The following is a 55,433-nucleotide window of genomic DNA, read 5'->3' as shown; positions in this document are numbered from 1 at the left end:
CATGCAGGTGCACCTGGTGAACGACGGCCCGGTCACCATCCCGCTGCAGATGTAGCGGCTGGCGCGCCGCTCACGCGCCGTTCAATAAGGGTTCGCGATCCCGAGTCCGGCGAGGATCTCGATCTCGCGCGCTTCCATCGCCTCGGCGTCTTCCTCGCCGGTCTCGTGGTCCCAGCCTTGCGCATGGAGCGTGCCGTGCACCAGCAGGTGCGCGTAGTGCGCCGCCAATGTCTTGCGCTGCGCCCTGGCCTCGCTCGCCACCACGGGCGCGCACAGCACCAGGTCCGCCATCACCACGGGCTCCTGCGCATAGTCGAAGGTCAGCACGTTGGTCGCGTAGTCCTTGCCGCGGAACTCGCGGTTGAGCCGCTGGCCTTCTTCGGCATCGACGATGCGCACGGTGATCTCCCCATCGCGGTCAAGCGCGTGGCGGACCCAGCGTGCGACGCTGTGCCGCGGCAATGCGGCGCGGTGGCGGTCCACGCCCTTGAAGCGCGCGAACTGCAGCGACAGCGAAAGAACGGCGAGTGCCATGTCAATGCCTTGCGGTGCGCTTGCGGGCGTTGTCGTAGGCGTCGACGATGCGCGCCACCAGCGGATGCCGCACCACGTCGGCACTGGTGAAATGCGTGATCGCGATGCCGTTGACGCGCCGCAGCACCCGTTCGGCATCGACCAGCCCGCTCAACTGCGTCTTGGGCAGGTCGATCTGGCTCACGTCGCCCGTCACCACGGCCTTGGCGCCGAAGCCGATGCGCGTGAGGAACATCTTCATTTGTTCGGGCGTGGTGTTCTGGGCCTCGTCGAGGATCACGAAGGCGTTGTTGAGCGTGCGCCCGCGCATGAAGGCCAGCGGCGCGATCTCGAGGGCGTTGCGTTCGAAGGCCTTCTGCACCCGGTCGAAGCCCATGAGGTCGTACAGCGCGTCGTAGAGCGGCCGCAGATACGGGTCGACCTTCTGCGTGAGGTCGCCGGGCAGGAAGCCGAGCCGCTCGCCGGCTTCGACCGCGGGCCGCGTCAGCACGATGCGCTGCACCGCACTGCGCTCCAGCGCGTCGACCGCGCAGGCGACGGCGAGGTAGGTCTTGCCGGTGCCGGCCGGGCCGATGCCGACAGTGATGTCGTGGTTCGCGATGTTGTGCAGGTAGACGCTCTGATTGGGCGTGCGCGCGCGCAGGTCGGTGCGGCGCGTGGCGAGCGTGATGGCGCCGTCGGGCGCTTCGTCCATCGCGCCGTCGCCTGCCAGCGTGAGCTGGACGACCGCGGCATCGATCGGCCGCTGCGCAATTTCGTAGAGCGCTTGCAGCACCTCCATCGCGCGCTGCGCATTGACCTTGGGGCCGTCGATCTTGAACTGCTCGTGCCGATGCGCGATCTTGACGTTGAGCGCTTCCTCGATGCGCCGCAGGTGCGCATCGAGCGGCCCGCAGAGGTGGCCGAGGCGCGTGTTGTTGGGTGGGGCGAAGGTGTGTCGCAGAATCACGCGGATTTCATTCAAGAGCGAGAAGGGCACCCATGATAGGCAAACTCACCGGCATCCTGGCCGAACGCAATCCGCCGCAGGTGGTGGTGGACTGCCATGGCGTTGGCTACGAGGTCGACGTGCCGATGAGCACTTTCTACAACCTGCCGGCGAGCGGCGAGCGCGTTTCGCTGCTCACGCACTTCGTGGTGCGCGAGGATGCGCAGATCCTCTATGGCTTCGGTACTGCCGCGGAGCGCGCAGCTTTTCGCCAGCTGATCAAGATCTCGGGCGTCGGGCCGCGCACCGCACTGGGCGTGCTCAGCGGCATGAGCGTGGGTGAACTCGCACAGGCCATCACGCTGCAGGAAGCGGGGCGGCTGGTGAAGATTCCCGGCATCGGGAAGAAGACCGCCGAACGCCTCCTGCTCGAACTCAAGGGCAAGCTGGGTGCCGAGCTTCCGCTGCCCGCGCACGCCGCCACCGATGCGCAGGCCGACATCCTGCAGGCGCTGATCGCGCTCGGCTACAGCGACAAGGAGGCCGCCGCCTCGCTCAAGGCGCTGCCGAAGGACGTGCCGGTGGGCGAGGGGATCAAGCTGGCGCTGCGCGCGCTGGCCAAGTGAACCTGCGCGTCAGAGGTCCTGCGTGAGCAGCGCGAGCAGGAACATCGCACCCTGGCATGCGATCACGATGCCGTGGCGCTGGATCAGCTGACGCGCATCCTGCACGCGCTCTTCGAGCGTGCGAGAGGCATTGGACGTGAAGCGCAGGCCGAGGCGGTGCGTGGCGCTGTCCAGCGCAGGCATCGACGTGATGGTGCCGGTGGCCAGGCTCTCGAGCAGCCCGCCGTCGAAGCGCAGCCGCGCTGCGAGGTAGCGCTCGAAGACGCCGATGACGATCGTCGCGCCGAAGCCCATGCACGAGATCGCCGGCAGCGAACGCGCGGTCAGCGCCAGCACGAGCAGGGACACGCAGCTCAGGCCCAGGCCGCAGGCCGCCATCACGGCGCTGGCGCGCAACAGGCTCGCAGCGGCGGCACAGAGTGCCCGGTCGTTCTCGCTCATGGGATTCTTTCTCGGCGCAGCATTCTGCCAGCGCGCGCGGCGGCGCCGGCCGAGGCCGCCCAGCCGACTAAACTGCGCGCTCAGCCCGACCTGCCATGACCATCCAGACCGACGACTTCGCACCGGCCCCGCAACGCGTGGTGTCCGCCGCGCCTGCCTCGCCCAACGAGGAAGCGATCGAGCGGGCGCTGCGCCCCAAGCTGCTCGACGAATACGTCGGCCAGGCCAAGGTGCGCGAGCAGCTCGAGATCTTCATCGGCGCCGCCCGCCAGCGCGGCGAGGCGCTCGACCACGTGCTGCTGTTCGGGCCGCCGGGGCTGGGCAAGACCACGCTGTCGCACATCATCGCGGCCGAGCTCGGCGTGAACCTGCGCCAGACCTCGGGCCCGGTGCTCGAGAAGCCGAAGGACCTCGCCGCGCTGCTCACCAACCTCGAGCGCAATGACGTGCTCTTCATCGACGAGATCCATCGCCTGTCGCCGGTGGTCGAGGAAATCCTCTACCCCGCGCTCGAGGACTACCAGATCGACATCATGATCGGCGAAGGCCCGGCCGCGCGCAGCATCAAGCTCGATCTCCAGCCCTTCACGCTGGTCGGCGCCACCACGCGCGCCGGCATGCTGACCAATCCGTTGCGCGACCGTTTCGGCATCGTCGCGCGGCTCGAGTTCTACACGCCCGAAGAGCTGGCGCGCATCGTGCACCGCAGTGCCGGACTGCTGGCGGTGCCGACGGACGCGGCCGGCGGTTTCGAGATCGCGCGACGCTCGCGCGGAACGCCCCGCATCGCCAACCGGCTGCTGCGGCGCGTGCGGGACTATGCGCAGGTGAAGAGCGACGGACGCATCACCGAAGAGGTTGCGCACAAGGCGCTGGCGATGCTCGACGTCGACCCGCAGGGCTTCGACCTGATGGACCGCAAGCTGCTCGAAGCCGTGATCCACCGCTTCGACGGCGGGCCGGTCGGGCTGGACAACATCGCGGCCAGCATCGGCGAGGAATCGGGAACCATCGAGGACGTGATCGAGCCCTACCTGATCCAGCAGGGCTATCTGCAGCGCACACCGCGCGGTCGCATCGCCACGCTGGCCGCGTACCGCCATCTGGGTGTCGCGCCGCCGCAGCGCGATGGCGACATGTTTAACTGAGCTCGCCCCCAGGCTTCGCGCACTTCGTGTCGCTTCGCCAACCCCCTACCGGGGGCAACACCGGCGGACCGGCAGAGCCGGATCCGCGGTGTTTCGCGAAGGGGAACGCGTCATTTAGCGTGTCGTTGGTCATTGAAGCTTCACCGCGTTGCCACCGCGACGTCATTCGTGCTTGCGACCATGACAACCCATGCAACGCGACGACGCTTTTCTTCGTGCATGGCGCGACTCGGGCGGCCTGGATTCCGGCGCGTCCGACGACGATGAAGCCACGCGGCCGCCGCAGCACTACCGCACGCTCTGGATCTCGGATCTGCACCTGGGCACGCCGGGTTGCCAGACACGCGCGCTGCTCGACTTCCTGAAGCACACCGAGTGCGAGACGCTGTTCCTGGTCGGCGACATCGTCGACGGCTGGCAACTGCGCCGCAACTGGTACTGGCCGCAGGCGCACAACGACGTCATCCAGAAGCTGCTGCGCAAGGCCCGCAAGGGCACGCGGGTGATCTTCATCCCGGGCAACCACGACGAGTTCGCCCGCAAGTACCTGCATCACAACTTCGGCGGCATCGACGTCGCCGACGAGTGGATCCACGAAACGGCGGACGGCCGCAAGCTGTGGGTCATGCACGGCGATCTGTTCGACGGCGTGATCCAGTGCGCCAAGTGGCTGGCCCACGTGGGCGACTCGCTCTACGAATTCACGCTCAAGCTGAACCGGCATCTCAACTCGCTGCGCGCGCGCATGGGCCTGCCCTATTGGTCGCTGTCCAAGTACCTGAAGCTGAAGGTCAAGCGCGCGGTGAGCTACGTCGGCGACTTCGAGCATGCCGTGGCGCGGGAAGCGCGCAAACGCGGCGTGCAGGGCGTGGTGTGCGGCCACATCCATCATGCCGAGCTGCGCGATATCGACGGCATCCTCTACGCCAACGACGGCGACTGGGTCGAGAGCCTGACGGCGCTGGCCGAACGGGCCGACGGATCGCTCGAGATCCTGCATTGGGCCCAACACATGCCCGTCGCCACGCGATCGGGTCGCGGTGCTTCGCGGCGCGAGTTGGCGAAAGCATGAGCGTTGCGCCGGACCGCACCGTCGACCTCGTGTACTTCAACGCCGGCGGCGGCCATCGGGCCTCCGCGCTGGCGCTCGAGTCGGCCATCCGGCGTCAGGGTCTGCCCTGGAAAGTCAGGCTGATCAACCTGCGCGAGGTGCTCGACCCCAGGGACAGCTTTCGCAAGCTCACCGGCATGGATCCCGAGGATGTCTACAACAAGCGGCTCGCGCGCGGCTGGACCCTCGGGCTGGCACAGGAACTCAAGCTGCTCCAGGGGATGATCCGCTGGGGCCACGCAGCGCTCGCGCGCCAGCTCCAGCAGCATTGGCTGAGAAGCGAGCCGGATCTCGTGGTGTCGCTGATTCCGAACTTCAACCGCGTGCTGTGCGAATCGCTGGCCTCGGCGCTTCCGGGCGTGCCTTTCGTGACGGTGCTGACCGACCTGGCCGACCATCCGCCGAACTTCTGGATCGAACCGGGGCTGGGCCAGCATCTGGTTTGCGGTTCGGCCAAGGCCGTGCAGCAGGCGCGCGCGGCCGGTTGTGCGGAGGATCGCATCCATGCGACATCGGGCATGCTGATCCGCTCGGCGTTCTACGAGACCCAGCCGATCGACCGCGCGGCCGAGCGGCGGCGCCTGAAGCTCGACCCCGATCGTCCGACGGCGCTGGTGCTGTTCGGCGGGCAAGGCTCGAAGGCGATGCTCGGGATCGCGAAGCGCCTGGCCGACACCCAGCTCATCCTGGTCTGCGGCCACAACGAAGCATTGGCCCGGCCGTTGCGCGCCCTGCCGTCGCGCGCGCCGAAGCTGGTGCTCGGATTCACGTCCGACGTCGCGCGCTATATGCAACTGGCCGATTTCTTCATCGGCAAGCCCGGCCCGGGCAGCCTCAGCGAAGCGGTGCAGATGGGATTGCCGGTGCTCGTGGTGCGCAACCGCTGGACCCTGCCTCAGGAGCGATACAACGCGCAGTGGGTGCGCGAGCAGGGCGTCGGGCTGGTCTGTTCGAGCTTTGTCGAGGTGGATCGCGCAGTGAACGAAATGACCCGCCACCTCGACCGCTTCCGGTCTGCGGCAGGCCGCATGCGAAACCGCGCGGTCTTCGAGGTGCCGACGATCCTGAACGGCATCCTTGCGCGGGCCGACATGCCGCAAGGCGAGGCCGTCCAGGGCGCCGTCGGGATTCACCGTTGACGGCGATGGGCGGAGCGCCACATCTGAGCGCCGAAGTCACATCTCGTTGCTGGTCAACGGCCGCGGCTTGGGCTATCGTGTCCGGCTCGGCAAGTCGGTCAGCCCGCGCCTTCACACTGCGATGTGCCGTGCGCGCCGGCATCCACACCCAGACGGAGACAAGCATGAGATTCCCTTACATGGGCACAGCGCGCGTCAAATATCTGATCTCGATGCTCGAGCACCGCCGTCTGGTGCGCCGCATCCCGCAACGGGCCAGCGGCGATGCCGCCGATCCGCGCGCAGCCGGCGAATCGATCGACCTGTCGATCGAAACCCTGCCGGCAGACGAAAAACTCGGATCCTTCCAGGCGTCGCAGCCGTGGGCGGGTGTCGCTGGAGCTGTTCAGCGGCGCCACTGACCGAGTCCGTCTTTCGCCCGAGGCGATCTACCAGGGCGGAAAGACCAGAAGCGAAGCGGTCACGATGATGGTGGCGAGCAGTGCGATATCGGCAAGCGCTTCGCCAGTTTCGCCGAATCGAACCCGAGTCGTTTTACGCATGGGAGCCTCCGGGACAGGAGGCTCTTGTAGAAGCTTTCAGCCAGCAGCAACTGACTGAATCGGCGCAGCTGTCGCCGGAGTGCCGCTGCGCTAGTGGAAGAACGCAGCGTCGATGCCGGACAACAGGATGCCGATCCCGGCCACGATCAGGGTGAGCGCGACCACGCGTCGTGCGACGGATCGGCTGAGGGCGAGTTCGCCTTTGGTTTTTTTCAAGGAATCGACTTTCTGGGCAGGCCCTGCACATCTGCGTGCAGAACACGCGCGGACTGTGCCTTCTTCATGCTGAACGATGGCTGACCAATGCCCCCGCCACCATGAGATCGGCGCGGAGGCCCCGGCTGGAGAGCCTGGAAAAGCCGAGTGGAAATACCGGCTGGGCAATGTGCTTTCAGGCCGTCATCCCGATGCGAAGCGCAGCGCGCTGTCGCTCATGTGCGTCGCCCGCAGGAACGCAGCCGGCGGGCGTTGCGGTGCGTGAGGTTCAGGCCTGGCGCTCTTCGAGCCAGTGGGTGCCGCGGCCGAAAATCTCGTTGCCGACCTGCATGATCGCCGTCAGCTTGGTGCGGTTTTTCGGCGTGTCGGGATGCCACAGGCCGCCCATCTGCGTGCCATGGGCCGCCAGGCCCTTGATCCAGCACACGCGAACCTCCCGGGATATGAAGGTCGAGCTGTGGCGGGAGGGGGTTCCCCGCGGCTGCAGCGCCATCACCATCCGGCGAGCGATTTGAGCGACCATCCGAATGCGAACATGAGTCCGATGATCAACCCCGATTTCCACCAGACGCTTGAGCCACGCCGCGAAGGAACGGGGTTTCTCCAGGGCGAATTCGATGGCCGGGCCGGACGCTCGGGCTTGTCCGTCCACCAACCGAAATTGGTGTCGGTTTCATTGTGAGGACCTTGTTTCATGTAACCAATTTTAGTTACATAAGACCTAAGTTCTCACTTGCCTCTGTGAGGGGAAACGGTGTTCCGTGAAGAAGTACCGGGATGCCTGCGCCGGCCGTGCCAAAGCCTGCCGAGAAGCCCCGAAAAAGACAATCAGGCGGTCTCGCCGCCGTCGGCGGTGATGACCTGGCCGGTGATGAAGGCACCGGCGCGGCTCGCCAGCATCAGGGCGATGCCTGCGATGTCCTCGGGCTCGCCGATGCGGCCCAGCGGGAGCATTTGCTCGCGCTCGCTCAGCAGCTTGGGGTTCTCCCAGATCGCTCGCGAGAAGTCGGTTCGGATCAGGCCGGGCGCGATGCAATTGATGCGGATGTTGTGGCGGCCCCATTCGAGCGCGAGGCAGCGCGCCATCTGCATCTCGGCGGCCTTGGACATGCCATAGAGGCCCAGTGCGGCGCGGCCGCGATAGCCGCCGATCGAGCCGATGAAGATCACCGCGCCGTCGCGCCGCTGCGCCATGTCGGGAAGTACCAGGTTGGCCAGCCACAGGTTCGACTGCACGTTGTTGTGCATGACTTTGTCGAAGACTTCGTCGCTTGCCGACGCAGTGGGCCCGTAGTAAGGATTGGTCGCTGCGTTGGCCACCAGGATGTCGACGCGGCCCCACTCGGCGAGGGTGCGGCGCACCATCTCTTCCAGCTCCGGCTTGCGTGAGATGCTCGCCGGCAGCGCGAGCGCCACGCCGCCGTTGGCACGGATGGATCCGGCCACTTTCTCGCAGGCCTCGGCCGTGCGGCTCGTGATGACGACACGGGCGCCTGCCGCGGCCAGATGCTCCGCGATGGACCGGCCGATGCCGCGGCTGGAGCCGGTGACGATCGCCACCTTGCCCTTCAGATCGAATGCATTCATGAGATTCCTCGGGTGCGCGCTCAGGCGGCCTGGTAGATGCTGATGTTTTCGGCGATGCAGGCCGGCTTGTCGCGACCCTCGATCTCCATCACGTCCTTGAAACGCAATTTGCAGCCGTGCTCGGTGTGTTCGACGGCCAGCAGGGTGCGGCGCAGGCGCACCCTGTCGCCCGGGTGCACCGGTGCGATGAATCGCACCTTGTCGTAGCCGTAGTTGACGCCGGATGCCATGGTGTCGAGCCTCCAGATCCGCCGCGCCAGGTGCGCCATCAACGACAAGGTCAGCATGCCGTGCACCAGGGTCTTTCCGTGCGGGGATTCGCGCGCGGCGCGCTCCGGATCGGTGTGCAGCCAGAAGTCGTCCTTGGTGACGCCGGCGAAGCCGTCGATGCGGCCCTGATCCAGGCCGAACCAGTCGCTCACGCCCAGTTCCTCGCCTGCAGCAGCGGCAAGCGCCGCGACGTTCTCGAATACGCGTTGGGGCATGGCGGGTCTACGACTCGCGCTTGGGCATCTTGGCGATCAGCTCGCCCCATTTCGCGAACTCGTCGCGGGTCGACTTGGCCAACTGTTCGGCCGAGGCCGGCATGGCATCCAGGCCACGGTTCTCGATGAAGGCCTGGAATTCCTGCGTCTTCTGGATCGCGAGCAACTCGTCGGAGATGCGGTGGGTCACCGCGGCCGGCAGATCGGCGGGCCCATACATCGCGAACCAGGCCGAGAACTCGAAGCCTGGATAAATCTCGTTCATGGCCGGGGCGTCCTTGATCACCTTGTGGCGCTTGGCGCCGGTGGTCGCCAGCACCTTCACCATGCCCTGCTTCCACATCGGTACCGTGCTGCTGATCACGTCCATGGTGAAGTCGATGTTGCCGGCCAGAAGATCCTGCGTCACCGGGGCCGATCCCTTGTAGTTCACCTGGTTGAAGCTGAGGCCGGCATGCTGCGCGAGCATCGCGATCGTCAATTCGGTGCCGGTGCCGACCCCGGCGGAGCCCGCGACCAGCTTGCCCGGCTCGGCCTTCGCGCGTGCCACCAGATCCTGCACCGAATTGATCGGTGACTTGGCGCTGACCATCAGCGCGTAGGGAAAACCGGCCAGGCCTCCGAGCGCCGTGAAATCCTTGATCGTGTCGTAAGGCAGCTTGCGCAGATGCGGCGCGATGGCCTGGATGGTGTTGGCGCTGATGCCGATGGTGTAGCCGTCGGCGGGCGACCTGCGCAGCTGATCGAGGCCGACCTGGCCGGCCGCGCCCAACACGTTTTCCACCACCAGCGATTGTCCGAGGCTGGTGCCGAGCTGCTTGGCGACCTGGCGCGCCAGCGCGTCCGTGGGTCCGCCCGCGCTGAGCGGGCAGATCAACCGGATCGGCCGTGCCGGCCACGGCTGCTGAGCCTGCGCGACACCGCGCCATGTCGTGAAGGCAAGGGCGCTCTTCACCAGGGTTCGTCTCGTCACCATCTGCTTGTCTCCTGGGTCACTCAGAAATTCGACGGCCCCATGCTCCAGCCGCCGTCCACGTTGATGTTCTGGCCGGTCACATAGCTCGCGTCGGGCGAGGCGAGGAACAGGATCACGGTGGCCATTTCCTCGGCCTTGGCGAAGCGGCCCAGACGAATCCCGACCAGGTAGGCATCGCGCACTTCCTGCGGCAGGCCGTGGATCCGGTCGGTGCCGACGACGCCGGGCGCGATGCTGTTGACGCGGATGCCGCTGGGCGCGAGTTCCTTCGCCAATGCCTTGGTGAACGCGATCACGCCGCCCTTGGCCGCCGAATAGTCGGTGAGGTTCGGACCGCCGATCACGCCCGCGATCGACGCCACGTTGACGATGCTTCCGCTGCCCTGTTCGATCATGGTGTTGACCACGGCCCGCGTCACGTTGAGGGTGCCGACCAGGTTGAGATCGATCATTTCGTGCCAGCGCTCCGGGCCCGACTGGGCAAAGCTCTGGTGGCCGGTCTTGATCACCGGACCCGCAGCGCCGCCGGCCACGTTGACCAGCAGGTCGATGCGGCCGAAGCGCTCGCGGGTCGCGTTCGCCACGTCGTTGGCAGAGCCGAAATCGGTGATGTTGCCGGCAACGAATTCAGCCTCCCCGCCTGCCGCCCGGATGTCCTCGACGGTTCGGCGTCCTCCCTCGGCAACCAGATCGGTGACCATGACCTTGGCGCCCTCGCGGGCCAGCAGGCGGCAGGTCGCACCGCCGATGCCGCCCCCGCCGCCGGTCACGAGGGCTGTCTTGTTCGAGAATCGCATGCTTGCTTGCTCCTTAGTTGAGGGGTGGGACATCGGCCGCGGTCTCGATGGGCGATGCCGCGGCCTTCATCGGCCGCGCACGCGGCGGCGTGCGCAAGCGCTCCAGCAGGGCCGCGACCGGCCCGGCGAGGCCGCTTCGAAAGCACAGCACGCACACCACGAAGATCAGCCCCTCGATCACGGTGAGCCAGGCGCCGAACTGCGCCAGGTAGAGGCCCATCGCCACGAGCACGAAGGCGCCGACCACCGGCCCCCACAGCAGGCCCATGCCGCCGATCAGCGTCATCAGCACCACCTCGCCCGACATCGGCCAGTAGATGTCGCCGAGGCTCGCGGACTCGAACACCAGGCATTTGGTCGCGCCGGCGAGCCCCGACAGCGCGGCAGAGATCGTGAAGGCGAGGATCTTGTAGCGCTCGACCCGGTAGCCCAGCGAGAGCGCGCGCACTTCGTTTTCGCGGATGCCCTTGAGTACATGGCCGAACGGCGAATGCACCGTGCGCTGGATGAGCGCGAAGCCCGCCACGAAGACGGCCAGCACGAAGTAGTAGAGATGGAAGGAATCGCGCAGGTCGATGAAGCCGAAGAGCGCGCCGCGCGGCACGCCCTGGATGCCGTCCTCGCCGCCGGTCCACGGCGCCTGGAGCGCATAGAAGTAGACGATCTGCGACAGGGCCAGCGTCACCATCGAGAAATAGATGCCGACGCGACGCACCGACAGCCAGCCGAACACCAGCCCGAGCAGCGCGTTGGCGGCGATCGAGGCCAGCAGCGCCAGTTCGGGCGTGACGCCCCAGTTCTTCATGGCGTGCGCCGTGACGTAGGAGCCCATGCCGAAGAAGGCCGCATGGCCGAAGGACATCAGGCCGGTGTAGCCCACCAGCAGGTTGAAGGCGCAGGCGAAGAGCGCGAAGCACAGCGCCTTCATCAGGAACACCGGATAGAACACCAGCGGTGCCAGCAACGCGGCAGCGGCCAGCAGCACGATCAGCGGCCTGTGCAGGTCCGAACCCAGCCCTTGCTTCATCGCACTTCCTTCCCGAACAGGCCCGATGGCTTCACCAGCAGGACGACCGCCATCACGACGAAGACCGCGACGTTGGAGGCCTGCGGATAGAACACCTTGGTGAGGCCTTCAACCAGGCCGAGCGCGAAGCCCGAGATCATCGCGCCCGGCAGCGAGCCCATGCCGCCGATCACCACCACCGCGAACACCACGATCAGCAGATTCGCCCCCATCTGCGGGCTGACCTGGTAGATCGGCGCCGCCATGACGCCCGCGAAGGCGGCGAGCCCGACACCGAAGGCATAGGTCATGGTGATCATGCGCGGCACGTTGACGCCGAAAGCGCGCACCAGCACCGGGTTCTCGGTGCCCGCGCGCAGGTAGGCGCCCAGGCGCGTCTTCTCGATCAGGAACCAGGTCGATGCGCAGGCCAGCACCGAGGCCACGATGACCCACAGCCGGTAGTTCGGAAGGAACATGAAGCCCAGGTTCTGTCCGCCGCGCAGCAGCTCGGGCACGGGCGCGTTCTGGCCGGTCGAGCCGAAGCCGTTGCGCAGCAGGCCTTCGATGACGAGGGCGAGGCCGAAGGTCAGCAGCAGCCCGTACATGGGGTCGAACTTGTAGATGCGGCGCAGCAGGAGTCTTTCGATCAGCGCGCCCAGCGCGCCGACGGCCAGCGGCGCCAGGATCAGCGCCCACCAGTAGCCGATGCCGGCATAGCGCAGCAGCATCCAGCCGCAGAACGCGCCCAGCATGTACTGGGCGCCGTGAACGAAGTTGACGATGTTCAGCAGGCCGAAGATCACCGCGAGCCCGAGGCTCAGCAAGGCGTAGAAGGCACCGTTGATGGCGCCGACCAGCAGCTGGCCGAACAGCGCCTGGGGTGGAATGCCGAGTAGCTCGAACATGCTGGAATGTCCTCTCAGACGCCGAGCGCGCGGCGCAGCGTGTCCATGTTGCGGGCGATCTCGCTGTTCGCGAAACCGTCGATCACGCGCCCGTGCTCGACCACGTAGTGACGGTCGGCGACGGTGGCGGCGAAGCGGAAGTTCTGCTCGACCAGGATGATCGTGAAGCCGCGCTGCTTGAGCAGCCGCAAGGCCGCGCCGATCTGCTGGATGATGATCGGCGCCAGACCCTCGGTCGGCTCGTCGAGCAGCAGCATCGAGGCACCGGTGCGCAGGATCCGGGCGATCGCCAGCATCTGCTGTTCACCGCCCGACAGCTTGGTGCCCGGACTGCGGCGCCGCTCGCGCAGGTTGGGGAACAGCGTGAAGATCTCCTCGGCCGTCATGCCGCCCTTGGCGATCACCGGCGGCAGCATGAGGTTCTCTTCGACATCGAGCGAGGCGAAGATGCCGCGCTCCTCCGGGCAGTAGGCCAGGCCCAGGCGCGCGATGCGGTCCGAACTCAGGCCGATGGTTTCCTGGCCCGCGAAGCGCACCGAGCCCTGGCGTTTCTCCTGCACGCCCATGAGCGCGCGCAGCGTGGTGGTCTTGCCGGCGCCGTTGCGCCCGAGCAGGGTCACGACCTCGCCGCGGCGCACGTCGATGTCCATGCCGTGCAGCACGTGCGATTCGCCATACCAGGCCTGCAGGCCCCGCACCGACAGCAGGGCGGTGGCGTCGGGCGCGTCAGGGTGCATCTTCGACTCCCAGGTAGGCCGCGCGGACCTCGGGATTGGCCGAGACGCTGGCGTAGTCGCCTTCGGCCAGGACCTGGCCGCGCATGAGCACGGTGATGCAGTCCGACAGCTCGGCGATCACGTTCAGGTTGTGTTCCACCATCAGGACGGTCCGGTTGCGCGCCACCTTCTTGATCAGCGCCGAAATGAGCGCGACGTCCTCCAGGCCCAGGCCGGCCATGGGTTCGTCCAGCAGCATCACCTCGGGGTCGAGCGCGAGCGTGGTGGCCAGCTCGAGCGCCCGCTTGCGTCCGTACGACAGCTCGACCGCGCGGATCGATGCGAAGGACGCGAGGCCGACCGCATCGAGCAACTCGTCCGCGCGCGCGTCGAGTACCGCCAGCCTGCGTTCGGAGCGCAGGAAGTGGAACGAGTCGCCGCGCCGGCGCTGCAGCGCCAGCCGCACGTTCTCGCGCACCGGAAGGTGCGGGAAGACCGCGGAGATCTGGAACGAGCGCACCAGACCCTCGCGGGCCAGGTCGGCCGGGTTCCTCCGCGTGATGTCCCGGTCCCGGTAGCGGATGCGGCCGCTGCTCGGCGCCAGGAAGCCGGTCAGCAGATGGAAGAGGGTGGTCTTGCCCGCGCCGTTCGGACCGATGAGCGCGTGGATGGTGCCGCGCCTGACGCGCAGGTTGACCCGGTCCACGGCCACGAAGCCGAGGAAGTCCCGGCTCAGGTCTTCGGTCTGCAGCACGATGTCGGAGGTCATCGGATGGCGTGTAAGGGTGAGGCTCAGGCGGCGGAGCCGGGATCGAAGCGCGGCTTGCGGCGCTGCGTGAGCGCGGCCACGCCCTCGCGCGCTTCCGGGCCGGAGAAGCCCAGGATCTCGAGCGCCAGCGAGGCATCGAAGGAAGGCCACATCATCCGCAGCCAGTTGTTCATCGAGTATTTGGTGAAACGCACCGCGCCGGGCGCCGCCTGAACCAGCCGCTCGGCGATCGCGAGCGCGCGCTGCATCACCTGGTCATCGTCGACGGCCATGGTCACGAGGCCGATCCGCTCGGCCTCCTCGCCGAGGATCGGCTCGCCGAGCATCAGGTAGTACTTGGCCTTCGCGAAGCTGCACAGAAGCGGCCAGATCAGCGCCGCATGGTCGCCGGCCGCGACGCCGATGCGCGTGTGCGGGTCGACCAGCTTGACCGTCTTGCCCACCACCGAGATGTCGGCCAGCAGCGCCACCACCAGGCCGCCGCCGGCCGCGGTGCCGCTGATGGCCGAGATCACGGGCTTGCTCATGTGGATCATGTTCTCCACCATGCGCCGGCCGTCCTTCCACATGCGCTCGCGCCACTCGTGGCTGTCGACGATCTTGTCCAGGCCCTCGAAGTCCGAGCCGGCGGAGAACGCGCGGCCCTGGCCGGTGACGATCGCGACGCTGGTATCCGGGTCGTCGTCGATCAGCCGCCAGATCTCGCCCATGTCGTGGTGCAGCTGATAGTCCATGCCGTTCATGTCGCCGCGCGACATCGTGATGCGCAGCACGCGCGGCGCCGGGCGGTCGAGGATGATCGATTCGTAGTCTGGATAGTGCATGGCGGTATCTCTCTGCGAGCGGGCGAACGGGCCGATCCGCATCGCCGGGACGGTTGCAAAACTGCGTTCGGCTCAGGCGGCAGCGCGTGCGTGCAGCACGTCGACTGCTTCGGGGTTCACGATCGACGACAGGTCGCCGAGCGGCTGCCCCGACAAGGCGTTGCGCACCAGCCGCCGCACCAGCTTGCCGGTGCGGTTCTTCGGCAGCGCCTCGACCGTGATCACCTCCTTCGGCGCGTAGGAGGCGCCGAGCTTCGACACCACCACGGCCTTCAGGCGATCCGGCAGGCCTTCCATCCGGGTGTCCGGCCGCGGCACCACGACGCAGACCAGCGCGTAGCCCTTCACCGCATCCGGCACGCCGACCGCGCAGGCCTCGCCCAGTTCACCGGAGGAGAGCAGCGCGGTCTCGATCTCGGTCGGTCCGGTTCGCTTGCCGGCGATCTTCAGCGTGTCGTCCGATCGGCCGTGCACGTACCAGATGCCCTGCGCATCGCGCGATGCCAGGTCGCCCTGCACCCACATGCCGGGGATGCGCGACCAGTAGCTCTCGAGGTAGCGCTCGCGGTCCTTCCAGAGGCCCCGGGTGGTGCCCATCGACGCCTGCTTCATCACGAGCTCGCCGATCTCGCCCGGCGGCAGGCTGCGGCCGTCGGCATCGACGATGTCCGCACCGGTGCCCGGCGCGGGGCCGGAGAAGCCGCCCGGCTTCATCGGGTCGAGAATGGAGCTCAGCACCAGCGTGCCGATCTCGGTGCCGCCGCAGTGATTCATGATCGGTGCGACGCCGCGGCACATGTAGTCCATCGTCCATTCCCAGGTCGGAAGATCCCACGGCTCCCCGCCGGAGATCACGATCCGGATCGCGGACATGTCGATGCGCGCAGCGCCGGCCGAGACGCCCGCCTTCATCATGCGGGCCAGCGTCGGCGACAGGCCGAACACAGTCACCTTGTGCTGCGACGCGAGCCGCAACAGGCGGTCGTTGGCCGGATAGTCGGGCACGCCTTCCGCCAGCACGAGCGTCGCGCCGACCATGCCCGTCGTCGCGATCTGCGCCGGCCCGACCAGCCAGCCGAGGTCCGACATCCAGATGAAGCGGTCGTCGGGCCCGGTCTCGTTGAAGATGTTGTAGTCCAGGGACATCTTCGCGAGGAAGCCCACGTGGGTGTGGACCGCGCCCTTGGGAACGCCCGTCGTGCCGGAGGTGTAGAGCACCATCAGGGGCGCCTCGGCATCGAGTTGCGCGGTCGGGTAGTCGGTCGGTGCGCCCGCGAGGAATTCATCCCAGCCGAGGTCGCCCGGCTGGCGATCCCATCCGCAGCCGAGTGCGTCGAGAACGACGACGTGCGCCAGCTGCGGCATCGCGGGCCGGGCCGCATCGATGACGGTCTTCATCGGCAGGGTCTTGCCGCGCCGGCGTGCGCCGTCCGCCGTGACGATCAGCCTGGCACCCCCCGCATTGACGCGGGTGGCGACCGCATCGGCGCCGAAGCCCGAGAACAGCGGCAGCGCGATCGCGCCGATCTTGGCGACGGCATAGAAGACGGCCACCGTCTCGGGCAGGATCGGCATGAAGAGGGCGACCGATTCGCCGGCCTTGCAGCCCAGCTTGACCAGGCTGGCGGCGATGCGGCACGTCTGGCGCTGAAGCTCGTCGTAGTCCCAGCTGACCGACCTTCCGTCCTCCCCCACCCAGACCAGCGCCGGATGCGCGCCGCGCCCGGCAGCGATCTGCCGGTCGAGGGTGTTGAGCACGAGGTTGGTGGTGCCGCCCACGCACCAGCGGGGCCATGGCACGCCCTCGCTCAGGTCGCAGAGACGCTCATAGGGACGATAGAACCGGATGCCGCTGAATTCGAGGATCGAGGCCCAGAAGCGATCCGGCTCTTCGCGCGACCATGCCACCAGCGCGTGATAGCTGCCGAGGCCGACATGGCGCAGCAGCGCGGCGAGGCGGCTCGCGGAGGTCTGCTGCGCGGTCGGACGCCAGCGGAAACCGTCGTCGGCCTGCAGAGGTATGGCAGCTGTCATTTCGGCGCGGGCGTGTGCACAGGGGAATACAACTTGATGATGGCCGAGACGTCCAGATGCCCCAGCCCCGAATCGCAGAGCTGCGTGTAGAGGCTCAGGGCCTGGGTCGCCATCGGAATCGGCACGCCCGCCTCGCGCGCGGCAGCCTGGGCCAGCGACAGATCCTTCTGCAGCATCGTGGCGGCGCCGCCGGGCCGGTAGTCGAAGTTCGCCGGCGAGCTCGGCACCGGTCCCGGCACCGGGCAGTTGGTGGTCACGGCCCAGCACTGGCCCGAGGAGTTCGCGACGACCTCGAAGAACTGCTGGGTGTCGAGGCCCAGCTGCCGCGCGAGCACGAAGGCCTCGGAAACCGCCACCTGCGTCACGCCGGCGATCATGTTGTTGCAGATCTTGGCCAGCAGGCCGGTGCCCTCGGGCCCCAGGTGCCGCACCACCGATGCCATCGCCGCCAGCACCGGCCGCGCGCGCGCGAAGGCCTCGTCGGTGGCGCCCACCATGATCGTCAGCGTGGCCTGTTCGGCGCGCACCGAGCCGCCGGAAACCGGCGCGTCGACCATCATGTGGCCGGCGGCGTGCGCCGCCTGCTTCACATGGCGCGCACTTTCCGTGTCGACGGTCGAGCAGTCGATGAAGAGCGTCCCGGGTCGGGCCGCGGCAAGCACACCGTCGTCGAAGAACACCTGCCGGAGTTCCTTGCCGCTCGGTACCATGGTCACGACGACGCCGGCCTCCCGCACCGCATCGGCGCCATGGCGGGCCGCCTGCGCGCCGCGCTGCGCGAGCAGCGCGAGGCGCTCGGCAGAGGGATCGAAGGCGACGACCGGATAGCCTGCCTTCAGCAGGTTCGTCGCCATCGGCAGGCCGAGGTTGCCGATGCCCAGGAATGCGATCGGCTCCGGCATCAGAGCGCCTTGACCAGGGAGCACTCGGTCGTGGGTGCCCGCGTGACGCTGGCGGCGGGCAGCGTCTTCTGCAGGGTGTAGTAGTCCCACGCGTACTTCGATTGTTCGGGCGTCTTGACCTTGAACATGTAGAGGTCGCGTTCGACGCGGCCGTCGACGCGCACCTTCGCGGGCGAGCCGAAATCGTCGCCGGGGATGTCGCGCATGGCCTTGACCACCGCGATGCCGTCCATCGGATTCACGCCGGTCGCCAGCGCCTTCAGGTAGTGCGTGACCGCGCTGTAGGTGTCGCCCTGGATGGCCGAGGGCATGGTGCCGTGCTTGGCGAGGAAGCGCTTGGAGAACTGGCGCGACTTGTCGTTGCGGTCCCAGTAGAAGGATTCGGTGAAGACCAGGCCGGACGCGCTCTTCAGGCCGAGTCCATGCACCGCGTTGAACATCGCCGTGGTGAGCGGCGCGATGGTCTGCCCATGGCCCGAGATGCCGAACTCGGCCGCCTGCTTCACGAGATTCGACATGTCGTCGCCGGCAGTGGCGAGCGCGATCACCTTGGCCTTGGAGGCCTGTGCCTGCAGCAGCTGCGACGAGAAGTCGCCCGCATTGGCCGCATGCTTGACCGAACCCACCACCTTGCCGCGATGGGCCTCGATCACGTCGCGGGCGTCTTTCTCGGTGGCGGTGCCGTAGGCGTAGTCGATGGTGATGAAGTACCAGCTGTCGCTGCCGGTCTTGAGCAGTTCGGGCGGCGCGCCATTGGCCATGCCGTAGGTGTCCTGCGCCCACTGGATGCCGTTCGGCGAGCAGGCCTTCCCCGTCAGCTGCGACGCTGCCGGCGAGGTGAACAGCGCGACCCGGTTGGCCTGCCGCGTGACTTCCTGGACCGCGAGCGCGACCGCCGAACTCGGCACGTCGACCACCGCCGTGACCCCTTCGGTATCGAACCACCGCCGCACGATCGCGGACCCGACATCGGGCTTGTACTGATGGTCGGCATAGACCACTTCGACCTTGCGGCCGGCGACGCTGCCGCCGAAGTCCTCGACCGCCATGCGCGCCGCGACCACGCTGCCCTGGCCGCTCAGCGACGCGGCGATGCCCGATTGGTCATTGAGGACGCCGATCTTGATCGGTGCCGATGATTGGGCCATGCAGCCGAAGGACAGCAGGAGTCCGGCGGCCACGGCGGCGCGCATGGCGAGGCGCCGTGGCGCGTGGATGGCCAAGCTTGCGCTTGCGTGAGTCTTCATGCGGCTTGTCTCCTTGTCTGGCGGGCGACTGATCGTGCGCTCCGTGTCCCAGGTTGTTGGTGGCCGCAGTGTGTCAAACGCGTTCGCCGCTCTCAATCGAATTGTTTTGCGGCTACGCATACTTATTCTCAACCCTTGGTGCGGGTGGCCGCGCTGCGCAACTGGCTTGAGCCAGCTTGAAGACAGCACAAAACTTTTCGATTGTCGACGTGGCCGCGGCGGCCTTCAATCCACGCTTCTCCAGGCACACCTTCCCGTGCGGAGCAACGAGCATTCAGGAGACAAATCGATGCGCAGACTCAACAGATTTCTCATGTCGGGGCTGGTGGCCCTGGCCATGACGATGGGAGGCGCCGCCCACGCGGAATGGCCGCACGACAAGCCCATCACCATCATCGTGCCGTTCCCGCCGGGTGGCGTGACCGATGTGCTTGCCAGGCTGGTGGCCAAGGAACTCTCGACCTCGCTGGCGCAGTCGGTCATCGTGCAGAACCGGCCCGGCGCCGCCGGCTTGCTCGGCACTCGCGTCGCGGCGCAGGCCGCGCCCGATGGCTACACCGTGCTGCTGAGCCAGATCGCCTCTCACGGTTCTCTGCCGGCCCTGCACAAGAAGCTGGGCTACGACCCCGTCAGGAACTTCGAGCCGGTGATCCTGCTGGCCGCGCATCCGAACGTGCTGGTCATCAACCCGACGCGCTCGCCCCGGAACGTGGCGGAACTCATCTCGCTCGCCAAGGCCAAGCCCGGTGCGCTCAACTACGGTTCAGCCGGCATCGGCACGACGTTCTTCCTGTCGGCGGAATTGTTCAAGTCGATGGCCAACGTCTTCATCACCGGCATTCACTATCAGGGCGGCGCACCGGCCATTACCGCATTGCTCGGCGGGCAGGTGGATATCGTCTTCTCCGATTTCTCGACGGCCATGCCGCACGTCAAGACCGGCGCCTTGCGCGCGCTGGCGGTGACCAGCAAGACCCGGTCGCCGGCCGCGCCGGACATTCCTGCCGTGGCCGAAACGCCCGGCATGCAGGACTTCGAGGTCGTGTCGTGGATTTCCCTGCACTATCCGGCCGGCGTGCCGGAGGCGATCGTCCAGCGCCTCAATGCCGCGGCCAACAAGGCATTGAAAGCGCCGGCGGTGGCCGATTGGGTGACCAACAGCGGCGGCATGGTCAAGGGCGGCACGCCGGCCGACCTGGCCCGTCACGTCGACTCGGAACTGGCCAAGTGGAAGAAGGTGATCGACCGCACGGGCATCAGCACCGAGGAATGAGCGGACTGCGCCCGGCGGCCTCGAAGGCCGCCGGGCGCAGCGTCTTTCAGTTCGACTGGATCAGCGCATCGACCGCCAGCGCGCCGCGTCCCTTGGGCATCACGATGAAGGGGTTGACGTCGATGCTCTCCAGCGCATCGCCCTGGGCGGCCGCATAGGCGGACAGGCGCGTCAGCGCCTGGACCAGCGCGTCCTCGTCGGCGGGCGGCGCGCCACGCACGCCCTGAAGCATCGCGTAGCCCTTCACTTCGCGGATCATGCGCCGCGCCTCGGAAGGGCCGAAGGGCGCACGGCGGAAGGTCACGTCCTTGAGCACTTCGACGAACACCCCGCCGAGACCGAACATCACCATGGGTCCGTACACCGGGTCGCGCATGACGCCCAGGATGGTCTCGACGCCGCCCTGGACTTGCTGCGCGAGCAGCACGCCGGCGATGCGCGCGCCCGGCGCATGGGTCTCGGCCCGGTCCATCAGCGTCGCGTAGCCTTCGCGAACTTCCTGGACGGATCTCACGTTGAGCAGCACGCCGCCGATTTCCGACTTGTGCTGGATATCCGGCGAGACGATCTTCATCACCAGGGGAAAGCCGATCCTTTCCGCTTCGACGACGGCTGCCTGCGCCGAGGTCGCGAGGCTCTCGGCGGCGCAAGGGATGCCGGCCGACAGCAGCATCTTCTTGGCTTGAAATTCGTCGTACGTGTGGCCGTGCCGGACCGCCAGTGCGCCCGAGGGGACCGCAGGCGGGGTCTCGGGCGGCGCGGCCTCGAACGCATGGCGGAATTTCACCAGCGCGCTGATCGCCTTCAGCGCGCGTCCCGGATCCTCGAACACCGCGTAGCCCATGCCCTCCAGATGTTTTCGGGTTTCGGGGCTCGCCAGGGCCGACAGCACCAGAAAGCGATCCGCGTGGTTGCGAGCCACCTCCTCGAAATGAGGCAGCAGCTTGCCGAACAGATCCTTGTTGCGCGCGATGTGCGTGATGAAGCACACCGCCGATCCGAAGCCTCCGCCGGTCAGCAGCTGCTCGAACATCGGGCCGATCAATTGCGGGTGCGTGATGACCTGGGCCGTCACATCCACCGGGTTGCGCGCGGCGGCGAAGGGCAGGAGTTCCTTGATCACTCGCTGCGACTCGGCCGGCAGTTCCGCCACCTGCAGGCCGGCCGCCTCGGCCTGGTCCGCCATCAGGATGCCCACGCCCCCGGACACCGTGATCAGGCCGACCTTGTCATTGATCGGAAAACGCTTGAGCGAGCAGGCGTAGGCCACGTCCATCAGTTCCTCGATGGAATGCGCACGGTAGACATTGTTCTGACGCAGGATCGCATCGAAGATCTCGTCCGAGCCGGCCAGGCTGGCGGTGTGCGATGCCGCGGCCCGCGCGCCCGCTTCGGATCGGCCGAGCTTGAGCACGATCACCGGCTTGCGCTTGCGGCGTGCGGCTTCGAATGCGGCGAGCAGCCGCGGCGGATTGATGACGCCTTCGATGATGGCCACGATCACCTCGGTCTCGGGATCCTCGACGACATAGGCCAGGGCTTCGGACAGGTCGACGTCGGACTGGTTGCCCGTGGTCAGGCACATCGACAGACCGAGTTCGCGCTCGGCGGCCAGCACGATCATGTGGATGCCGAATGCGCCGGACTGGCTCACCATGCCGATGGAGCCGATACGCGGCGGCTTGTCGATGATGCCGCTGGTGAAGGTGGCCAGCAGTCCCTCGCGCACGTTGAAGGTGCCGGCGCAGTTGGGTCCGAGCAATGGCACGTTCCCCTTGCGTGCGGCCTCGGTGATGCGCGCCTGCAATGCGCGGCCGGCCTCGTCGACTTCGGCGAAGCCGGACGAAAACACCATCGCGCCGTTGACGCCCTTTGCCGCGCAGGCTTCGACGGCCGCCAGCACGTCCTGGGCCGGGACCGCGATCACCACGAGATCGACCTCGGCATCGACGGCCTGCAGCGTCGGGTAGGACTTCAGGCCCTGGACGACCTCGCGGCCGGGATTGATCGGATAGATCGGACCCTGGTATCCGGCGAGCCGGAGGTAGCGGATCGGCCGGCCGCCGATCTTGGTCTCGTCGGCCGAGGCGCCGATGATCGCGATCGAGCGCGGTTTCAGAAATGCCCGCACGCGGGCACCATCGGTGGAAGCTGGGTGGAACATCGGACGTCAATCGTTCAAGGCAGATGCAGGACTTGCTTGGCAAGAATGTTTCGCTGGACTTCGGAGGAGCCGCCGTAGATGGTCCCGGCCATGGAGGCCAGAAAAGTGGCCGCGACCTGGATCTCGTTCACCGCGTCACTGGCGCCGCTCAGGCCGCCATACGGCCCCGCGATCTCGACCGCGGTGGCGGCAATTCGCTTGTACATCTCGGTCTGGTGGACCTTGAGCATCGCGCCCTCCGGGCCGAGCTCGCCGCCCGCGCGGACCTTTTCCAGGCCCGCCTCGTACAAGCTGTTGTGGTCCGCCAGATCGGCGGCCAGGCGCGCGTAGCGTTCCATGAACACCGGCTCGCCCCAGCTGCCCACGGCCCTGGCGATCTGCCGCAGCAGCGCGAGCGCATTGAAGGACTGCGCCGATGCGCCGAGGAACAGCCGCTCGCCGCCCATCAACGCCTTGGTGATCGACCAGCCGCGATGGGCTTCGCCGACCAGGGCGTCGGCCGGCACTTTCACCTGGTCGAAGAAGACCTCGCAGAAGTCGTCCTGCATCGACAGGATCTTGATGGGCCGGATGGTCACGCCGGGCGCGTCGAGCGGCACCAGAAAGTAGCTGATGCCGTCCTGCGGCTTTGCCGCGGTCTTGTCGGTGCGCGCGAGCATGTGGCACCACTGCGCCTGGTTGGCGCGCGAGGTCCAGATCTTCTGGCCGCTGATCGTCCAGCCGTCGCCGTTCCACACGGCCTCGGTGCGCAGGCTCGCAAGGTCGGAGCCCGAATTGGGTTCGCTGTAGCCCTGGCACCAGACATGCTCGCCCGACAGGATCTTCGGCAGGAAATACGCCTGCTGCGCGGGCGTGCCGAACTTGATCAGCAGCGGCCCGGTCATCATCACGCCGTTGTCGGCGTAGCGGGAGCAGCCGTGTTCGTCGAACACGCGCGCCATGATGATTCGCTTGATCGGGCTCAGCCCCATGCCGCCGTATTCGCGCGGCCACGCCGGGGCCACCCAGCCGCGTTCGGCCAGTTTCCCATACCAGCCTCGCGTCACCGAGTGCGGCAACTGGCCGATCTGGAATCGCAGCGCGGGCGGGTAGTGGGCCTCGACGAAGTCCCGCACCATGGTGCGGAATGCGTCGTCGGTCATCGCGTTGTAGTCGGTGGCGGTTTCAATCATTTCGGGCGAGCTCGATGGCGGTGAAGCGCTGTCGATGTGCAAGGGTGGAGCCCCAGTCGTTCTGCACGGCAAGGATCTTTCGTGCATACAGGCCGATGTCGCATTCGTCGGTCATGCCCATCGCGCCATGGAACTGCACCGTTTCCTGGGCCGTGCGCAGCGCGGCATCGCCCGCACGCATGCGGGCGCGCGAGACCAGCGACTGACGATGTGCCTGCGATGCCGAGGGGTCGTTGCAGGCGATCGCTGCGTCATGGACGACGGCGCGCGTGAGTTCCAGCTGGATCTTCAGGTCGACGGCGCGGTGTTGCAGCGACTGGAAGCTGCCGATCGGCCGGCCGAATTGCTTGCGCACGGTCATGTAGGCCAGGCTGACATCGAACGCAGCCTCCATCACGCCGAGGAGGTAGGCGGCATGGGCGAGCGCGCATTCCTCGAAGACGCCGTCGAAGGCGGCATCGAGCGCTTCGCCGGGCGCGTCCTTGAACACGACATCGGCCGCGAAGCCGCCGTCGTGCAGGCTCACCGGTTCGAGCGCGACGCCGGCGCTCTCGCGCTGCACGAGCGCCAGGCCGTCATGCGTGGCGACGACGAATGCGTCGGCACCGAGCGCGCAAGGTACGAGGCGCTTGGTGCCGTTCACCTTGCCATGGCGGAATGTCGTGCGCGCGGCGGACGGCAGTTCGTGCGCGCGCTCCATCCACGCAGGAACGACGATGCGATCACCCGCCATCACGCGCGCGCGCCAGTCGTCCGGCAGCAGCTGTGCGGCCGCCGTGACGGGAATGAAGGGCTCGGGGCTCAGCGACTCGCCCAGCTGCTGCGCCACGGCGCACAGCGCCTCGACGTCGAAGCCGCTGCCGTCGCCGGCTTCGGGCACACGCAGGCCGGCCCAGCCCAGTCCGCACATCTTTTTCCAGAGTGCGCGATCGAAACCTGGCGCCTGGAAACGAAGCGCGCGTGCGCGGGCCGCGCCGTCTTCGCGCGGCAGCAGCGAGGCGGCGCTCTCGCGGATCAGCGCGAGCCGCTCGCGGGCGTCGTCCTGGATCTCTGACATATGGCCTTCTCCTTTCAACTGCCCTTGAAGACGGGCGTGCGTTTCTCGAAGAAAGCCGACTTGCCTTCGTCGTGGTCGGTGGAACTGAACAGCATCGCCTGGATCTCGCGCTCTCTCAGCAGGACCTCGTCCAGGCCCGAAGCGAAAACCGAGCGGGTCAGCGCGATCGGCAAGGGCGCCTTGGCGGCCAGGAGCTTGGCCAGCCGCGTCGCCTCTTTCTGCGCATCGCCCGTGGCAACGAGGGTGTCGACCACGCCCCAGTCGAGCGCCTGCTTTGCGCTGAAGACCTCGTTGTACAGGAGGATCTGCCGCGCCCGGCCGGTCCCCACGCGCGCAGGCAGCGAATGCAGGATGCCGGTGTCGGGCGCCATGCCGATCTCGCCGAAGCCGGCCTTGAAGCGAGCCGACTCGCCGGCGACGATGGTGTCGCACAGGAGCGCGAGGGACAGACCGCCGCCGACCGCCCAGCCTTCCACCGCGGCAATGAAGGGCTTGCTGCTTTGCGCCATCAGCCGCACCAGGTCGTGCACGATGCGCATGCGGTCGAGCGCGGCGCCCATCGGCTGGTTGCCCATCGCGGTCACGTCGCCGCCGACGCAGAAAAGCTTGTCGCCGCCGGTGAACACCACGGCGCGCACCGTCTGGTCGGCCTCGAGCGCGCGAAAGGTGTTGAGCAATGCGATGCGCATCGGCATCGAGAAGGCGTTGCGGCGCTCGGGGTCGTTCATGCGGACGGTCGCGACGCCGGCCTCGTGGGATTGAATGATCATGGGCTCACTTTCGTCTTGAATTCAGGCTTCGCTGCCTTGCACCGCTGCGAGTTTCCCCGCCGCCTCGAGCTGGCTGTAGCGGGCTTCGCCGAACCAGTCGCGCAGCGAAGCCAGTGCTTCGTCGCGGGTGCTTGCGCGCGGGGCTCGGGGCAGCGCGGGCGACGTGCGGCTGAAGCGCGGCGCGGGCCTGGGTTGCTGCACGCCGCCCACCTCCACGAAGGCTTCGCGTGCCGCCGCGTGCGCGTGATGCGGTGCTTCGGCCATTGTCAGCACCGGTGCGAAACAGGCGTCGCTGCCTTCCAGCAAGGCGCACCAATCGTCGCGGGTGCGGGTGCGGAATCGGGCGGCCAGCGTTTCGCGCATCCGCGGCCATTGCGTGCGGTCCCAGCGGTCGGGAAAGTCGGCCGGCGCGATGTCCAGGCGCTGCAGCAGATCCTCGAAGAAGCGCGTCTCGATCGGCGCCACCGTCACGAACTTCCCATCGGCGCAGGCGTAGACGTCGTAGAAGGGCGTTCCCGAATCGGCGATGTTGGTGCCGCGTTCGAGCTTCCACATCCCCGCAGCCATCAGGCCGAACATGCTCGTCATCAGCGAGGTCACGCCGTCCGTGATCGCGGCGTCCACCACCTGGCCCCGGCCCGAGCGCTCGCTCTCGCGCAAGGCAGCCAGGATGCCCAGTGCCAGATAGAGCGATCCGCCCGCGTAGTCGCCCAGCAGGTTGATCGGGATGCTGGGCGGCTGGCCTGCGCGGCCTATCGCGTCGAGCGCGCCGGTCACGGCGATGTAGTTGAGGTCGTGCGCCGCCGCGTCCGCGAGCGGGCCCGTCTGGCCCCAGCCTGTCATGCGGCCGTACACCAACTTCGGCTGGCGCTTGAAGCAGTCGTCCGGACCGAGCCCCAGGCGTTCCATCACGCCCGGCCGCATGCCTTCGATCACGGCGTCGGCATTGGCCACGACGTCCATCGCCATGGCCCGGCCCTCGGGCGATTTCAGGTCCAGCGCCATGCCCTCGCGGTTGCGCAGCAGCAGGTCGAATTGGAGCGGCCGCTTCTTGCCCAGCTCCACCGGCGTGACGCGGTCGATGCGCAGCACCGTGGCGCCGAGGTCCGCCAGCAGCATCGCGCACATCGGCGCGGGACCCACGGCGGCGAATTCAACGATCTTCAGTCCGGCAAGCGGTCCCATGCGGCTCCTTGGCTGGTATTCGGATGATCAGGCCGTGCATTCGTCATCGGCAACGAATCCCGTCCCGAGGAGCGCGGCGCTGGCGAGGACGCGTGTGTTCAGCATGCCGGAAGTCTCCTTGTCAGCTTGCATGTTGTCCGAGGCCGAAGGCCCTGACAATTGACTTTTTGCCGGCGCTTGTTGAATGCAATTCAAGCGCGCAAGAGTCCGGCGCAAGACCGCGACAGCCGACGGCGATGAAGACCGAGGTTGTCTTCAGGCGCGCGGATCGACGCGCAATCTCTCAGGCGCTGGGGAGCGAAGAGGGCGCTTCGTTGAATGCCGCGCATTGCGCACGCAGCCATTGCCGGAAAGTTTCCATCTGCGACGTGAGCCGGCGGCCTTCCGGATAGATCAGGTAGTAGGTGAAGTCGCCTCGGTCCAGGCAACGGTCGAAGGGACACACCAGCCGGCCGGCGGCGATGTCGTCCTGCACCAGCGCCATCTGCGCCATCACGAAGCCCTGTCCTTCGATGGCGGCCTGGTAGCTCAGCGCCGAGCTCTCGAAATACAGGAAGCTGAAGTCGTCGAGCGTCGCCACGCCCTGCTCGGCCAACCAGGTCGGCCAGTCGTCGCGGCGCTCGGGCCAGGTCGACTGCAACAGCACATGCCGCATCAGGTCGATGGGCTTGCTGACCTCGGGCCCGCGCGCGAGCAGGGACGGGCTGCACACCGGCGCCACGATGTTGGGGATCAGCCGCTCGGCGATCGAGCCCGGCCATTCGCCATTGCCCAGACGGATCGCGAAGTCGAGTTTCTCGCGGCTGAAATCGACCGGCTCGTTGCTGGTGGAAAGCACGAGTTCCACCGACCGGTTCTCGGCATAGAAGCTGGACAGCCGCGGGATCAGCCAGCGCAGCGAGAAGGTGGTGTAGGCCCTCAGCTTGAGCATGTCCCTGTTGCCGGGTTCGACCAGTGCCGTGGTGGCGGCCCGGATGGAATCGAAGGCCACCGACACTTCGCGGAAGTAGCGTTCTCCGGCGTCGGTCAGTGTGAGCTTGCGGTGGCCGCGCACGAACAGGTCGACGCCCAGGAACTCCTCGAGTGCGCGCAACTGATGGCTCACCGCACCGAGTGTCACGTGGAGTTCCACCGCGGCTTTGGTCGCGCTGAGATGGCGAGCGGTCGATACGAATGCGCGCAACGCATTCAGGGGAGGCATTTCCCGCACGGTCGCAACTGTGGGTGGGTTGAGTGAGTCTGGGTGGAGCGAACGATGATACTTCAAGCCACCTGGAGAGCGGCTCGCATTGCGCTCGCATTTAGATTTGCTCAATCGTCGGCAAAACAATTCGATTGTCAGTGCCAGGGGCGGGGACGATGCTCGCGAACCATGCAGAGTACCCATGACCCCTATCAGGATGTGCGTGACGCGATTCGAAGCCTCGTGGCCCAGTTGCCGGGCGACTACTTCCGGCGCGTCGATGAGCAGAACGGTTATCCCGAAGAGTTCGTCCATGCCTTGACCCAGGCCGGCTGGCTGGCCGCGCTGGTGCCGCAGGAATATGGCGGCTCGGGCCTGGGTCTCGCCGAGGCTTCCGTGATCATGGAAGAGATCAATCGTTGCGGAGGCAATGCCGGCGCCTGCCACGGCCAGATGTACAACATGAACACCTTGCTGCGCCATGGCTCGAAGGCGCAGAAGGAACGCTACATGCCCGGCATCGCCACCGGCGAACTGCGGCTGCAGTCGATGGCCGTGACCGAGCCGACCACCGGCACCGACACCACCCGGCTCAAGACCACTGCCGTGAAGAAGGGCGACCGCTACGTGGTCAACGGCCAGAAGGTCTGGATCTCGCGGGTGCAGCATTCGGAACTGATGATCCTGCTGGCGCGCACGACGCCGGTGGACCAGGTCGCGCGCCGCTCCGACGGCATGTCGATCTTCCTGGTCGACGTGAAGGCGGCGACGGGCAAGGGCATGACCGTGCGGCCGATCTCGAACATGGTCAATCACGAGACCAACGAGCTGTTCTTCGACAACCTCGAGATTCCGGCCGAGAACCTGATCGGCGAGGAGGGCAAGGGCTTCAAGTATCTGCTCGACGGCCTCAACGCCGAACGCACGCTGGTGGCCGCCGAGTGCATCGGCGATGCGCACTGGTTCATCGAGAAGATCGTGAAGTACGCCAGCGAGCGGGTGGTGTTCGATCGCCCGATCGGCAAGAACCAGGGCGTGCAGTTTCCGATCGCACGGGCCTGGATCAATCTGCAGGCCGCCGACCTGATGCGCTTCAAGGCGACCTCCCTGTTCGATGCCGGCCAGCCCTGCGGCGCCGAGGCCAACATGGCCAAGCTGCTGGCGGCCGATGTCTCGTGGGAGGCGGCCAACGCGTGCATCCAGTTCCACGGCGGATTCGGCTTCGCGACCGAGTACGACGTCGAGCGCAAGTTTCGCGAAACGCGCCTCTACCAGGTCGCGCCCATCTCCACCAACATGATCCTGTCGTATGTGGCCGAGCACGTGCTCGGTCTGCCGCGCTCGTTTTGAAAGCACCTGCGATGAGGACACTGGAAGGCTTGACGGTCGTCACGTTCGAGCACGCGATCGCCGCACCGTTCTGCACGCGCCAGCTCGCCGACCTCGGTGCGCGCGTGATCAAGATCGAGCGCCCCGGCAGCGGAGACTTCGCGCGCGCCTACGACACGCGCACGCGCGGCCTGGCCTCTCACTTCGTCTGGGTGAATCGCTCGAAGGAAAGCGTCACGCTCGACATCAAGCACCCGGCGTCGCAGGGGGTGCTGGACGCGCTGATGGCCAAGGCCGATGTGGTGGTGCAGAACCTGGCACCGGGCGCCGCCGCGCGCCTGGGCCTGTCGTGGCAGGCGCTGTCGGCCAAGCATCCGCGCCTCACGCTGTGCGATATCTCCGGCTACGGGCCGGACGGCCCCTACCGCGACAAGAAGGCCTACGACTTGCTGATCCAGAGCGAGGGCGGCCTGGTGTCGATCACCGGCACGCCCGAGCATCCGTCCAAGACCGGCGCCTCCGTGGCCGACATCGCCGCAGGCATGTATGCCTACAGCAACGTGCTGGCCGCCCTGCTGCGACGCGGCGTCAGCGGCAAGGGCTCGCACATCGAGGTGTCGATGCTGGAGGCGATGACCGAGTGGACCAGCTATGCGCTCTACTACACCTACGACGGCGCCGAGCCGCCCGCGCGCGCGGGCGCTTCGCATTCGGCCATTTTTCCCTATGGGCCGTTCACCGCCGGCGATGGCGTGACGGTGATCCTGGCGGTCCAGAACGAGCGCGAGTGGGAGTCCTTCTGCCGCACCGTGCTGCAGCGGCCCGACGTGCTGGCGAACGAGGCCTATGCCGGCAACGCCCGGCGGGTGGCGCTGCGCGATGAACTCAAGCAGGTGATCGACGGTGTGCTGCAAGGGCTGACGGGCCAGCAGCTGGTGGCCCGGCTGGACGAAGCCGGCATCGCCAACGCCTGCATGAACGACATGCAGGGCGTGTGGGATCACCCGCAGCTCAAGGCCCGCGACCGCTGGACCGAGATCGATTCGCCGGCCGGAAAGCTGCGCGCGCTGCTGCCGCCCGGCATGAGCCGCGAGGACAACCCGCGCATGGATGCCGTGCCGGCCCTCGGGCAACATACGGATGCGGTGTTGCGCGAGCTCGGCCTGGCCGGCAGCGACATCGAGGCATTGAGGAAAGCCGGCGCGGTCTGAACCCGCCGTACCCAACTGACAAAGGAGAGACGGATATGGCAGCGTGGTTGCAGGACAAGGTCGTGGTGGTCACCGGCGCCGGCGGCGGCATCGGCCGTGACATCGCATTGGCCATGGCGGCCGAAGGCGCCAGCGTGGTGGTGAACGACATTGGCGCTTCGCTCGCGGGCGAGGGCCTGGACGACGGACCCGCGCAGCGCGTGGTCGGGCAGATCAAGGAGAACGGCGGCAGTGCCGTGGCCAGCACCGACAGCGTGGCCAGCTGGGCCGGGGCACAGCGGATCATCGCCACGGCGGTGGACAGCTTCGGGCGCATCGATTGCGTCGTCAACAACGCAGGCATCCTGCGCGACCGTTTCTTCTTCAACATGTCGATGGAGGAATGGCAGTCGGTGATCGATGTTCACCTGCAGGGCTCCTTCTTCATGGCGCGCGCGGCGGCGCCGCACTTCAAGAGCGACAACCGCGGCGCGCTGGTCAACATGACATCGACCTCCGCGCTGATCGGCAACTACGGCCAGGCCAACTACATGGCGGCCAAGCTGGGCATCGTCGGGCTGTCGCGCGCGGTGGCGCTGGACATGGCCAAGTTCAACGTGCGCTCCAACTGCATCGCACCCTTCGCATGGAGCCGCATGATCAGCAGCATTCCGACCGACACGCCCGACCAGGTGGAGCGGGTCAACCGGCTGAAGACCATGGAGACGGCCAAGATCGCGCCGCTGGCCGTCTACCTGGCCAGCGACCAGGCCAAGGACGTGAGCGCGCAGATCTTCGGCGTGCGCGCCAACGAGATCTTCCTGTTCTCGCAGCCGCGTCCGGTGCGCTCGGTCCACAACGCCGAAGGCTGGACGCCGGCCAGGATCGCCGAACAGGCGATGCCCGCGATGCGCGCGCAATTCACCCCGCTGGAGCGCTCGCAGGACGTGTTCTGCTGGGACCCTCTCTGAGACAAGCAACGCCAACCCAGGAAACCGACGACATGGAATTCAACGACATCATTTACGCCAAGAAGAACGGCGTGGCGCGCATCACGATCAACCGCGAGAAGGTGATGAACGCCTTTCGTCCCGACACGGTCGAGGAGATGATCCTGGCCTTTCGCGACGCCGATGCCGATCCGTCGATCGGCGCCATCGTGCTGGCCGGCGCCGGGGAGCGCGCCTTCTGCACCGGCGGCGACCAGTCGTCGCACGACGGCAAGTATGCGGGCCGCGGCGTGGCCGGCATGCCGATCGAGGAATTGCAGACCCTGATCCGCGACTGCCGCGTGCCCGTCATCGCACGCGTGCAGGGCTATGCGATCGGCGGCGGCAACGTGCTCGCCACGATGTGCGACCTCACCATTGCTTCCGAGAAGGCGGTCTTCGGCCAGGTCGGCCCGAAGGTCGGCTCGGTGGACCCGGGCTGGGGCACGGCCTACCTGTCGCGCATCGTGGGCGAGAAGAAGGCGCGCGAGATCTGGTATTTCTGTCGCCGCTACACCGCCGCCGAAGCGCAGGCGATGGGGCTGGTCAACGTGGTGGTGCCGCATGATCAGCTCGACGCGACCGTCGATGCCTGGTGCGCCGAGCTGCTCGAGAAGAGCCCGACCGCCATCGCCATTGCCAAGCGCTCGTTCAATGCCGACAGCGACAACATCCGCGGCATCGGCAATGCCGGGCTCGAGGCGCTGGCGCTGTTCTACCAGACGCCCGAGGCGAAGGAGGGCGCCAACGCGTTCCGCGAGAAGCGCAAGCCGGACTTCCGCGCCGCGCGCGACCGGAAGGCCTGAGCGATGTTCCCGCATCTGATGGCCCCGCTGGACCTCGGGCGCACCGTGCTGCGCAACCGCGTCTACATGGGCTCGATGCACACGCGCATCGATACGCAGGATCAGCCCGTGCGCCGCATGGCCGCGTTCTATGGCGAGCGCGCCAGGGGCGGTGTCGCGGTGATCGTGACCGGCGGCTGCTCGCCGAACGAGGAGGGGCTGATCGAGCCGGGCGCGCCGATGCTGACGAACGAGGCGCAGCTGCACGAACACCGGCCGGTGACCGACGAGGTGCACAGGCACGGCGGCAAGATCCTGCTGCAACTGCTCCACTCGGGCCGCAACGGCAAGATCGACGCCCTCGTCGGTGCTTCCGACATCCGCTCGCCGATCAATCCGCGCACCCCGCGCGCGCTGGCCACCGAAGAAGTCGAGCGCACGGTCGAGGACTTCGTGCGCTGCGCGAAGCTGGCCGAACAGGCCGGCTACGACGGCGTCGAGGTCATGGGCTCCGAGGGCTATCTGGTGCACCAGTTCGCCACCGAGCGCTGCAACAACCGCAGCGACGAATGGGGTGGCAGCGCCGAGAAGCGCCGCCGCTTCCCGGTCGAGATCGTGCGCCGCATCCGCGCCGCGGTGGGCAGCGGATTCATCATCGTCTACCGCATTTCCGCGCTGGACCTGGCCGAGGGCGGTGCGAGCGCCGAAGAGATCGCCGCCCTCGCGCAGGGCGTGGAAGCTGCCGGCGCCGATCTGCTCAACACCGGCATCGGCTGGCACGAATCGGTGGTGCCCACCATCGCCTACCCGGTGCCGCGCGGCGCATTCCGGTTCGCGGTGGCGCGGCTCAAGAAAGCCGTGCGCCTGCCGGTCGTCATCTCCAACCGGATCAACATGCCGGAGATGGCGGAAGAGATGATCGCCAGCGGCGATGCCGACATGGTGTCGATGGCGCGCCCCCTGCTGGCGGATCCTTTCTTCGCGGCCAAGGCCGCGGCCGGGCTGCCGCAGACCATCAACACCTGCATCGCCTGCAACCAGGCCTGCCTCGACAACGCGTTCTCGGAAAAGGCGACCAGCTGCATGGTCAACCCCCAGGCCGGCCGCGAGATCGACTTCGAGTCGCCCGCGCCGGCGCGCAAGCTGCGCGTCGCGGTGGTGGGCGCCGGCCCGGCAGGGCTTGCTGCGGCCACCCATGCGGCCGGGCGCGGCCATCAGGTCACGCTGTTCGAAGCCTCCGATGTCATCGGCGGTCAGCTCAACCTGGCCGTGCGCGTGCCCGGCAAGATCGAGTTCGCGGAGACGCTGCGCTACTTCCGCGAGCAGATCGAGCGTTGCGGCGTGCAGTTGCGCCTGAACACGCGCGCCACGGCGGCGCAGCTCGCGTCGGGCGAGTTCGACCGCGTGATCGTCGCGACCGGCATCCTGCCGCGCGCGCTGCAGTTCCCGGGGGCCGGCCATGCCAAGGTGGCGTCGTATGTCGACATCATCACCGGCCGCAGGCGGGCCGGCGGCCAGGTGGCCATCATCGGCATGGGCGGCATCGGCTTCGACGTCGCCGAGCTGCTGACCTCGCCGCACGAGGCCGGCCATCGCGAGACGCCGGAGGAATTCTTCGAGGACTGGGGTGTCGATACCGCGGCGGCCTCGCCGACCGCCCTGAAGGCGATGCACACGCCGCCGGCCGAGCGCCAGGTGACGCTGCTGCAGCGCTCGAACACGCGGGTGGGCGAGCGCCTCGGCCTGAGCACCGGCTGGATCCATCGCGGCAAGCTGCGCCGCCGCGGCGTGAAGACGCTGACCGGCTGCACCTACGAGCGGGTGGACGACGACGGCTTCCACATCACCGTCAACGGCGAGCCGAAAGTGCTGGCGGTGGACACCGTCGTGGTCTGCGCCGGCCAGGAGGTCAACCGCGCATTGGCCGACGAACTGCTGGCCGCCGGCATGCAGGTCGACGTCATCGGTGGCGCCCATGTCGCGAGCGAGCTCGATGCGGTGCGCGCCATCGACGAAGGCACCCGGCTGGCCTGGGCGCTGTGAGCAGGAGCAGACGATGTTCGAACTTCAAGTCGCCGATTCCATCGCCACCGTGACCCTGGCGCGGCCGCCGGTCAATGCGATGAACGATGCCTGGGTCGAGGGCTTCCATGCGCTGCTCGATCAACTCGATGCGCGGGAGGACTGGTCGATCTTCTGCGTGCGCAGTGCACTCAGGCTTTTCTGCGGCGGTGCCGACCTCAAGCAGATCGGCGCCAACTTCGGCCGCGGGATCGAGGTGCAGGCGAGCGCCGGCAGCCGCTATCAGAAACTGTTCGCGCGCATCGAAGCGCTCAGGCAGCCGACCATCGCGCTGCTCAAGGGCAGTGCGCTGGGCGGCGGGCTGGAGCTGGCGCTGGCCTGCGATCTGCGGATGGCATCGGAAGAAGCCAGGCTCGGCCTGGTCGAAGTGAAGCTCGGCCTGATGCCGGGTGCGGGCGGCACGCAGCGGCTGCCGCGCGCGGTCGGCATGGCCAATGCGATGAAGCTGATCCTCAGCGGCGAGCCGGTCACCGGCGCGCAGGCCCTGGCGATGGGGTTGGTGCAGTGGGCCGTTCCCGCGGCGGAATTCGACGCGCGCGCGCAGGCCGTGCTCCAGCAGTTCGCTGCCGTCGCGCCGCACGCAGCGCAGGCGGCCAAGGCCGCGATCCGCGCGGCCTTCGACACCCAGCGCGACGGCTACGCGGTGGAGACGGAATGCGTGAAGGGCTGCCTCGCGCATCCGCGCACGCAGCAACTGGTCGGCGAGTTCCTCGCCCGATCGACCCAATGACTTCTCAAGGAGACTTCGTGGAATTGAAGGACAAGATCATCGTGGTCACCGGCGGCGCCTCGGGCATCGGCCGGGCGACCACCCAGGTGCTGGCCGCGCATGGCGCCGTCGTGCACGTCGGCGACCTCGACCTCGCGGGCGCGCAGGGCACGGCCGAGGGCTGCGAGGGCGGCCGGGTGTCGGCGGCGGCGCTCGATCTGGCACAGGCGGATTCCGTGAAGGCGTTCGCCGCGGAAGTCCTGGCGCGGCATGGGCGGGTGGACGGGCTGGTGAATGCCGCCGGCTTCGACAAGGTCGGCCCTTTCATCAAGAACGATCCGGCGCTGTGGGAACGGCTGGTGGCGGTCAACCTGTTGGGTGCGATGCGGCTGACCCAGCTGGTATTGCCGTCGATGATCTCGGCCAACGCGGGCAAGATCGTCAACATCGCCAGCGACGCCGGCCGGGTCGGCAGCATGGGCGAGACGGCCTACGCGGCGACCAAGGGCGGCCTGATCGCCTTCACGAAATCGCTGGCGCGCGAGATGGCGCGCCACCAGATCAATGTCAACGTGGTGTGCCCCGGCCCGACCGACACGCCGCTGTTCAATGCCCAGGCCTCCGAAGGGCTGCGCGAGGCGCTGATCAGCGCCATCCCGTTCCGCCGTCTCGGCCAGCCCGAGGACATCGCAGAGGCCGTGCGCTATCTCATGGGACCGCACTCGAACTACGTCACCGGCCAGGTCCTGAGCGTCAGCGGCGGCCTGACCATGGCCGGCTGAGCCGGCACCCGGAGAACAAGCAATGAGAGTATTCGCGACGCTGGACGAGCTCGTCCCGCTGGTCGGCCAGCACGTGTCGACCAGCGACTGGATCACGGTCACTCAGGAACAGATCGACCTGTTCGCCGAGGCCACCGGCGACCACCAATGGCTGCACGTGGACCCGGTCCGCGCGAAGGCCGGCCCTTATGGCACCACCATCGCGCACGGCTTCCTCACGCTGTCGCTGCTGCCGATCATGTACGCGACGGCGATCAAGGTCGAGCAGATGCGCATGGGCCTCAACTACGGCATGAACCGGGTTCGATTTCCTGCGCCGGTGCCGGTGGGCAGCCGGCTGCGTTGCCGCATCAAGCTGCTGGCCTGCGAGGAAGTGGCGGACAACGGCCTGCAGCTCACCTGGGACATGAACGTGGAGCGAGAGGGCGAGACCAAGCCGGTCTGCATCGCCGAATTCGTGCAGCGGCGGTACCGGTGAGCAAGGCCGTCCTCGTCACCGGCGGCAGCGCCGGCGCGGGCTTCGCCGTGGCCAAGCTGATGGCCAGCCAGGGTCACAGGGTGGCCGTCACCGGCCGTTCGGCTGAGACCGGCGCGGCGGCCGGGCAGGTGCTGGACGCGCTCTCGCCCGGCAGCTTCTTCGTGCAGGGCGATGCCGTCGATGCCGCCCAGGGCGCCGCCGCGGTGGCCGAGGCGGCGCGCCGGCTGGGCGGCCTGGATGTGCTGGTCAGCGCCGGCGCGCAGACCCCGCTGGGACCGCTGCCCTTCGAGCAGATGACGCCGGCGCAGATCGAAGAGGGCTTTCGCATCCGGGTCATGGGACGGATCCTGCCGGTGCATGCGGCCATTCCGTTCCTGCGCCAGTCCGGCCACGGCGCCGTGGTGCTGCTCACCACCGATGCGGCGCGGCATCCGACGCCCGGCGAGTCGGTGATCGGCGCCTCGGGTGCGGCCATCATCCTGTTGACCAAATCGCTCGCCCGCGAACTGACGCGCGACAAGATCCGCGTGAATGCCGTGGCGCTCACCATCACCTCCAACACGGTCGGCTGGGAGCGCATGTTCGCCAACCCGCAATTCGGCAACGAGCTGTTCGCCAAGGCCGTCACGCGCTTTCCTTCGGGCCGTGCGCCGAAGGCGGAGGAAGTGGCCGAAGCCGTGGCCTTCCTGGCCGGCGATGGCGCTGGCCAGATCACGGGCCAGACGCTGAGCGTGAACGGCGGCCTGTCGTTCGGCGGCTGGTGACGATGACCCGAATCACATTCCACGAAGGAGAGCGCCTTGGCACTCGATGCTGACAACCTGAACCAGTTCACCGACACCGTCGCCCGCTTCGTGCGCGAGCGGCTGATCCCGGCCGAGGCCCGGGTGGCCGAAGAGGACCACATCCCGGCCGAGCTGCTTCGCGGCATGGGCGAACTGGGCCTGTTCGGCATGACGTTGCCGGAGAAATTCGGCGGCCTCGAACTCAATGCCGCGGAAGAGGTGCGCGTCGTCTTCGAGCTGTGCTACGCCGCGCCGGCCTACCGCGGCTACCTGGGCGCCAACAACGGCCTGGGCGGCCGGGCGATCCTGGTCGGCGGCAGCGAGGCGATGAAGGACAAGTACCTGCCGCGGGTCGCTTCCGGCGAACTCGTGACCGCGTTCGCGCTGACCGAGCCCGAGACCGGCTCCGATGCCGCGGCGCTGAAGACCCGGGCGACGAAGCAGGCCGATGGCGCCTGGGTGTTGAGCGGACGCAAGACCTTCATCACGCATGCCGACATCGCCGACCTCTTCATCGTGGTGGCGCGCAGCGATCCGCAATCCACCGGCGGCAAGGGCGTGTCGGTGTTCCTGGTCCCCGGCGATACGCCCGGCATCCTGCGCGGCAAGCCCGAGAAGAAGATGGGCCAGCAGGGCACGCACGTGGCGGAACTCGCCTTCGACGACTGCCGGCTGCCCGCGGACGCCCTGCTCGGCGTGGAGGGGCGCGGCTTCGAGCTGACGATGCAGGGCATCGACCGCAGCCGCCTGCACATGGGCGCGATCTGCGTCGGCGTCGCCCGCCGCCTGATCGACGAAGCCCTGAAGTACGCGATGGAGCGGCGCCAGTTCGGCAAGCCGATCGCCGACTTCCAGCTGGTGCAGGCGATGCTGGCCGACAGCCAGGCCGAGATGGCGGCGGCGCGCGCGCTGGTGATCGAAAGCGCCGCGCGTTGCGATGCCGGCGAGAACATCTCGATGGAAGCCTCCTGCTGCAAGATGTTCGCCAGCGAAATGGTGGGCCGCATCGCCGATCGCGCGGTGCAGATCTTCGGCGGCGCGGGCTACATGCAGGACAGCGTGGTCGAGCGCCTCTACCGCGACGTGCGCGTGTTCCGCATCTACGAGGGCACGACCCAGATCCAGCAGGTCACGATCGCCAAGCACATGATCCGCCGGGCCGAGACGGCCTGAAATCAAACTCCAGGAGACAAGACATGAACATCAATCGCAGGATGGCGATGGCCGGCATCGCGGCCGCCGTGGCCGCTCCGGCCGTGCGCGCGGCGTCGGGCTGGCCCGAGCGCCAGATCAAGTGGATCGTGCCCTTCGCCGCGGGCGGCTCCACCGACGCCTTCTCGCGCCTGGCCGCCGAACAGCTGTCGAACGCGCTCGGCCAGCCGCTGGTGGTGGAGAACATCACCGGCGCTTCGGGCGCCATCGGCCTGGAGCGCCTGGCCCGTGCAGCGCCCGACGGTTACACCCTGGGCACGATCCCGAACAGCCTGCAGACGATGCTGCCCTACGTGACCGAAATCCCGTTGCCCTACGACCCGATGAAATCGTTCGTACCGATCGGCGGCTTCGCGCAGTTCCAGTACGTGTTCGTCGTCTCTTCCTCGTCGCCGATCAAGACGCTGGACGAGCTGATCTCGATCGGCCGGACGCAGCCGGGCAAGCTGAGCTTCGGCACCACCGGGCCCGGCACCGGCAACCATCTCGCGACGGTGCTGCTCGCACGCAAGACCGGCGCCGAATTCACCTATGTGCCGTACAAGGGCGCGTCGCAGTCCGTGGTGGATCTGCTGGGCGGCCACATCGACCTGATCGTCGACATCGTCGGCGGCGTGGACGCATTGATCCGCGAAGGCAAGCTGCGCCCGCTGGCCACCACCGGCGCCAGGCGCCTGCCCTTGCTGCCCGACGTGCCGACGGTCAGCGAGACCATCCCCGGCTACCACCACGTGGGCTGGTTCGGCCTCTACGGTCCGGCAGGACTGCCGCCCGCGATCGTGACGCGACTCAACGCCGAATTGCAGCGCGCGCAGGTGGCGCCGAAGTACGGCTCGGCACTGGTCAAGCTGGGCTACGAACCGATGCCGGGATCTTCCGCCGACCTGGATGCGCAACAGAAGCGCGAATACGCGCAGTGGGGCGCGATCCTCAAGAAGACGTAGTCGATCGTCAAAGACGATCCGAGACCGCGAGACCGCACCACCGAGCAAACAAAGGAAACAGCTTGGCCCTCGATCCCCAAGACCTGAAGCAATTCGTCGCCAGCGTGGCGCGCCTGGTGCGCGACCGATTGATTCCTGCCGAGGCGCGGGTGGCGGCCGAGGACCGCATCCCCGAGGAGGTGGTCGCCGACATGCGCAAGCTCGGCCTGTTCGGCATGACCTTGCCGCAGAAGTATGGCGGCCTCGAACTGAATGCCTGCGAGGAAGTGCAGGTGGTGTTCGAGCTGTGCTACGCCGCGCCGGCCTTTCGCGGCTACATCGGCGCCAACAACAGCCTCGGCGGCCGCGCCATCCTGTGGGGCGGCACCGACAGGCAGCGCGACCACTACCTGCCGCGCATCGCGTCGGGCGAATTGCTCACCGCCTTTGCGCTGACCGAGCCGAGCAGCGGTTCCGACGCCACGGCATTGAACACCCGCGCGCACCGCCGCGCCGACGGCTGCTGGGTCATCAACGGCGGCAAGCGCTTCATCACCGGCGCCTCCGAAGCGGATGTGATCAACGTCGTCGCGCGCACCGAGCCGGGTTCGACCGGGGGCAGCGGCGTGTCGGTGCTGCTGGTCGAGCGCGGCACGCCGGGCCTGGTGCAGGCGCCGCCCGATCGCAAGATGGGCCAGCAGGGCGCGCACACCGGCGATCTGCATTTCGAGGACTGCGTGGTGCCGCCCGATGCCTTGCTGGGCGAAGAGGGCAAGGGCTTCAAGCTCACCATGCGCACCATCGATCGCGGGCGCCTGCACATCGGCGCGGCGTCGGTGGGTCTCGCAGGCCGCCTGATCGACGAGATGCTGCGCTACGCGCTGGAGCGGCGCCAGTTCGGCCAGCCCATCGCGCAGTTCCAGCTGGTGCAGGCCATGCTCGCGGACAGCCGCGCCGAGCATCTCGCGGCCCGTGCGCTCGTGCTGCAGACCGCGGCGCGCTGCGACCGCGGCGAGGACTTCTCGATGGATGCGGCCTGCTGCAAGATGTACGCATCCGAAATGGTGGGCCGCGTGGCCGATCGCGCCATCCAGGTCTTCGGCGGCGCGGGCTACATGCAGGACTCGGCCGTCGAGCGGCTGTACCGGGACGCGCGCATCTTCCGCATCTACGAAGGCACGACCCAGATCCAGCAGATCACCATCGCCAAGCACCTGGTGCGCGCCGCTTCGGCGCTGCACTGACACCCGCATTCCCCAATCAAGGACCATTCCGATGAGCGACCAATTGCAGACCCGCGTGGAAGACCGCGTGGCCCAGATCATCTTCAACCGCCCCGAGACCCGCAACGGCCTGGTGCCGCAGTTTCTCGGCGAGGTCATGGAGGCCGTGAAGGCCTTCGAGGCCGACCCCGGCGTGCGCGTCATCCTGTTCACCGGCAACGGCCCCGATTTTTCCTCGGGCGGCGACAAGGGCTTCCTGCGCGAGGTCCAGAAGATGACGCCGGACGAAGTGCAAAAGAACGTCTACAGCTTCTTCCAGGGCGCGGTGCGCCTCATCAAGCTGTGCAGCAAGCCGACCGTGGCCGTGGTCAACGGCGCGGCGGTCGGCACGGGCTGCGATCTGGCGCTCGCGACCGACTTCCGCGTGGTCTCGAAGAAGTCCTTCTTTCACGAGAACTGGACGGCGATCGGCTGCATCCCGCCATTGGGCGCGATGTACCTCCTGCCGCGCCTGATCGGCCTGGAGCGCGCCGCCAACATGGTGATGCGGGCGCAGCGCGTGTACGGCGAGGAGGCCGTGCGGATCGGCCTGGCGACGCATCTGGCGCAGGACGATGCCCAGCTTCGCGACGAGGGCCAGGCCTTCGCGAAGGACCTGGCCTGCCGCTCGGCCGACGCCCTGCGCGCCGCCAAGGTGGCGCTGCGCCGTTCCATGGAGGGCACGTTGGCCGGCGAGTGGGAGTTCAACCTGCTGCAGCAGGGCCGCTTGTTGTCCGGCCCCGACTTTGCCTCGGCGCTCGACGCGATCGAGGCCAAGCGCGCGCCGACGTACTAGGCATCCCCAGGGTCGACGGCCGCACCCGTGAGCGCGCCCTCGGCATACAGGCGGATGACGCCTGCCATGCCGCCCATGAAGTGGCCCTGGCTCGCCAGCATGCGGTGCAGCGACGCGAGCAGGCCGGTCAGCGGCATCGGCGATCCGGTTTCGCGGCCCAGGTCGATGATGATCTCGAGATCCTTCAGCGCCGTGCGTGCCGAGCCCGTGAGTTCGCCGCTGACCATGGCCGGCGCATAGCGGCGCAGCACGGCGGAATCGGCCAGCCCGCCCTCCATGGCCTGCGGCAGGCGCGCGACATCCAGCCCCAGCTTGAGCGCGAGGTTCAGCGCTTCGGCCAGCACCGCGGCGGTGCCGAAGCTGACCATCTGATTGCAGGCCTTCGCCGCCTGGCCGCTGCCGGCCGGACCGAGGTGCGTCATCTGGCGCGCGAAGCTCATCACCACCGGCCGCACGCGCTCCACATGCCGCGGCTCGCCGCCGGCGAACACCGCGAGCGCGCCTTGCTGCGCACCGGACGGGCCGCCGGTGACCGGCGCGTCCACCCAGGTGCCGCCCGCCGCGTGGAAGCGGGCGGCGATGCTTCGCGTGGCCGCAGGGTGCAAGGTGGAGTGATCGGCGACGACGAGATCGCGCAGACTGGCGGGGCCGGCCGTGGCGATCCCCTCGTCGCCGAAGACGATCTGCTCCACGGCATGCGCGTCGGTGACGCAAAGGCACAGCACGTCCACCGATCGCGCCAGCGCCGCGGGCGTGGCCGCGAGCCTGGCGCCGAGCGCGACCAGGGGCGCCGCCTTGTCCGCGCTGCGGTTCCAGACCTCGAGTTCGAAGCCGGCCTGCAGGATCCGCCGGGCCATCTCGATGCCGATCACGCCCAGGCCGGCGAAGCCGACCCGGCGCACCGGTGCGCTTTCCATGGCGGCTACTTCTTGAGGAGCTGGCATTTGCTCTCGGCGACGGTGGTGAATGCCTGCTCGCCGGGAACCGTCGCGACGAGCTTGTAGTAGTCCCATGGCCGGGTCGACTCGGCGGGCGACTTGACCTGGAACAGGTACATGTCGTGGATCATGCGGCCGTCGGCCCGGACGAAGCCCTTGCCATAGAAGTCGTCGTACTTCTTCGACTTCAACACGGCCATCACCTTGTCGCCGTTGATCGTGCCAGCCGCCGCCACGGCCTGCAGGTAGTTGATGGTGGCGGAGTAGTCCGCCGCCTGAATGCTCGAGGGCATCCGCTTGAAACGTTCGAAGAAACGGCTTGCGAATTTTCGGGAAGCATCGCTTTGGTCCCAATACCAGCTGTCCGCCAATTGCAGTCCGGCCGTGTTCGACAGGCCCAGGCTGTGGACATCATTGATGAACACCAGCAGGCCCGCGATCTTCATCGTCTTGTCGATTCCGAATGCCTTGGCAGCCTTGACGGCGTTCGTGAAGTCGCCGCCGGCATCCGCCAACCCGAGGATCTGGGCCTTGGAGGCCTGGGCCTGCAGCAGGAAGGAGGAGAAATCGGAGGCGTTCAGCGGATGTTGAACGCTGCCCAATACGGTTCCTCCATTGGCCCTCACCACCTCGGCGGCGTCTGATTGCAGCGAATGACCGAACGCGTAGTCAGCCGTCAGGAAGTACCAGTTCTTGTAGCCGGCCTTGACCAACGCGGTGCCGGCCACCTTCGCCAGGGCGACTGTGTCGTAGGCGTAGTGGAGCGTGTAGGGGGAACATTCCTCGTTGGTCAGGCGCGCTGTGGCTCCCCCGATCGAAATGAAGGGTCGCTTCTTCGCAAGCGCCAGTTGCGCCATCACCAGGTTCGCGGCGGAACTGCCGCCGCCGAAGAGCACCGCCAGATTGTCGTTGTCCATCCATTGGCGGGCCTGCAAGCTCGCCAGGTCGGACTTGTTCTGATGATCGGCGGACACGACCTCGACGGGACGCCCCAGCACCTTGCCACCGAAATCCTGGACCGCCCAATGGATGACTTCGGCGCCGGCCGGGCCGTCGATGTCGGCGTAGAGACTCGACTTGTCGGTGATGAAGCCGATCCGGACGGGACCGGTATCGTTTTGGGAGAAGGCACAGGCAGGGCTCAGCGCAATGGCCAGTGCCGCGAGGATTGTCTTGGAATTCATGAGAGGTGCTCGCAAGGAAAGTGAGGGTGTTTTCAGTCTGAGATCTCGCGCAGGCGATCGCGCAGCAATTGCTTCTGGACCTTGCCGCTCGGTGTCAGGGGCAGCGCATCGACGACGACGACCCGGCGCGGAATCTTGAAGCTCGCAATCTTTCCGCGGCAAAAGGCGTCGACCTCCGGCAAGCCGATTTGCGCGTCGGTTGCCGTGACGACGAAGGCTGCCACCACCTCGTGCAGCCGGAGGTCGGGGCAGCCGATCACGGCCGCTTCGGAGATGCCCGGCATCTGCAGGAGCAGGTGTTCGACCTCGGCGGGTGAAACGTTGTCGCCGCCCACTTTCAGCATGTCCTTGTAGCGGCCGGTGAAGCGCAGGTGCCCATCTGTGCGAAGAATGCCGGCGTCGCCGGAGTGGATCCATCCTTCGCCGTCTATCGTTTGCGCAGTTGCCTCGGGTTGCCTGTAGTAGCCGAGCATGTTGGTGTAGCTGCGAATCAGGATTTCGCCCTGTTCGCCGGGTTGAAGATCCAGCCCGGTCTGGGGATCGACGACACGCAGCTCCACATCGGGCAGCGGGTAACCGGAGGCCTGGGTCCGCTGATCGAGCGTGGCATCCAGAAACGAGTGGCTGACCGCGCCCCAGCATTCGGTCATGCCGTAGGCACCCACCGTGGGGCACAGCTTGCGCTGGATCTCGTGAGCAAGTTCCTCCACGTTTTTCAGGCCGGCCCCGAAATGGCCGACCCGCAGGCTGCTCGTGTCGATCGCGGGCAGGCGGGCCTTCTGATGGATCAGGTCTCGATAGTGCGTATCGAAGCCGGACAGCATGGTGACGCGCTCGCTTTCGATCAGGCGCAATGACTGCTCGGCATCGAAGGTCTCGGTCACGACCTGCCTGGCACCGGTCACGATGCTGTGCAAGGCAATGTTGCCGAGCGAATAGATATGGAACAGCGGCAGGTTGTTCAGGCAGACGTCCGAGCTCGTGAGCCCGAGCGCCGCCGCCCGCTCCGACATGAGCCGGACGCCGATGTGGCTCAGCATCACGCCCTTGGGCTTGCCGGTGGTGCCCGAGGTGTAGATGATGAGCGCCGCGGCGTCCGGGTCGACCGCTGCGGCGCGCCTCTCCAATTCGCCGTCCGCGGCATCCGTCGCTCCTTGCATGAAGGTCGTCCATGACAACGCGCCCGGCAAGGCGCCCTGCTCGAAGACGACGACCCGGCGCAGATCGGAACAGGTGGAAGATCGCAGGAGCCCATCGGCTCCCACCTCGACCTCGCCCAGCACCTCTCGCGCCATGTCGACATAGTCGATGGGCCCCGAACGCGCCACGGTGATGAAGGTCGCGCAGCCGCACTGGCGCAGACCATGGCTCAGGTCGAGGGTACGGTAGCGCGTGTTCAACGGTACGAAGACGGCGCCGACCTTGCAGATGGCGTAGAAGAGGTACAGGAACTCGGGCCGGTTGGTCATCCAGACCGCGACGCGCTCGCCGGGCGCCACGCCGGCGCCGATCAGCGCGCGTGCCACCCGGTCGACTTCGGCGTCGAATTGCGCGTAGGTCCAGCGCTGTCCGTTGAAGGCCAGCGCTTCGTTCCTACCCCACCTGCGCGCGGCCTGCGCCGGCAACATGCCGATGGTGCGTCTTCGAAACCATTCCTTCACGTCTTGTCTCCTGGCCGAGGAGACGTATTGGTCCGCGAACAGTCCCTGCTGACAATCGAATTATTTTTTCGAGGCAGCCAGTAAAACTAAATCGACTGCTGACATGGGTTGAACTGCGTTGCACCACCGGACAATAAAGGTCAATTGTCAGAGGCGGCCGCATGCGGGATGCTTCGATGCAGGAGACAGTGATCAACTCAGCAGGACCCATGCGACCGCACAACGACCCCCAACGCATGCTCGCGGATGCGGCACGCCAGTTCGCTGCCGGCCGAGGCGACGCCGCGCGCGTTCGCGCCTGCCGCGACCGCGTCCCCGATTTCGATCGCGACGTCTGGCGCGAGATGGCCGAACTCGGCTGGCTCTCGGTGCTCGTGCCGGAGGCCGATGGCGGCTTGGGCAACGGGCTCGAGGAAATGGGGCAGCTGGTGTACGAATGGGGCGCCGCCGGGGGTCCCGAGCCGCTGGTGGCGAGCGGCGTGCTCGCGCTGACGATGCTGGTCGACGCCGACGGGCCTGCGCGTTCCGCCTTGCTCGCATCCACCCTCCAGGGCGCTGCCGTCCCGGCGCTGGCCTGGATGGACCCGGGTTCCACCTGCACGTCGCAGGCGGGTCGATGGCGAGTGAGCGGAAGCGCTCGCCTCGTCACGCCATGCGACGCAACCGATCTTCTTCTGGTGTTCGCCGACGGCGAGAGCCTGCCCGCACTGTGCGTGTCCGCCGATGCAGCAGGCCTGAGCGTGCGGCGCGAAGCGCGCGCCGACGGGACCGCTGCGGCCTGGCTGAAGTTCGATGGCGCTGCGGTGCCCGAGGCTTGCGTCGTGGCGCATCCGGCCAGGGCGGCGACCGCGGCGCGCAAGGCGCTCGACTTCGCGCTCATCATGGCGGCCGTCTCGATGGCGGGCACGATGCGAAGCATGAACGCGCTGACGCAGGAGTATCTGCGCACCCGCACGCAGTTCGGCAAGCCAATCGGCGCGTTCCAGGCCCTGCAGCACAAGGCCGTCGACATGCACATTGCCGAACAGATGGCCCGCGACGTGGCGCAGCACGCCTGCGCCAAGGTCGATGCCGGGTGCACGCCCGATGAACGCGCCTGCCTGGCCAGTCGCGCGAAGGCGCGGGCCGGCGATGCCCTGGACCGCATCGCGCGCATGGCCGTGCAGCTGCACGGCGCCGTCGGCTTCACCGACGAGTACGACCTGAGCCTGCATCTGAATCGCGCGTTGACCTTTTCCGCCTGGCTGGGCAATGCGGACGAACACGTGCGCCGCTACGCTGCGCATGCCGCACCTTTCGAGGCCGCCAACGCATGAACGATCCCGCAACGACCGACTGGAACGCGCTCGCGGACGACGACTTCCGCCAGCGCGTTCGATCCTTCCTCGAAGCGAACTACCCGAATGAACTGCGCTACCCCTCGCGACGCCTGTTCTGGCACGAGATCGGCTTCTGGTATCGCAGGATGTCCGAGATCGGCTGGATCGCGCCCAACTGGCCGCGCGAGCATGGCGGGATGGGCCTCGATCCGGGCAAGCTGCTGATCTTCTACGAAGAGCACGAGCGCTGGGGCGTGTCGCGCTTCGCCGACATGGGCATCCTGATGGTGGGGCCGCTGCTGATCCGCCACGGCACGCCCGAGCAGCAGAAGCAATGGCTGCCGAAGATCATCGCCTGCGAGCATCTCTGGTGCCAGGGCTACTCGGAGCCGAATGCCGGGTCCGACCTCGCCGGCCTGCGCACCGAGGCCGTCCTCGACGGGGATGAATACGTCCTCAACGGGCAGAAGATCTGGACCACGCTGGCCACCGATGCGACCCATATCTTCGTGCTCGCGCGCACCGACAAGCAGGCCAAGAAGCAGGCCGGCATCAGCTTCCTGCTGGCGGACATGAAGCAGCCCGGCATCCGCGTGCGGCCGATCAGGGACGTGGCCGGCCACAGCGAGCTGTGCGAGGTGTTTCTCGAGAACGTGCGCGTGCCCGTCGCGAACCTGGTGGGGGGCGCCAACGAGGGCTGGGGCATTGCCAAGGCGCTGCTGGGCTTCGAGCGCATCTTCCTCGGCAGCCCCAAGTACCCGAACTACGCGCTCGGCGTGCTGTCGCGGGTCGCCGAGGCGCGCGGGCTGCATGCGGATCCGGCCTTCGCGCTGATCTTCGCGAAACTGCGCATGCAGGTCGAAGACCACACCGCCTGCTACGAACGCTTCATCGAGATCGTCAAGCGCGGCGATCCGATCCCGCCGGACATCTCGATGCTGAAGGTGATTTCCACCGAGAGCTTCCAGGCCATCGCCGACCAGGTGATCCGCGCCGCCGGACCCTTGGCTCAGCTGCGCGGCACGGTGCAGGTGGGCGATGCCGAGATCGACGTGCTGGGACCATTCTTCCGCGCGCTGCCTTCGACCATCTACGGCGGCACCAACGAGATCCAGCGCAACGTGCTGGCCCGCGAGATTCTGAGGCTGCCATCATGAACAAGAGCGAACGCGCCTGCATCGTCGGCGCCTACGAGCATCCCACACGCCATGCACCCGACAAGAGCGTGGCCCAGCTGCATGCCGAAGTGGCGCGCGGCGCCCTGCATGACGCAGGGCTGCAGGCGAGCGATGTCGACGGCTACTTCTGCGCGGGCGATGCGCCCGGGCTCGGCCCGCTGTCGATGGTCGACTACCTCGGGCTGAGGCCGCGCTACGTGGAGTCGACCGACACCGGCGGCTCCTCCTACCTGATTCACGTGCGGCATGCGGCGCAGGCCATCGAGGCCGGGCATTGCAATGTCGCGCTGGTCACGCTGGCCGGGCGCCCGCGTTCGGAAGGCTCCAGCGGCACGCAGGCGCGCGCGTACAACCTGCTGGCGCCCGAGGCACCGTTCGAGTCGCCCTACGGGCTGGTGCCGATCAACAGCTATGCGATGGCGGCCCAGCGCCACATGCACGAATTCGGAACGACCGCCGAGCAACTGGCCTGGATCAAGGTCACGGCCTCGCACCATGCGCAGCACAATCCCCATGCCATGCTGCGCGACGTGGTGACGGTGCAGGATGTGCTCGCGTCGCCCCTCATCGCCGATCCGCTGCATCGCATGGAGTGCTGCGTGGTGACCGACGGCGGCGGCGCGGTGATCGTCGCCCGGCCCGAGATCGCGCGCAGCCTGAAGCGACCGCTGGTGCGCCTTGTGGGCGGCGGCGAGGCCGTGGGCTACGTGAACAGCGCGCGCCCGGACATCACGACATCGGCCGCCCGGCCATCCGGCGCCGCGGCCTTCGCCGAAGCCGGTGTGAAGCCGGGTGACATTCGCTATGCCTCGATCTACGACAGCTTCACCATCACGGTGCTGATTCAGCTCGAGGACCTGGGTTTCTGCGAGAAGGGCCAGGGCGGCCGTTTCGTTGCCGACGGCCGATTGATCGCCGGCCAGGGCCGCCTCGCCATCAATACCGACGGCGGGGGGCTGTGCAACAACCATCCGGCCAACCGCGGCGGCATGACCAAGATCATCGAGGCCGTGCGCCAGTTGCGCGGCGAAGCGCACCCTGCCGTGCAGGTCAAGGACTGCGCGCTGGCCCTGGCCCAGGGAACCGGCGGCATGCTGGGCAGTCGCCACGCCTCGGCCACCCTCATCCTGGAGCGAGCATGAGCACCGAGATCCCTGTCCGAAAGATTCCAGCGCCGCTGGTCAATCCGGAGGCCCAGCCCTTTTTCGATGCGGCGGCCGAAGGCCGTCTCGTCTACAAGCACTGCGACGCCTGCGGCCAGGCGCACCATCCGCCGCGCGGGATCTGCCCGCACTGCCATTCGGACCGCACGGCGTGGAAGTCTTCCGCCGGCCTGGGTTCGGTGTACAGCGCCAGCCTGCTGCGCAAGGGCGTGCCCGTTCCGTATTGCGTGGCCTACGTGACCTTGGACGAAGGCGTCACGCTGATGAGCGACCTCTCGGGCTTCGGCGATTCGACGCCGCCCGTCGGCACGCGCGTGAAGGTCTGTTTCGTCGAGGCCGATGGCGGCGTCAGGGTGCCGATGTTCGGCCCGGCGGAGGCTTCGTGATGCGCGCGTACGAGACGCTTCTGGCGGCGCCGCAGGACGAGCACGTGCTGCTGGTGACGCTGAACCGTCCCGAGCTGCTCAATGCGCTCAATACCCAGATGGGCCTGGACCTGGTGGACCTGTTCGAGTCGATCGCGCAGCGTCCCGGCGCGCTGCGCTGCGTCGTGCTCACCGGTGCCGGCGCCAAGGGCTTCTGCGCGGGCGGCGACCTGAAGCAGCGCGACGGCATGAGCAGCGAGGCCTGGACGACCCAGCATCTGATCTTCGAGCGCATGGCGCGCGCGCTGCTCGATTGCCCGCTGCCCGTGATCGGTGCGATCAACGGCGCAGCCTTCGGCGGCGGCTGCGAGATCGCCGGCTGCTGCGATTTTCTCTATGCCGCGGACCACGCCAGGTTCGCGCTGCCCGAAGCCAGGCTGGGCATCATGCCCGGCGCGGGCGGCACGCAGACATTGCCCCGTGCCATCGGCGAGCGCCTCGCCAAGGAATACATCCTGACCGGCAAGCCCTTCACTGCAATGCAGGCGCAGCAATGGGGCCTGGTGAACGAAGTGATGCCGCTCGACGCGTTGCTTGCGCGCGCGCTGGAGACCGCGCGCCTCATTGCCGGCAACGCGCCGCTGTCGACGCGGCAGATCAAGCATTCGGTCTCGCGCGGCCTGGGCATGGCACTGAAAGACGCCCTGGTGGTCGAGATCGAAGCCTACAACCATCTCGTGCCCACGAAGGATCGGGTGGAAGGCGTCAAGGCGTTCAACGAGAAACGAAAACCGTCGTTCAAAGGAGAGTGATGAAGGTCCTGGTCCCCGTCAAGCGGGTCGTCGATTACAACGTCAAGGTGCGCGTCAAGAGCGACGGCACCGGCGTGGACATCGCCAACGTCAAGATGAGCATGAACCCCTTCGACGAGATCGCCGTCGAAGAAGCCGTGCGTTTGAAAGAGAAAGGCGTCGTCACCGAAGTCATCGCCGTCTCGTGCGGCGATGCCAAGTGCCAGGAAACCCTGCGCACCGCCATGGCCATCGGCGCCGACCGCGGCATCCTGGTCGAGACCAGCGAGGAACTGCAGCCCCTGGCCGTCGCCAAGCTCCTGAAGGCCCTGGTCGACAAAGAGCAGCCCGGCCTCATCATCCTCGGAAAGCAGGCCATCGACGACGACGCCAACCAGACCGGCCAGATGCTCGCCGCGCTGGCCGACCTGCCGCAGGCCACCTTCGCCAGCAAGGTCGAAGTCAACGGCGACAAAGTCAACGTCACCCGCGAAGTCGACGGTGGCCTGGAGACCCTGCAGCTGAGCTTGCCCGCCGTCATCACCACCGACCTGCGCCTCAATGAGCCGCGCTACGTGACCCTGCCCAACATCATGAAGGCCAAGAAGAAGACGCTCGATGTCTTCAAGCCCGAGGACCTCGGTGTCGACGCCAAGCCACGCCTGAAGACCCTCAAGGTCGCGGAGCCCCCCAAGCGCGGCGCCGGCATCAAGGTGCCCGACGTTGCCACGCTGGTCGACAAGCTCAAGAACGAAGCCAAGGTGATCTGAACATGACCGTCCTCGTAATCGCAGAACACGACCACGCCACCCTCAAGCCGGCGACCCTCAACACCGTGACGGCCGCCATCGCCTGCGCCAGTGGCGAGGTCCATGTGCTGATCGCCGGCGCCAACGCCGCCGAAGCCGCCAAGGCCGCTGCGCAAGTCGCCGGCGTCGCCAAGGTCATCGTGGCCGACAGCGCCAGCCTGAAAGACAACCTTGCCGAGAACGTCGCCGCGCAGGTCTTGGCCATCGCCCAGAACTACAGCCACATCCTGTTCCCGGCCACCGCCAACGGCAAGAACGTCGCCCCGCGCGTGGCCGCCAAGCTCGATGTCGCGCAGATCAGCGACATCACCAAGGTCGACAGTCCCGACACCTTCGAGCGCCCCATCTATGCGGGCAATGCCATCGCCACTGTGCAAAGCGCCGATGCGATCAAGGTCCTCACCGTGCGCACCACCGGCTTCGATCCTGCGCCCGCCACCGGCGGCAGCGCGAGCGTCGAGAACGCCGAAGGCGTGGCCGACTCGGGCAAGAGCAGCTTTGTCGGCAGCGAGATCGCCAAGAACGACCGGCCCGAACTCACCTCGGCCAAGATCATCGTCAGTGGCGGCAGGGCCCTGGGCAGCGCCGAGAAGTTCCAGGAAGTGATGACGCCGCTGGCCGACAAGCTCAACGCCGGATTGGGCGCCAGCCGTGCGGCCGTCGATGCGGGCTACGCACCGAACGACTGGCAAGTGGGCCAGACGGGCAAGATCGTCGCACCGCAGCTGTACATCGCCGCGGGCATCTCGGGGGCGATCCAGCATCTGGCGGGGATGAAGGACTCCAAGGTGATCGTGGCCATCAACAAGGACGAGGAGGCACCGATCTTCAGCGTCGCCGACTACGGGCTCGTGGCGGACCTGTTCACGGCGGTGCCGGAACTGGTCAAGGCGCTCTGACGAGGCGGCCCATGCGACTCCCCTCCAAAGTCAAGATCGTCGACGTGGGCCCGCGCGATGGGCTGCAGAACGAGAAGCAGCCGGTGTCGGCCGAGATCAAGATCGGCCTCGTGCACCGGCTGCAGGATGCGGGGGTGCGCGAGATCGAGGTGACGAGCTTCGTCTCGCCCAAGTGGGTGCCGCAGATGGCCGACAACGCCGAGGTCATGCACGGCATCCACCGCAAGACCGGCGTGCGCTACTCGGTGCTGACGCCCAACATGAAAGGCTTCGAGGCCGCCATCGCCGCGCCGCGCGAGGAATGGCCCGACGAGATCGTGGTGTTCGCCGCCGCCAGCGAGGCCTTCAGCCAGCGCAACATCAACTGCTCGATCGCCGAAAGCATCGAGCGCTTCCGGCCGGTGGTGGCGGCCGCGCGCGACCAGGGCATCTACGTGCGCGGCGCGATGTCCTGCGCCGTGGGCTGTCCCTACGAAGGCGAAGTCGCGCCCGCGCGCGTCGACATGCTGGCCGGCCTCATGAAAGACATCGGCGTGCAGCACGTGGGCATGGCCGACACCATCGGCGTAGGCACCCCGGTCAAGGTGCAGCGCGCGCTGGAAGCGACCTTGAAGCACTTCGGCATCGACGACATCTCGGGCCACTACCACGACACCTACGGCCAGGCGCTGGGCAACACGCTCGCGAGCCTGGCGATGGGCGTGTGGCAGTTCGACACCTCGGCGGCCGGGCTCGGCGGCTGCCCGTACGCGAAAGGCGCGACCGGCAATGTGGCCACCGAGGACGTGGTCTACATGCTGCACGGGATGGGCATCGAGACCGGCATCGACCTGGACCGGTTGATCGACGCGGGCGTGTACATCAGCGAAGCGCTGGGCCGCGAACCGAACTCGCGGGCGTCGAAGGCGTTGCGCACGAAGCGCGAAGGCTGAGACGATGTGCGGTGCCGCGGCGGCCGCTGCCGCCTGATCTTTTTCTCAAGCCAACTCAAAACATTTCGATTGTCACCCGCGTGGACCGGTGACAAAACCGGGATACCAGCCGCGGCGATCTCGGGGTGCCCGTTCCTCGTCGTCGCGGTCTCGAGGAGACAGCATGGATCTGGGACTGAAACACAAGGTCGTCTTGGTGACGGGTGCGAGTGAAGGCATCGGCAAGGCGACCGCGCTGGCCTTCGCACGCGAAGGCGCGCGCGTCGCCATCAATGCGCGCCGGGCGCCGGTGCTGCAGGCGACGGCCGACGAAATCGCGTCCTCGACCGGCGCAGAGGTGCTCGCCCTGCCGGGGGACATGACGGAGCTCGAATCATTGCCTGCATTGGTCGAAGCGATCATTGCGCGCTGGGGCCGCATCGACGTGCTGGTGAACAACGCGGGCACGGGAATGTCCAAGGGCTTCCTGGCGGTCACCGTGAAGGACCTCGAAGACAATTTCCGGCTGAACTTCTTCTCGACCTACGTCATGTCGCAGCAGGTTGTTCCGCACATGGTGCGCCAGGGCGGCGGCGTCATCCTCAACCTCGGCGGCATCACGGCCAAGCAGGCGCCCAAGGGGCCATCGACCGTGTCCGGGCCGGCCAAGGCCGCGATGTTCAACTTCACCAAGGCGCTGGCGCAGGAGTTCGGACGCGACAACATTCGCGTGAACTACCTGATGCCCGGCCTCACCATGACGCCGCGCTTCGACCGCAAGCTGCGCGACCTGACCGGCGGCGATGCCGACAAGTACGCGCAGGAGATGCAGCGCTGGTCCAGGGACGTGCTGTTGCCCGGTCGCCGCTGGGGCAAGCCCGAGGAAATGGCCGACGTCATCGCCTTCCTCTGTTCCGATCGCGCCAGCTACATGACCGGGGCCAGCGTCATCGTCGACGGCGGCGTCGTGCGCGCACTCTGAGCCTCATGGATCGCGACATGCACGGCCCGCTGCAAGGCATCCGCGTCGTGGACGTGACGACGGTGATGCTGGGCCCGTACGCCACCCAGACACTGGGCGACATGGGCGCCGACGTGATCAAGATCGAAGCGCCGCCGGCGGGAGATATCGCGCGCAATCTGGGCGCCGCGCGCACGCCCGGCATGAGCGGCAGCTTCCTCAACATGAACCGCAACAAGCGGTCGGTCGCCATCGACCTGAAGCAGGCCGGTGCGAAGGAGGTGCTGCGCAGGCTGGCGGCAACGGCCGATGTCTTCATTCACAACATGCGGCCGCAGGCCATCGAACGGCTCGGGTTCGGCTATGAGGCCGTGGCAGCGCTCAATCCCGGCATCGTGTACGTGGGCGCCTACGGTTTCGGCCAGGATGGCCCGTACCGGGCCAAGCCGGCATTGGACGACGCGATCCAGGCGGCGTCGGGTCTCGCCAGCCTGTTCGTTCGCCAGGACGGCCAACCGCGCTATGTGCCGAGCGCCATCGCCGACAAGATCGTGGGTCTCACGGTGAGTCAGGCCGTGCTGGCGGCGCTGCTTCACAGGTCGCGAACCCAGGAAGGCCAATTCGTCGAAGTGCCCATGCTCGAGACGCTCGTGGCTTTCAACCTGATCGATCATCTGGGCGCGGGCGCCTACGCGCAGCCGCCGGGAAAGATCGGCTACGCGCGGGCCAGTTCACCGTCGCGGCGACCCTTCCCGACCCAGGATGGCTTCGTCTGCATCCTGCCCTACGACGATCGGCAGTGCCGGAGTTTTTTCTCGGCGGTCGGCCGGCCCGAGGTGGCGGACGACGCGCGCTTTTGCAGCTACGCCGCGCGGGTCCGGCACCCGGACGCGTTCTACGGCCTGATCCGTGATCTGACGCCGAGCCGCACGACCGCGCAATGGGTGGCGATCTGCGAGGCCGGCGAGATCCCGTGCATGCCTGTCGTCGATATCGAGGATCTGCCGCAGGACGAGCACCTGCAGGCGGTCGGCATGTTCGAGGCGCACCAGCATCCGACCGAAGGTGCGACGACGCTGGTGCGCTCGCCGATCCGATTCTCCAGATCGCCCGCTTCGATACGCCGCCATGCCCCCGGCTTCGGCGAACACAGCATCGAGGTGCTCCGTGGCCTCGACTATCCGGAGGATGAGATCGCCGCCATGCTGGCGGACGGCAGCGTCCTGGCCCCATGAAGGAAGAAGGAGCAAGTCCATGAAGTTGACACGCCGTGCCGTCCTGGCACTCACCCTGCTGCCCCCGGTGTCGCTCGCGCAGACCCGGCCTGCGAAACCGGTGCGCGTCATCGTGCCGTTGCTGCCGGGAGGCAGCGTCGACCAGAGCGCCCGATTCTTCGCGGTCGAACTGAGCAAGGCACTGGGCGAGCAGTTCGTCGTGGAGAACGTGCCTGGCGGCGACGGCACGATCGGGCTGGCGCGGGCTGCCCGGGCCGCGCCCGACGGCCATACCCTCGTCGTCAGCGCCAACAGTTTTCAGACCATCAGTCCGTTCCTGTCCGAGATTCCGCTGCCCTACGACACGGTCAAGGACTTCAGTCCGATCGCCGGCCTGGTGTCGGTGTCCCATGTGATCCTGGCCAGGCCCGATCTGCCGGCGAACACGATTCCCGAACTGGTGGCGCTCGCCAAGGCGAGCCCGCAGCACCTGAACCATGGCTCGGCCTCGTCGACGGGCGCCTCGTACCTCGCTTCGATTCTGTTCAGCCGCCGCGCCGGCGTGCAGTTCACCGACGTCTTCTACAAGGGCGCCGCCGGCGTCTATACCGACTTGATGGGCGGTCGCCTCGACATCTTCTTCGACTCCCTGGGCGCGGCCATGCCCTTGATCAAGGCCGGCAAGGTCAAGGCCATCGCCACCACGCAGACCCGAAGGCATCCGCTCACGCCGAACGTGCCGACAGTGGCCGAGACCTACCCGGGCTTCGACACGTCCGGCTGGTACGCGCTGTACGGGCCCGCCAGGATGTCACCCGACATCGTGAACCGCCTGAACGCGGAGATCGCAAAGATCCAGAAGTCCGTCGAGTTCCAGCACCTGGCCGCGACCTATGGCTACGAGGCCATGACAGGGACCGCCGCCCAGCTGGGTGCGACGCAGGCCGCAGAGCTCGCGCAATGGGGCGAGCTTGCGAA

General features: G+C 67.4%; 57 protein-coding genes (2 of these 57 running past the window's edge). 31 read left to right on the top strand and 26 right to left on the bottom strand.

Features of this window, described 5'->3' with window-relative positions:
• Positions 1–55, top strand: partial view of a D-aminoacyl-tRNA deacylase gene (gene dtd, locus WDLP6_RS23135; RefSeq protein WP_162594238.1) — the end only. Its footprint begins 383 nt before the window's first position; 55 of the gene's 438 nt are visible here — the last part of the coding sequence; the start codon falls outside the window, past its left edge; its stop codon occupies positions 53–55.
• A 26-nt stretch (positions 56–81) separates the two neighbouring features.
• Here dtd and ybeY read toward each other — a convergent pair whose 3' ends face one another.
• Both ybeY and WDLP6_RS23125 read right to left on the bottom strand, forming a co-directional pair.
• Positions 82–534, bottom strand: coding sequence for an rRNA maturation RNase YbeY (gene ybeY, locus WDLP6_RS23130; protein ID WP_162594237.1), 453 nt, complete (start codon positions 532–534; stop codon positions 82–84).
• Between the two features lies 1 nt (position 535).
• On the bottom strand, positions 536–1,483 hold the full coding sequence (locus WDLP6_RS23125; RefSeq protein WP_162569451.1) for a PhoH family protein: 948 nt from the start codon (positions 1,481–1,483) through the stop codon (positions 536–538).
• A gap of 32 nt (positions 1,484–1,515) precedes the next feature.
• Here WDLP6_RS23125 and ruvA point away from each other — a divergent pair, with 32 nt between their 5' ends.
• A complete protein-coding gene (gene ruvA, locus WDLP6_RS23120) occupies positions 1,516–2,088 on the top strand; it encodes a Holliday junction branch migration protein RuvA (protein WP_162569450.1) in 573 nt (190 codons plus the stop codon).
• A 9-nt stretch (positions 2,089–2,097) separates the two neighbouring features.
• Here the strand turns inward: ruvA and WDLP6_RS23115 are convergent, their stop codons facing one another.
• Positions 2,098–2,529 (bottom strand): hypothetical protein, encoded by a 432-nt coding sequence (locus WDLP6_RS23115; protein ID WP_162594236.1) that lies wholly within the window; start codon positions 2,527–2,529, stop codon positions 2,098–2,100.
• 95 nt (positions 2,530–2,624) lie between these two features.
• Between WDLP6_RS23115 and ruvB the strand changes: the two genes are divergently transcribed.
• The 4 genes from ruvB to WDLP6_RS23095 all read left to right on the top strand — a co-directional run bounded on the left by ruvB (position 2,625) and on the right by WDLP6_RS23095 (position 6,328).
• Entirely contained in the window at positions 2,625–3,677 is a 1,053-nt protein-coding gene (gene ruvB, locus WDLP6_RS23110; protein ID WP_162594235.1) for a Holliday junction branch migration DNA helicase RuvB, read from the top strand.
• A gap of 190 nt (positions 3,678–3,867) precedes the next feature.
• Positions 3,868–4,749: a UDP-2,3-diacylglucosamine diphosphatase gene (locus WDLP6_RS23105; protein WP_162594234.1), complete on the top strand. Its 882-nt coding sequence runs from the start codon at positions 3,868–3,870 to the stop codon at positions 4,747–4,749.
• Complete coding sequence (locus WDLP6_RS23100; protein WP_162594233.1) at positions 4,746–5,927, top strand: glycosyltransferase; 1,182 nt, start codon at positions 4,746–4,748, stop codon at positions 5,925–5,927. The genes WDLP6_RS23105 and WDLP6_RS23100 overlap by 4 nt, the downstream gene beginning before the upstream one ends.
• Before the next feature lie 179 nt (positions 5,928–6,106).
• Positions 6,107–6,328: a hypothetical protein gene (locus WDLP6_RS23095; RefSeq protein WP_232077239.1), complete on the top strand. Its 222-nt coding sequence runs from the start codon at positions 6,107–6,109 to the stop codon at positions 6,326–6,328.
• 231 nt (positions 6,329–6,559) lie between these two features.
• On the opposite strand, the gene WDLP6_RS35390 is transcribed toward WDLP6_RS23095, so the two are convergent.
• The 14 genes from WDLP6_RS35390 to WDLP6_RS23030 all read right to left on the bottom strand — a co-directional run bounded on the left by WDLP6_RS35390 (position 6,560) and on the right by WDLP6_RS23030 (position 18,936).
• Complete coding sequence (locus WDLP6_RS35390; protein ID WP_269475587.1) at positions 6,560–6,685, bottom strand: hypothetical protein; 126 nt, start codon at positions 6,683–6,685, stop codon at positions 6,560–6,562.
• Between the two features lie 268 nt (positions 6,686–6,953).
• Positions 6,954–7,337 (bottom strand): hypothetical protein, encoded by a 384-nt coding sequence (locus WDLP6_RS23090; protein ID WP_162594231.1) that lies wholly within the window; start codon positions 7,335–7,337, stop codon positions 6,954–6,956.
• A 176-nt stretch (positions 7,338–7,513) separates the two neighbouring features.
• Positions 7,514–8,272 carry an SDR family NAD(P)-dependent oxidoreductase gene (locus WDLP6_RS23085; protein WP_162569443.1) on the bottom strand — a complete coding sequence of 253 codons (759 nt, stop codon included), beginning with the start codon at positions 8,270–8,272 and terminating at the stop codon, positions 7,514–7,516.
• A 20-nt stretch (positions 8,273–8,292) separates the two neighbouring features.
• Positions 8,293–8,757, bottom strand: coding sequence for a MaoC family dehydratase (locus WDLP6_RS23080; protein WP_162594230.1), 465 nt, complete (start codon positions 8,755–8,757; stop codon positions 8,293–8,295).
• A gap of 7 nt (positions 8,758–8,764) precedes the next feature.
• Entirely contained in the window at positions 8,765–9,733 is a 969-nt protein-coding gene (locus WDLP6_RS23075; protein ID WP_162594229.1) for a Bug family tripartite tricarboxylate transporter substrate binding protein, read from the bottom strand.
• 20 nt (positions 9,734–9,753) lie between these two features.
• On the bottom strand, positions 9,754–10,530 hold the full coding sequence (locus WDLP6_RS23070) for an SDR family NAD(P)-dependent oxidoreductase (protein WP_162569440.1): 777 nt from the start codon (positions 10,528–10,530) through the stop codon (positions 9,754–9,756).
• A 13-nt stretch (positions 10,531–10,543) separates the two neighbouring features.
• Positions 10,544–11,557: a branched-chain amino acid ABC transporter permease gene (locus WDLP6_RS23065; RefSeq protein WP_162594228.1), complete on the bottom strand. Its 1,014-nt coding sequence runs from the start codon at positions 11,555–11,557 to the stop codon at positions 10,544–10,546.
• The gene (locus WDLP6_RS23060; protein ID WP_162569438.1) at positions 11,554–12,444 is read right to left on the bottom strand and encodes a branched-chain amino acid ABC transporter permease; all 891 of its coding nucleotides are present in this window, start codon (positions 12,442–12,444) and stop codon (positions 11,554–11,556) included. The genes WDLP6_RS23065 and WDLP6_RS23060 overlap by 4 nt, the downstream gene beginning before the upstream one ends.
• Positions 12,445–12,458: 14 nt before the next feature.
• Positions 12,459–13,181 (bottom strand): ABC transporter ATP-binding protein, encoded by a 723-nt coding sequence (locus WDLP6_RS23055; protein ID WP_162569437.1) that lies wholly within the window; start codon positions 13,179–13,181, stop codon positions 12,459–12,461.
• Entirely contained in the window at positions 13,171–13,929 is a 759-nt protein-coding gene (locus WDLP6_RS23050) for an ABC transporter ATP-binding protein (protein ID WP_162594227.1), read from the bottom strand. Before WDLP6_RS23050 ends, WDLP6_RS23055 begins: the two co-directional genes overlap by 11 nt.
• Before the next feature lie 23 nt (positions 13,930–13,952).
• Complete coding sequence (locus tag WDLP6_RS23045; RefSeq protein ID WP_162569435.1) at positions 13,953–14,753, bottom strand: enoyl-CoA hydratase/isomerase family protein; 801 nt, start codon at positions 14,751–14,753, stop codon at positions 13,953–13,955.
• 72 nt (positions 14,754–14,825) lie between these two features.
• Positions 14,826–16,787, bottom strand: coding sequence for an AMP-binding protein (locus tag WDLP6_RS23040; RefSeq protein ID WP_162594226.1), 1,962 nt, complete (start codon positions 16,785–16,787; stop codon positions 14,826–14,828).
• Positions 16,784–17,689 carry a 3-hydroxyisobutyrate dehydrogenase gene (mmsB, locus tag WDLP6_RS23035; protein WP_162594225.1) on the bottom strand — a complete coding sequence of 302 codons (906 nt, stop codon included), beginning with the start codon at positions 17,687–17,689 and terminating at the stop codon, positions 16,784–16,786. The genes WDLP6_RS23040 and mmsB overlap by 4 nt, the downstream gene beginning before the upstream one ends.
• Positions 17,689–18,936 (bottom strand): ABC transporter substrate-binding protein, encoded by a 1,248-nt coding sequence (locus WDLP6_RS23030; RefSeq protein ID WP_232077237.1) that lies wholly within the window; start codon positions 18,934–18,936, stop codon positions 17,689–17,691. The genes mmsB and WDLP6_RS23030 overlap by 1 nt, the downstream gene beginning before the upstream one ends.
• A 289-nt stretch (positions 18,937–19,225) precedes the next feature.
• On the opposite strand from WDLP6_RS23030, the gene WDLP6_RS23025 reads away from it, so the two are divergent.
• Positions 19,226–20,209, top strand: a complete 984-nt coding sequence (locus tag WDLP6_RS23025) for a Bug family tripartite tricarboxylate transporter substrate binding protein (protein WP_162594224.1) — start codon at positions 19,226–19,228, stop codon at positions 20,207–20,209.
• A 46-nt stretch (positions 20,210–20,255) separates the two neighbouring features.
• On the opposite strand, the gene WDLP6_RS23020 is transcribed toward WDLP6_RS23025, so the two are convergent.
• The 6 genes from WDLP6_RS23020 to gcvA all read right to left on the bottom strand — a co-directional run bounded on the left by WDLP6_RS23020 (position 20,256) and on the right by gcvA (position 27,758).
• The gene (locus WDLP6_RS23020) at positions 20,256–22,373 is read right to left on the bottom strand and encodes an acetate--CoA ligase family protein (protein ID WP_162594223.1); all 2,118 of its coding nucleotides are present in this window, start codon (positions 22,371–22,373) and stop codon (positions 20,256–20,258) included.
• A gap of 14 nt (positions 22,374–22,387) precedes the next feature.
• Positions 22,388–23,545, bottom strand: a complete 1,158-nt coding sequence (locus WDLP6_RS23015) for an acyl-CoA dehydrogenase family protein (protein ID WP_162594222.1) — start codon at positions 23,543–23,545, stop codon at positions 22,388–22,390.
• Positions 23,538–24,602, bottom strand: coding sequence for an acyl-CoA dehydrogenase family protein (locus WDLP6_RS23010; protein WP_162594221.1), 1,065 nt, complete (start codon positions 24,600–24,602; stop codon positions 23,538–23,540). Before WDLP6_RS23010 ends, WDLP6_RS23015 begins: the two co-directional genes overlap by 8 nt.
• A gap of 14 nt (positions 24,603–24,616) precedes the next feature.
• A complete protein-coding gene (locus WDLP6_RS23005) occupies positions 24,617–25,372 on the bottom strand; it encodes an enoyl-CoA hydratase/isomerase family protein (RefSeq protein WP_162569428.1) in 756 nt (251 codons plus the stop codon).
• A 21-nt stretch (positions 25,373–25,393) separates the two neighbouring features.
• Entirely contained in the window at positions 25,394–26,557 is a 1,164-nt protein-coding gene (locus tag WDLP6_RS23000; protein ID WP_162594220.1) for a CaiB/BaiF CoA transferase family protein, read from the bottom strand.
• Between the two features lie 283 nt (positions 26,558–26,840).
• A complete protein-coding gene (gene gcvA, locus WDLP6_RS22995) occupies positions 26,841–27,758 on the bottom strand; it encodes a transcriptional regulator GcvA (protein WP_232077236.1) in 918 nt (305 codons plus the stop codon).
• Between the two features lie 171 nt (positions 27,759–27,929).
• Between gcvA and WDLP6_RS22990 the strand changes: the two genes are divergently transcribed.
• From WDLP6_RS22990 to WDLP6_RS22930, 13 genes are all read left to right on the top strand, one after another.
• On the top strand, positions 27,930–29,090 hold the full coding sequence (locus WDLP6_RS22990; RefSeq protein ID WP_162594218.1) for an acyl-CoA dehydrogenase family protein: 1,161 nt from the start codon (positions 27,930–27,932) through the stop codon (positions 29,088–29,090).
• 11 nt (positions 29,091–29,101) lie between these two features.
• The gene (locus WDLP6_RS22985) at positions 29,102–30,280 is read left to right on the top strand and encodes a CaiB/BaiF CoA transferase family protein (RefSeq protein ID WP_162594217.1); all 1,179 of its coding nucleotides are present in this window, start codon (positions 29,102–29,104) and stop codon (positions 30,278–30,280) included.
• A gap of 35 nt (positions 30,281–30,315) precedes the next feature.
• Positions 30,316–31,230 (top strand): SDR family NAD(P)-dependent oxidoreductase, encoded by a 915-nt coding sequence (locus WDLP6_RS22980; protein ID WP_162569423.1) that lies wholly within the window; start codon positions 30,316–30,318, stop codon positions 31,228–31,230.
• Positions 31,231–31,262: 32 nt separating this feature from the next.
• Complete coding sequence (locus WDLP6_RS22975) at positions 31,263–32,054, top strand: enoyl-CoA hydratase-related protein (RefSeq protein ID WP_162594216.1); 792 nt, start codon at positions 31,263–31,265, stop codon at positions 32,052–32,054.
• A gap of 3 nt (positions 32,055–32,057) precedes the next feature.
• Positions 32,058–34,076 (top strand): FAD-dependent oxidoreductase, encoded by a 2,019-nt coding sequence (locus WDLP6_RS22970; protein ID WP_162594215.1) that lies wholly within the window; start codon positions 32,058–32,060, stop codon positions 34,074–34,076.
• 13 nt (positions 34,077–34,089) lie between these two features.
• Positions 34,090–34,845 (top strand): enoyl-CoA hydratase/isomerase family protein, encoded by a 756-nt coding sequence (locus WDLP6_RS22965; RefSeq protein WP_162594214.1) that lies wholly within the window; start codon positions 34,090–34,092, stop codon positions 34,843–34,845.
• 17 nt (positions 34,846–34,862) lie between these two features.
• Positions 34,863–35,606 (top strand): SDR family NAD(P)-dependent oxidoreductase, encoded by a 744-nt coding sequence (locus WDLP6_RS22960; protein WP_232077234.1) that lies wholly within the window; start codon positions 34,863–34,865, stop codon positions 35,604–35,606.
• A 22-nt stretch (positions 35,607–35,628) separates the two neighbouring features.
• Complete coding sequence (locus tag WDLP6_RS22955) at positions 35,629–36,084, top strand: MaoC family dehydratase (RefSeq protein WP_162594212.1); 456 nt, start codon at positions 35,629–35,631, stop codon at positions 36,082–36,084.
• On the top strand, positions 36,081–36,848 hold the full coding sequence (locus WDLP6_RS22950; RefSeq protein ID WP_162594211.1) for an SDR family NAD(P)-dependent oxidoreductase: 768 nt from the start codon (positions 36,081–36,083) through the stop codon (positions 36,846–36,848). Before WDLP6_RS22955 ends, WDLP6_RS22950 begins: the two co-directional genes overlap by 4 nt.
• Before the next feature lie 36 nt (positions 36,849–36,884).
• Complete coding sequence (locus WDLP6_RS22945) at positions 36,885–38,042, top strand: acyl-CoA dehydrogenase family protein (RefSeq protein WP_162569416.1); 1,158 nt, start codon at positions 36,885–36,887, stop codon at positions 38,040–38,042.
• A gap of 23 nt (positions 38,043–38,065) precedes the next feature.
• Positions 38,066–39,025: a Bug family tripartite tricarboxylate transporter substrate binding protein gene (locus WDLP6_RS22940; protein WP_162594210.1), complete on the top strand. Its 960-nt coding sequence runs from the start codon at positions 38,066–38,068 to the stop codon at positions 39,023–39,025.
• Positions 39,026–39,087: 62 nt separating this feature from the next.
• Positions 39,088–40,248, top strand: a complete 1,161-nt coding sequence (locus WDLP6_RS22935; protein ID WP_162594209.1) for an acyl-CoA dehydrogenase family protein — start codon at positions 39,088–39,090, stop codon at positions 40,246–40,248.
• A 31-nt stretch (positions 40,249–40,279) separates the two neighbouring features.
• Positions 40,280–41,062, top strand: coding sequence for an enoyl-CoA hydratase/isomerase family protein (locus tag WDLP6_RS22930; RefSeq protein ID WP_162569413.1), 783 nt, complete (start codon positions 40,280–40,282; stop codon positions 41,060–41,062).
• On the opposite strand, the gene WDLP6_RS22925 is transcribed toward WDLP6_RS22930, so the two are convergent.
• Genes WDLP6_RS22925 through WDLP6_RS22915 form a run of 3 tightly spaced genes read right to left on the bottom strand, consistent with a single transcriptional unit; the run spans position 41,059 to position 44,845 of the window.
• On the bottom strand, positions 41,059–41,979 hold the full coding sequence (locus WDLP6_RS22925; RefSeq protein WP_162594208.1) for an NAD(P)-dependent oxidoreductase: 921 nt from the start codon (positions 41,977–41,979) through the stop codon (positions 41,059–41,061). The two genes, WDLP6_RS22930 and WDLP6_RS22925, sit on opposite strands and share 4 nt — an antisense overlap.
• A gap of 5 nt (positions 41,980–41,984) precedes the next feature.
• The gene (locus tag WDLP6_RS22920) at positions 41,985–43,184 is read right to left on the bottom strand and encodes an ABC transporter substrate-binding protein (protein ID WP_162569411.1); all 1,200 of its coding nucleotides are present in this window, start codon (positions 43,182–43,184) and stop codon (positions 41,985–41,987) included.
• Positions 43,185–43,216: 32 nt separating this feature from the next.
• Positions 43,217–44,845 (bottom strand): class I adenylate-forming enzyme family protein, encoded by a 1,629-nt coding sequence (locus tag WDLP6_RS22915; RefSeq protein ID WP_162594207.1) that lies wholly within the window; start codon positions 44,843–44,845, stop codon positions 43,217–43,219.
• Between the two features lie 209 nt (positions 44,846–45,054).
• Between WDLP6_RS22915 and WDLP6_RS22910 the strand changes: the two genes are divergently transcribed.
• From WDLP6_RS22910 to WDLP6_RS22860, 11 genes are all read left to right on the top strand, one after another.
• Positions 45,055–46,161, top strand: a complete 1,107-nt coding sequence (locus tag WDLP6_RS22910; protein ID WP_162594206.1) for an acyl-CoA dehydrogenase family protein — start codon at positions 45,055–45,057, stop codon at positions 46,159–46,161.
• On the top strand, positions 46,158–47,321 hold the full coding sequence (locus WDLP6_RS22905; RefSeq protein WP_162594205.1) for an acyl-CoA dehydrogenase family protein: 1,164 nt from the start codon (positions 46,158–46,160) through the stop codon (positions 47,319–47,321). Before WDLP6_RS22910 ends, WDLP6_RS22905 begins: the two co-directional genes overlap by 4 nt.
• Positions 47,318–48,484, top strand: coding sequence for a thiolase domain-containing protein (locus tag WDLP6_RS22900; protein ID WP_162594204.1), 1,167 nt, complete (start codon positions 47,318–47,320; stop codon positions 48,482–48,484). Before WDLP6_RS22905 ends, WDLP6_RS22900 begins: the two co-directional genes overlap by 4 nt.
• Complete coding sequence (locus WDLP6_RS22895) at positions 48,481–48,891, top strand: Zn-ribbon domain-containing OB-fold protein (RefSeq protein WP_162594203.1); 411 nt, start codon at positions 48,481–48,483, stop codon at positions 48,889–48,891. Before WDLP6_RS22900 ends, WDLP6_RS22895 begins: the two co-directional genes overlap by 4 nt.
• Positions 48,891–49,682 (top strand): enoyl-CoA hydratase/isomerase family protein, encoded by a 792-nt coding sequence (locus WDLP6_RS22890; RefSeq protein ID WP_162594202.1) that lies wholly within the window; start codon positions 48,891–48,893, stop codon positions 49,680–49,682. The genes WDLP6_RS22895 and WDLP6_RS22890 overlap by 1 nt, the downstream gene beginning before the upstream one ends.
• Positions 49,682–50,431 carry an electron transfer flavoprotein subunit beta/FixA family protein gene (locus WDLP6_RS22885; RefSeq protein ID WP_162566932.1) on the top strand — a complete coding sequence of 250 codons (750 nt, stop codon included), beginning with the start codon at positions 49,682–49,684 and terminating at the stop codon, positions 50,429–50,431. Before WDLP6_RS22890 ends, WDLP6_RS22885 begins: the two co-directional genes overlap by 1 nt.
• 2 nt (positions 50,432–50,433) lie before the next feature.
• Positions 50,434–51,369 (top strand): electron transfer flavoprotein subunit alpha/FixB family protein, encoded by a 936-nt coding sequence (locus WDLP6_RS22880; RefSeq protein ID WP_162592270.1) that lies wholly within the window; start codon positions 50,434–50,436, stop codon positions 51,367–51,369.
• Between the two features lie 11 nt (positions 51,370–51,380).
• Positions 51,381–52,301, top strand: a complete 921-nt coding sequence (locus tag WDLP6_RS22875) for a hydroxymethylglutaryl-CoA lyase (RefSeq protein WP_162594201.1) — start codon at positions 51,381–51,383, stop codon at positions 52,299–52,301.
• Between the two features lie 163 nt (positions 52,302–52,464).
• A complete protein-coding gene (locus WDLP6_RS22870) occupies positions 52,465–53,262 on the top strand; it encodes an SDR family NAD(P)-dependent oxidoreductase (protein WP_162594200.1) in 798 nt (265 codons plus the stop codon).
• 5 nt (positions 53,263–53,267) lie between these two features.
• Positions 53,268–54,476, top strand: a complete 1,209-nt coding sequence (locus tag WDLP6_RS22865; RefSeq protein ID WP_232077232.1) for a CaiB/BaiF CoA transferase family protein — start codon at positions 53,268–53,270, stop codon at positions 54,474–54,476.
• A gap of 19 nt (positions 54,477–54,495) precedes the next feature.
• On the top strand, positions 54,496–55,433 hold the 5' portion of the coding sequence (locus tag WDLP6_RS22860; protein ID WP_162594199.1) for a Bug family tripartite tricarboxylate transporter substrate binding protein. Its footprint extends 31 nt past the window's final position; only the first 938 of its 969 coding nucleotides appear in the window; it begins with the start codon at positions 54,496–54,498; the stop codon falls past the right edge of the window.

Origin of the sequence: Variovorax sp. PBL-E5 (assembly GCF_901827185.1) — a bacterium.
Lineage (GTDB): Bacteria > Pseudomonadota > Gammaproteobacteria > Burkholderiales > Burkholderiaceae_C > Variovorax.
This window is presented reverse-complemented; position numbering and strand designations above follow the sequence as displayed.

Bases quoted from the DNA above. Each gene is read 5' to 3' on its own strand.
- ybeY (WP_162594237.1), bottom strand. From the start codon at position 534: ATGGCACTCGCCGTTCTTTCGCTGTCGCTGCAGTTCGCGCGCTTCAAG.
- ruvA (WP_162569450.1), top strand. From the start codon at position 1,516: ATGATAGGCAAACTCACCGGCATCCTGGCCGAACGCAATCCGCCGCAG.
- WDLP6_RS23115 (WP_162594236.1), bottom strand. From the start codon at position 2,529: ATGAGCGAGAACGACCGGGCACTCTGTGCCGCCGCTGCGAGCCTGTTG.
- ruvB (WP_162594235.1), top strand. From the start codon at position 2,625: ATGACCATCCAGACCGACGACTTCGCACCGGCCCCGCAACGCGTGGTG.
- WDLP6_RS23105 (WP_162594234.1), top strand. From the start codon at position 3,868: ATGCAACGCGACGACGCTTTTCTTCGTGCATGGCGCGACTCGGGCGGC.
- WDLP6_RS23100 (WP_162594233.1), top strand. From the start codon at position 4,746: ATGAGCGTTGCGCCGGACCGCACCGTCGACCTCGTGTACTTCAACGCC.
- WDLP6_RS23095 (WP_232077239.1), top strand. From the start codon at position 6,107: ATGGGCACAGCGCGCGTCAAATATCTGATCTCGATGCTCGAGCACCGC.
- WDLP6_RS23085 (WP_162569443.1), bottom strand. From the start codon at position 8,272: ATGAATGCATTCGATCTGAAGGGCAAGGTGGCGATCGTCACCGGCTCC.
- WDLP6_RS23080 (WP_162594230.1), bottom strand. From the start codon at position 8,757: ATGCCCCAACGCGTATTCGAGAACGTCGCGGCGCTTGCCGCTGCTGCA.
- WDLP6_RS23075 (WP_162594229.1), bottom strand. From the start codon at position 9,733: ATGGTGACGAGACGAACCCTGGTGAAGAGCGCCCTTGCCTTCACGACA.
- WDLP6_RS23070 (WP_162569440.1), bottom strand. From the start codon at position 10,530: ATGCGATTCTCGAACAAGACAGCCCTCGTGACCGGCGGCGGGGGCGGC.
- WDLP6_RS23065 (WP_162594228.1), bottom strand. From the start codon at position 11,557: ATGAAGCAAGGGCTGGGTTCGGACCTGCACAGGCCGCTGATCGTGCTG.
- WDLP6_RS23060 (WP_162569438.1), bottom strand. From the start codon at position 12,444: ATGTTCGAGCTACTCGGCATTCCACCCCAGGCGCTGTTCGGCCAGCTG.
- WDLP6_RS23055 (WP_162569437.1), bottom strand. From the start codon at position 13,181: ATGCACCCTGACGCGCCCGACGCCACCGCCCTGCTGTCGGTGCGGGGC.
- WDLP6_RS23050 (WP_162594227.1), bottom strand. From the start codon at position 13,929: ATGACCTCCGACATCGTGCTGCAGACCGAAGACCTGAGCCGGGACTTC.
- WDLP6_RS23045 (WP_162569435.1), bottom strand. From the start codon at position 14,753: ATGCACTATCCAGACTACGAATCGATCATCCTCGACCGCCCGGCGCCG.
- WDLP6_RS23040 (WP_162594226.1), bottom strand. From the start codon at position 16,787: ATGACAGCTGCCATACCTCTGCAGGCCGACGACGGTTTCCGCTGGCGT.
- mmsB (WP_162594225.1), bottom strand. From the start codon at position 17,689: ATGCCGGAGCCGATCGCATTCCTGGGCATCGGCAACCTCGGCCTGCCG.
- WDLP6_RS23030 (WP_232077237.1), bottom strand. From the start codon at position 18,936: ATGAAGACTCACGCAAGCGCAAGCTTGGCCATCCACGCGCCACGGCGC.
- WDLP6_RS23025 (WP_162594224.1), top strand. From the start codon at position 19,226: ATGCGCAGACTCAACAGATTTCTCATGTCGGGGCTGGTGGCCCTGGCC.
- WDLP6_RS23020 (WP_162594223.1), bottom strand. From the start codon at position 22,373: ATGTTCCACCCAGCTTCCACCGATGGTGCCCGCGTGCGGGCATTTCTG.
- WDLP6_RS23015 (WP_162594222.1), bottom strand. From the start codon at position 23,545: ATGATTGAAACCGCCACCGACTACAACGCGATGACCGACGACGCATTC.
- WDLP6_RS23010 (WP_162594221.1), bottom strand. From the start codon at position 24,602: ATGTCAGAGATCCAGGACGACGCCCGCGAGCGGCTCGCGCTGATCCGC.
- WDLP6_RS23005 (WP_162569428.1), bottom strand. From the start codon at position 25,372: ATGATCATTCAATCCCACGAGGCCGGCGTCGCGACCGTCCGCATGAAC.
- WDLP6_RS23000 (WP_162594220.1), bottom strand. From the start codon at position 26,557: ATGGGACCGCTTGCCGGACTGAAGATCGTTGAATTCGCCGCCGTGGGT.
- gcvA (WP_232077236.1), bottom strand. From the start codon at position 27,758: ATGCCTCCCCTGAATGCGTTGCGCGCATTCGTATCGACCGCTCGCCAT.
- WDLP6_RS22990 (WP_162594218.1), top strand. From the start codon at position 27,930: ATGCAGAGTACCCATGACCCCTATCAGGATGTGCGTGACGCGATTCGA.
- WDLP6_RS22985 (WP_162594217.1), top strand. From the start codon at position 29,102: ATGAGGACACTGGAAGGCTTGACGGTCGTCACGTTCGAGCACGCGATC.
- WDLP6_RS22980 (WP_162569423.1), top strand. From the start codon at position 30,316: ATGGCAGCGTGGTTGCAGGACAAGGTCGTGGTGGTCACCGGCGCCGGC.
- WDLP6_RS22975 (WP_162594216.1), top strand. From the start codon at position 31,263: ATGGAATTCAACGACATCATTTACGCCAAGAAGAACGGCGTGGCGCGC.
- WDLP6_RS22970 (WP_162594215.1), top strand. From the start codon at position 32,058: ATGTTCCCGCATCTGATGGCCCCGCTGGACCTCGGGCGCACCGTGCTG.
- WDLP6_RS22965 (WP_162594214.1), top strand. From the start codon at position 34,090: ATGTTCGAACTTCAAGTCGCCGATTCCATCGCCACCGTGACCCTGGCG.
- WDLP6_RS22955 (WP_162594212.1), top strand. From the start codon at position 35,629: ATGAGAGTATTCGCGACGCTGGACGAGCTCGTCCCGCTGGTCGGCCAG.
- WDLP6_RS22940 (WP_162594210.1), top strand. From the start codon at position 38,066: ATGAACATCAATCGCAGGATGGCGATGGCCGGCATCGCGGCCGCCGTG.
- WDLP6_RS22930 (WP_162569413.1), top strand. From the start codon at position 40,280: ATGAGCGACCAATTGCAGACCCGCGTGGAAGACCGCGTGGCCCAGATC.
- WDLP6_RS22925 (WP_162594208.1), bottom strand. From the start codon at position 41,979: ATGGAAAGCGCACCGGTGCGCCGGGTCGGCTTCGCCGGCCTGGGCGTG.
- WDLP6_RS22920 (WP_162569411.1), bottom strand. From the start codon at position 43,184: ATGAATTCCAAGACAATCCTCGCGGCACTGGCCATTGCGCTGAGCCCT.
- WDLP6_RS22910 (WP_162594206.1), top strand. From the start codon at position 45,055: ATGCGACCGCACAACGACCCCCAACGCATGCTCGCGGATGCGGCACGC.
- WDLP6_RS22905 (WP_162594205.1), top strand. From the start codon at position 46,158: ATGAACGATCCCGCAACGACCGACTGGAACGCGCTCGCGGACGACGAC.
- WDLP6_RS22900 (WP_162594204.1), top strand. From the start codon at position 47,318: ATGAACAAGAGCGAACGCGCCTGCATCGTCGGCGCCTACGAGCATCCC.
- WDLP6_RS22895 (WP_162594203.1), top strand. From the start codon at position 48,481: ATGAGCACCGAGATCCCTGTCCGAAAGATTCCAGCGCCGCTGGTCAAT.
- WDLP6_RS22890 (WP_162594202.1), top strand. From the start codon at position 48,891: ATGCGCGCGTACGAGACGCTTCTGGCGGCGCCGCAGGACGAGCACGTG.
- WDLP6_RS22885 (WP_162566932.1), top strand. From the start codon at position 49,682: ATGAAGGTCCTGGTCCCCGTCAAGCGGGTCGTCGATTACAACGTCAAG.
- WDLP6_RS22880 (WP_162592270.1), top strand. From the start codon at position 50,434: ATGACCGTCCTCGTAATCGCAGAACACGACCACGCCACCCTCAAGCCG.
- WDLP6_RS22875 (WP_162594201.1), top strand. From the start codon at position 51,381: ATGCGACTCCCCTCCAAAGTCAAGATCGTCGACGTGGGCCCGCGCGAT.
- WDLP6_RS22870 (WP_162594200.1), top strand. From the start codon at position 52,465: ATGGATCTGGGACTGAAACACAAGGTCGTCTTGGTGACGGGTGCGAGT.
- WDLP6_RS22865 (WP_232077232.1), top strand. From the start codon at position 53,268: ATGGATCGCGACATGCACGGCCCGCTGCAAGGCATCCGCGTCGTGGAC.